46 protein-coding genes (1 of these 46 running past the window's edge) are annotated in these 57,671 nt (G+C 60.1%); 43 read left to right on the top strand and 3 right to left on the bottom strand.

Features of this window, described 5'->3' with window-relative positions:
* The 27 genes from purL to PTZ19_RS18495 form a co-directional block, all read left to right on the top strand.
* On the top strand, positions 1-2,126 hold the 3' portion of the coding sequence (gene purL / locus PTZ19_RS18625; RefSeq protein ID WP_276356624.1) for a phosphoribosylformylglycinamidine synthase subunit PurL. 118 nt of this gene lie to the left of the window's left edge; 2,126 of the gene's 2,244 nt are visible here — the last part of the coding sequence; its start codon lies off the left edge, out of view; it ends in the stop codon at positions 2,124-2,126.
* Entirely contained in the window at positions 2,111-3,628 is a 1,518-nt protein-coding gene (gene purF / locus PTZ19_RS18620) for an amidophosphoribosyltransferase (RefSeq protein ID WP_276356623.1), read from the top strand. Before purL ends, purF begins: the two co-directional genes overlap by 16 nt.
* 41 nt (positions 3,629-3,669) lie before the next feature.
* Positions 3,670-4,716 carry a phosphoribosylformylglycinamidine cyclo-ligase gene (gene purM, locus PTZ19_RS18615; protein WP_276356622.1) on the top strand — a complete coding sequence of 349 codons (1,047 nt, stop codon included), beginning with the start codon at positions 3,670-3,672 and terminating at the stop codon, positions 4,714-4,716.
* Positions 4,713-5,318 carry a phosphoribosylglycinamide formyltransferase gene (purN, locus tag PTZ19_RS18610; protein WP_276356620.1) on the top strand — a complete coding sequence of 202 codons (606 nt, stop codon included), beginning with the start codon at positions 4,713-4,715 and terminating at the stop codon, positions 5,316-5,318. The genes purM and purN overlap by 4 nt, the downstream gene beginning before the upstream one ends.
* 54 nt (positions 5,319-5,372) lie before the next feature.
* Positions 5,373-6,554, top strand: a complete 1,182-nt coding sequence (locus tag PTZ19_RS18605; protein ID WP_276356619.1) for a phosphoribosylaminoimidazolecarboxamide formyltransferase — start codon at positions 5,373-5,375, stop codon at positions 6,552-6,554.
* A 22-nt stretch (positions 6,555-6,576) separates the two neighbouring features.
* Entirely contained in the window at positions 6,577-7,335 is a 759-nt protein-coding gene (locus PTZ19_RS18600) for an IMP cyclohydrolase (RefSeq protein ID WP_276356618.1), read from the top strand.
* Between the two features lies 1 nt (position 7,336).
* Positions 7,337-8,602: a phosphoribosylamine--glycine ligase gene (gene purD / locus PTZ19_RS18595; protein WP_276356617.1), complete on the top strand. Its 1,266-nt coding sequence runs from the start codon at positions 7,337-7,339 to the stop codon at positions 8,600-8,602.
* 308 nt (positions 8,603-8,910) lie between these two features.
* Positions 8,911-10,479: a helix-turn-helix domain-containing protein gene (locus PTZ19_RS18590; protein ID WP_276356616.1), complete on the top strand. Its 1,569-nt coding sequence runs from the start codon at positions 8,911-8,913 to the stop codon at positions 10,477-10,479.
* A 7-nt stretch (positions 10,480-10,486) separates the two neighbouring features.
* Entirely contained in the window at positions 10,487-12,226 is a 1,740-nt protein-coding gene (locus tag PTZ19_RS18585) for a sensor histidine kinase (protein WP_276356615.1), read from the top strand.
* A 118-nt stretch (positions 12,227-12,344) separates the two neighbouring features.
* Positions 12,345-13,730, top strand: a complete 1,386-nt coding sequence (locus PTZ19_RS18580; protein ID WP_276356613.1) for an extracellular solute-binding protein — start codon at positions 12,345-12,347, stop codon at positions 13,728-13,730.
* Positions 13,731-13,810: 80 nt separating this feature from the next.
* Positions 13,811-14,698, top strand: coding sequence for a carbohydrate ABC transporter permease (locus PTZ19_RS18575; protein WP_276356612.1), 888 nt, complete (start codon positions 13,811-13,813; stop codon positions 14,696-14,698).
* On the top strand, positions 14,695-15,498 hold the full coding sequence (locus tag PTZ19_RS18570; RefSeq protein ID WP_276356611.1) for a carbohydrate ABC transporter permease: 804 nt from the start codon (positions 14,695-14,697) through the stop codon (positions 15,496-15,498). Before PTZ19_RS18575 ends, PTZ19_RS18570 begins: the two co-directional genes overlap by 4 nt.
* A gap of 16 nt (positions 15,499-15,514) precedes the next feature.
* Positions 15,515-18,337 (top strand): glycoside hydrolase family 2 protein, encoded by a 2,823-nt coding sequence (locus PTZ19_RS18565; protein WP_276356610.1) that lies wholly within the window; start codon positions 15,515-15,517, stop codon positions 18,335-18,337.
* Positions 18,338-18,557: 220 nt separating this feature from the next.
* Positions 18,558-19,379, top strand: coding sequence for an alpha/beta hydrolase (locus PTZ19_RS18560; protein ID WP_276356609.1), 822 nt, complete (start codon positions 18,558-18,560; stop codon positions 19,377-19,379).
* Positions 19,380-19,490: 111 nt separating this feature from the next.
* Complete coding sequence (locus PTZ19_RS18555) at positions 19,491-20,495, top strand: polysaccharide deacetylase family protein (protein ID WP_276356608.1); 1,005 nt, start codon at positions 19,491-19,493, stop codon at positions 20,493-20,495.
* A 93-nt stretch (positions 20,496-20,588) separates the two neighbouring features.
* Positions 20,589-22,754, top strand: coding sequence for an alkaline phosphatase PhoX (locus PTZ19_RS18550; protein ID WP_276356606.1), 2,166 nt, complete (start codon positions 20,589-20,591; stop codon positions 22,752-22,754).
* Positions 22,755-22,833: 79 nt separating this feature from the next.
* The gene (locus PTZ19_RS18545; RefSeq protein WP_276356604.1) at positions 22,834-24,219 is read left to right on the top strand and encodes a multicopper oxidase domain-containing protein; all 1,386 of its coding nucleotides are present in this window, start codon (positions 22,834-22,836) and stop codon (positions 24,217-24,219) included.
* A gap of 91 nt (positions 24,220-24,310) precedes the next feature.
* Positions 24,311-25,390: a DUF3048 domain-containing protein gene (locus PTZ19_RS18540; protein WP_276356602.1), complete on the top strand. Its 1,080-nt coding sequence runs from the start codon at positions 24,311-24,313 to the stop codon at positions 25,388-25,390.
* Positions 25,391-25,538: 148 nt separating this feature from the next.
* Positions 25,539-26,621 carry a response regulator transcription factor gene (locus PTZ19_RS18535; RefSeq protein WP_276356600.1) on the top strand — a complete coding sequence of 361 codons (1,083 nt, stop codon included), beginning with the start codon at positions 25,539-25,541 and terminating at the stop codon, positions 26,619-26,621.
* Positions 26,622-26,636: 15 nt separating this feature from the next.
* Positions 26,637-28,442, top strand: coding sequence for a sensor histidine kinase (locus PTZ19_RS18530; protein WP_276356598.1), 1,806 nt, complete (start codon positions 26,637-26,639; stop codon positions 28,440-28,442).
* Entirely contained in the window at positions 28,420-29,499 is a 1,080-nt protein-coding gene (locus PTZ19_RS18525) for a response regulator transcription factor (RefSeq protein ID WP_276356596.1), read from the top strand. Before PTZ19_RS18530 ends, PTZ19_RS18525 begins: the two co-directional genes overlap by 23 nt.
* Before the next feature lie 118 nt (positions 29,500-29,617).
* Entirely contained in the window at positions 29,618-31,330 is a 1,713-nt protein-coding gene (locus PTZ19_RS18520) for an ABC transporter substrate-binding protein (RefSeq protein WP_276356595.1), read from the top strand.
* A gap of 69 nt (positions 31,331-31,399) precedes the next feature.
* A complete protein-coding gene (locus PTZ19_RS18515; RefSeq protein WP_276356593.1) occupies positions 31,400-32,365 on the top strand; it encodes an ABC transporter permease in 966 nt (321 codons plus the stop codon).
* A 13-nt stretch (positions 32,366-32,378) separates the two neighbouring features.
* Complete coding sequence (locus PTZ19_RS18510) at positions 32,379-33,299, top strand: carbohydrate ABC transporter permease (protein ID WP_276356591.1); 921 nt, start codon at positions 32,379-32,381, stop codon at positions 33,297-33,299.
* A gap of 244 nt (positions 33,300-33,543) precedes the next feature.
* Positions 33,544-34,158, top strand: a complete 615-nt coding sequence (locus PTZ19_RS18505) for a DUF47 domain-containing protein (protein WP_276356590.1) — start codon at positions 33,544-33,546, stop codon at positions 34,156-34,158.
* 31 nt (positions 34,159-34,189) lie between these two features.
* Entirely contained in the window at positions 34,190-35,191 is a 1,002-nt protein-coding gene (locus PTZ19_RS18500; protein ID WP_276356588.1) for an inorganic phosphate transporter, read from the top strand.
* Between the two features lie 117 nt (positions 35,192-35,308).
* The gene (locus PTZ19_RS18495; RefSeq protein ID WP_276356587.1) at positions 35,309-36,256 is read left to right on the top strand and encodes a DUF1861 family protein; all 948 of its coding nucleotides are present in this window, start codon (positions 35,309-35,311) and stop codon (positions 36,254-36,256) included.
* 345 nt (positions 36,257-36,601) lie between these two features.
* Here PTZ19_RS18495 and lspA read toward each other — a convergent pair whose 3' ends face one another.
* Complete coding sequence (gene lspA / locus PTZ19_RS18490) at positions 36,602-37,096, bottom strand: signal peptidase II (RefSeq protein WP_276356586.1); 495 nt, start codon at positions 37,094-37,096, stop codon at positions 36,602-36,604.
* A gap of 444 nt (positions 37,097-37,540) precedes the next feature.
* Here lspA and PTZ19_RS18485 point away from each other — a divergent pair, with 444 nt between their 5' ends.
* From PTZ19_RS18485 to PTZ19_RS18460, 6 genes are all read left to right on the top strand, one after another.
* Complete coding sequence (locus PTZ19_RS18485; protein ID WP_276356585.1) at positions 37,541-38,575, top strand: LacI family DNA-binding transcriptional regulator; 1,035 nt, start codon at positions 37,541-37,543, stop codon at positions 38,573-38,575.
* A gap of 105 nt (positions 38,576-38,680) precedes the next feature.
* Complete coding sequence (locus PTZ19_RS18480) at positions 38,681-40,039, top strand: ABC transporter substrate-binding protein (RefSeq protein ID WP_276356584.1); 1,359 nt, start codon at positions 38,681-38,683, stop codon at positions 40,037-40,039.
* Between the two features lie 170 nt (positions 40,040-40,209).
* Positions 40,210-41,103: a carbohydrate ABC transporter permease gene (locus PTZ19_RS18475; RefSeq protein ID WP_276356583.1), complete on the top strand. Its 894-nt coding sequence runs from the start codon at positions 40,210-40,212 to the stop codon at positions 41,101-41,103.
* Positions 41,093-41,917 (top strand): carbohydrate ABC transporter permease, encoded by an 825-nt coding sequence (locus PTZ19_RS18470; RefSeq protein WP_276356582.1) that lies wholly within the window; start codon positions 41,093-41,095, stop codon positions 41,915-41,917. Before PTZ19_RS18475 ends, PTZ19_RS18470 begins: the two co-directional genes overlap by 11 nt.
* A gap of 34 nt (positions 41,918-41,951) precedes the next feature.
* Positions 41,952-43,043, top strand: a complete 1,092-nt coding sequence (locus PTZ19_RS18465; RefSeq protein WP_276356581.1) for a Gfo/Idh/MocA family protein — start codon at positions 41,952-41,954, stop codon at positions 43,041-43,043.
* A 5-nt stretch (positions 43,044-43,048) separates the two neighbouring features.
* Positions 43,049-43,795, top strand: a complete 747-nt coding sequence (locus PTZ19_RS18460; RefSeq protein ID WP_276356579.1) for a ThuA domain-containing protein — start codon at positions 43,049-43,051, stop codon at positions 43,793-43,795.
* A gap of 109 nt (positions 43,796-43,904) precedes the next feature.
* Here PTZ19_RS18460 and PTZ19_RS18455 read toward each other — a convergent pair whose 3' ends face one another.
* On the bottom strand, positions 43,905-44,384 hold the full coding sequence (locus tag PTZ19_RS18455; protein ID WP_276356577.1) for a hypothetical protein: 480 nt from the start codon (positions 44,382-44,384) through the stop codon (positions 43,905-43,907).
* Between the two features lie 176 nt (positions 44,385-44,560).
* On the opposite strand from PTZ19_RS18455, the gene PTZ19_RS18450 reads away from it, so the two are divergent.
* The gene (locus PTZ19_RS18450; protein WP_276356575.1) at positions 44,561-44,881 is read left to right on the top strand and encodes a YerC/YecD family TrpR-related protein; all 321 of its coding nucleotides are present in this window, start codon (positions 44,561-44,563) and stop codon (positions 44,879-44,881) included.
* A 123-nt stretch (positions 44,882-45,004) separates the two neighbouring features.
* Here PTZ19_RS18450 and PTZ19_RS18445 read toward each other — a convergent pair whose 3' ends face one another.
* The gene (locus tag PTZ19_RS18445; RefSeq protein ID WP_276356573.1) at positions 45,005-45,193 is read right to left on the bottom strand and encodes a hypothetical protein; all 189 of its coding nucleotides are present in this window, start codon (positions 45,191-45,193) and stop codon (positions 45,005-45,007) included.
* Positions 45,194-45,333: 140 nt separating this feature from the next.
* Between PTZ19_RS18445 and PTZ19_RS18440 the strand changes: the two genes are divergently transcribed.
* The 9 genes from PTZ19_RS18440 to PTZ19_RS18400 all read left to right on the top strand — a co-directional run bounded on the left by PTZ19_RS18440 (position 45,334) and on the right by PTZ19_RS18400 (position 57,503).
* On the top strand, positions 45,334-47,151 hold the full coding sequence (locus PTZ19_RS18440) for a cache domain-containing sensor histidine kinase (RefSeq protein ID WP_276356571.1): 1,818 nt from the start codon (positions 45,334-45,336) through the stop codon (positions 47,149-47,151).
* A gap of 2 nt (positions 47,152-47,153) precedes the next feature.
* Entirely contained in the window at positions 47,154-48,755 is a 1,602-nt protein-coding gene (locus PTZ19_RS18435) for a response regulator transcription factor (protein ID WP_276356709.1), read from the top strand.
* 168 nt (positions 48,756-48,923) lie between these two features.
* The gene (locus PTZ19_RS18430; RefSeq protein WP_339329341.1) at positions 48,924-49,898 is read left to right on the top strand and encodes an ABC transporter permease; all 975 of its coding nucleotides are present in this window, start codon (positions 48,924-48,926) and stop codon (positions 49,896-49,898) included.
* A gap of 36 nt (positions 49,899-49,934) precedes the next feature.
* Positions 49,935-50,864 carry a carbohydrate ABC transporter permease gene (locus PTZ19_RS18425; protein WP_276356569.1) on the top strand — a complete coding sequence of 310 codons (930 nt, stop codon included), beginning with the start codon at positions 49,935-49,937 and terminating at the stop codon, positions 50,862-50,864.
* A 92-nt stretch (positions 50,865-50,956) separates the two neighbouring features.
* Positions 50,957-52,582 (top strand): ABC transporter substrate-binding protein, encoded by a 1,626-nt coding sequence (locus PTZ19_RS18420; protein ID WP_276356567.1) that lies wholly within the window; start codon positions 50,957-50,959, stop codon positions 52,580-52,582.
* Between the two features lie 140 nt (positions 52,583-52,722).
* Complete coding sequence (locus PTZ19_RS18415; protein ID WP_276356565.1) at positions 52,723-53,529, top strand: sirohydrochlorin chelatase; 807 nt, start codon at positions 52,723-52,725, stop codon at positions 53,527-53,529.
* 19 nt (positions 53,530-53,548) lie between these two features.
* Positions 53,549-54,505 carry a diacylglycerol kinase gene (locus PTZ19_RS18410; protein ID WP_276356563.1) on the top strand — a complete coding sequence of 319 codons (957 nt, stop codon included), beginning with the start codon at positions 53,549-53,551 and terminating at the stop codon, positions 54,503-54,505.
* A complete protein-coding gene (rlmD, locus tag PTZ19_RS18405) occupies positions 54,502-55,938 on the top strand; it encodes a 23S rRNA (uracil(1939)-C(5))-methyltransferase RlmD (protein WP_276356561.1) in 1,437 nt (478 codons plus the stop codon). The genes PTZ19_RS18410 and rlmD overlap by 4 nt, the downstream gene beginning before the upstream one ends.
* Positions 55,939-56,219: 281 nt before the next feature.
* Positions 56,220-57,503 (top strand): hypothetical protein, encoded by a 1,284-nt coding sequence (locus PTZ19_RS18400; protein WP_276356560.1) that lies wholly within the window; start codon positions 56,220-56,222, stop codon positions 57,501-57,503.
* Positions 57,504-57,671: the final 168 nt, after the last annotated feature.

Here is a 57,671-nt window from a genome sequence, read left to right as displayed (position 1 = left end):
GCAAGCCCAACTATACGGAAATCGGCGTGTTCAGCGTCATGTGGTCCGAGCATTGCGCGTACAAGAACTCCAAGCCGCTCCTGAGGCGTTTCCCGACGACCGGCCCGAAGGTGCTCATGGGCCCTGGCGAAGGCGCCGGCATCGTGGACATCGGCGACAACCAGGCCGTCGCGTTCAAAATCGAATCCCACAACCACCCGTCCGCCGTCGAGCCGTATCAAGGCGCGGCCACGGGGGTGGGCGGGATCATCCGGGACATTTTCTCCATGGGCGCCCGTCCGATCGCGCTGCTCAACTCGCTGCGATTCGGCAAGCTCGACAACGAGCGCGTGCGCTACCTGTTCACCCACGTCGTCGGCGGCATTGCCGGCTACGGCAACTGCATCGGCATTCCGACGGTGGCGGGTGAAGTCATGTTCGATGAAGCGTACGAGGGCAACCCGCTCGTCAACGCGATGTGCGTAGGCCTCATCGACCACGACAAAATCCAGCGCGGCGTCGCCAAAGGCGTCGGCAACCCCGTCTTCTACGTCGGGCCGGCCACCGGCCGCGACGGCATCCACGGCGCGACTTTCGCTTCCGAGGACCTGACCGCCGAATCCGAAGCGAAGCGTTCCGCCGTCCAAGTCGGCGATCCGTTCATGGAGAAGCTGGTCATGGAAGCGACGCTCGAGCTGATCGATTCCGGCATCGTGCTCGGCATCCAGGACATGGGCGCCGCGGGGCTCACCTGCTCCAGCGCGGAGATGGCGAGCAAGGCCGGCAACGGCATGGAGTTGTACCTCGACGAGGTGCCGCAGCGCGAAGAAGGCATGACCGCCTACGAAATGATGCTGTCCGAGTCGCAGGAGCGCATGCTGTTCGTCACCGAGCCGCAGCACGAGGAGCAAGCGAAAGCGATTTTCGCGCGCTGGGGCCTGCATTGCGCCAAAGTCGGCAAAGTGACCGACGACGGACGCCTGCGCCTTTTCCATAAAGGCGAGCAAGTCGCCGACATGCCGGTCAAGGCGCTCGTCGACGATTGCCCGATCTACGACAAACCGTCCAAGGTGCCGGAATATTACCTGCAGAACGGTTCTGTCGACACGACCCGCTACGAGCAGGTGCTGGATCTGACCGGCGCTTTGAAAAAGGTGCTCGGCTCTCCTTCGCTGGCGAGCAAAGAGTGGGTGTACAGCCAATACGACTACCAAGTGCGCACTTCGACGGCGGTCGTGCCGGGTTCGGACGCCGCGGTGGTCATGGTCCGCGGCACCCGCAAGGCGCTGGCGATGACGACGGACTGCAACGGCCGTTACGTCTATCTCGATCCCGAGGTCGGCGGCAAAATCGCGGTAGCGGAAGCCGCCCGCAACATCGTCTGCTCCGGCGGCGAACCGCTGGCGATCACCGACAACCTGAACTTCGGCAGCCCCGAGAAACCGGAAGTTTTCTGGCAGATGGAGAGGGCGGTCGACGGGATGTCCGAAGCCTGCCGCGTGCTGGACACGCCGGTCATCGGCGGCAACGTTTCGCTGTACAACGAGAACGTGAAAGGCGCGATCTACCCGACGCCGGTCGTCGGCATGGTCGGCCTGGTGCATGACCTTGACCATATCACGACGCAAAATTTCAAAGAAGTAGGCGACGTCATTTTCCTTCTGGGCGAGACGAAGGCGGAAATCGGCGGCAGCGAATTCCAGTACGCCGTGCACGGCGTGACCGAAGGGCGCCCGCCCGAGATCGACCTGGCGGTCGAGCGCGGCGTGCAGCAAGCGGTATTGGCCGCTATCCGCGCGGGCCTCGTCGCTTCGGCGCACGACCTCTCCGAGGGCGGGCTGGCGGCGGCGCTGGCGGAGTCCTGTTTCGGACGCGGCCTGGGGGCCAGCGTCGAATGGACGCCCAACCTGCGCCCGGATCTCGCGCTTTTCAGCGAATCGCAATCGCGGATCCTGCTGTCGGCGAAGCCGGAGAAGGCGGAGAAGCTGGCCGCGCTCCTCAAGGAGCAAGGCGTGCCGGCAACGCGCCTGGGCACCGTCGGCGGAGACCGCCTGACGATCAAGGTCGCGGGCCACACGGCGATCGACGCTCCGGTGGAGGAATTGCGCCGCGAATGGAAGGAAGCCATCCCATGCCGGATGAAGTAAATCCGGCCGCACCCGCTGACCATGGACAGAATGGAGGGATACCGGTGCAGCGCCTCTGGACGGGAGACTACTACAACGAAGGCAACGGACACGACGATATTTTCGACAAACTGAAGGAAGAGTGCGGCGTCTTCGGGGTGTTCGGCCATCCCGGCGCCGCGGCCCTGTCCTATTACGGCCTGCACGCGCTGCAGCACCGGGGCGAGGAAAGCGCCGGAATCTGCACCTCCGATGACGGCGAGTTCCATTACCATCGCGGAATGGGACTCGTCAAAGAAGTGTTCGACGAGAGCCGAATCGCTTCGCTGACCGGCGACCGGTCGATCGCGCACGTGCGGTACTCGACCGCGGGCGAGAGCAAGCTGGCCAACGCCCAGCCGCTCGTGTTCAAATACCGCGGAGGCGATCTGGCGGTCGCCACCAACGGCAACATCGTCAACGCGCCGCAAATCCGGCGGGAGCTCGAAGCGCAAGGCTCCATTTTCCAAACGTCCAGCGACACCGAGGTCATCGCCCACTTGATCGCCCGGTCGTCCAAAGGCCTCGTCGAGGCGGTCAAGGACGCCTTCGCGCAGCTCATCGGCGGTTATGCGTTCCTGATCCTGACGAACGACACGATGCTGGTCGCCTCGGATCCGCACGGCCTTCGGCCGCTCGTGATGGGCCGGTTGGGCGACGGGCACGTTTTCGCTTCGGAGACGTGCGCGTTCGAGACGATCGGCGCGACGTACCTGCGCGACGTGCAGCCCGGCGAGTTGCTGATTCTGGACAAAGACGGCGTGCGCGAGGACCGGTTCGCCGCGCTGGAGCGCCGCGCGGTGTGCGCGATGGAGTACATTTACTTCGCCCGTCCCGACAGCGACATCAACGCGATCAACCTGCACGCGGCCCGCAAGCGGATGGGCCGGCAGCTGGCGGTCGAAGCGTTCACGGACGCCGACGTCGTGACCGGGGTGCCGGACTCGAGCATATCGGCGGCGATCGGGTACGCGGAGCAGACGGGCATCCCGTACGAGCTCGGGCTGATCAAAAACAAATACACGGGGCGCACGTTCATCCAGCCGTCCCAGGAACTGCGCGAGCGGGGCGTGAAAATGAAGCTGTCCGCCGTCCGCAAAGTGGTGGAGGGCAAACGGGTCGTCATGATCGACGATTCGATCGTGCGCGGCACGACCTCCCGGCGCATCGTCAACCTGCTGCGGGAGGCGGGGGCGCTCGAGGTGCATGTCCGCATTACCTCGCCGCCGTTCGCGAACCCGTGCTTTTACGGGATCGACACCCCGGACCGACGGGATCTCATCGCGAGCAGCAAGACCGTCGAGGAGATCCGCCAGGCGATCAACGCGGATTCTCTCGCCTTCCTGAGCAAGCAAGGCTTGATCGAATCGATCGGCGGACATGAAGGCGAGCTGGACCGCGGGCTTTGCCTCGGCTGCTTCAGCAACGACTATCCGACGAAAGTCGAGTTCGAGGACGCCCGGATCGGCTGCGGCTGCGACTAAGTTTCGCCAACCCCTATAGTGAAGAATGAGGAGTGAACGGAGTGTCCGAAGCGTACAAACAGGCCGGCGTCGACATCGCCGCGGGCAACGAGGCCGTCGAACGGATGAAGAAGCACGTGAAGCGCACGTTCCGGCCGGAGGTGCTGACCGGGCTCGGCGGGTTCGGCGGGCTGTTCGGGCTGGACAAGAGCAAGTACGAGGATCCGGTGCTCGTCTCCGGGACCGACGGCGTCGGCACGAAGCTGAAGCTGGCGTTCCAGATGGACAAACACGACACGATCGGCATCGACGCCGTCGCCATGTGCGTGAACGACGTCGTGGTAACGGGGGCGGAACCGCTGTTCTTCCTCGACTACCTCGCGACGGGCAAACTCGTGCCCGAGAAGATCGAGGCGATCGTCGCCGGCGTCGCCGAAGGCTGCGCCCAAGCCGGATGCGCCTTGATCGGCGGCGAAACGGCGGAAATGCCCGGCATGTACCAGGACGGGGAGTACGATATCGCCGGATTCACCGTCGGGATCGTGGACAAGCCGCGCATCGTCGACGGTTCGGCCATCGTCCCGGGAGACGCGGTAATCGGCTTCGCTTCGAGCGGCGTTCACTCGAACGGGTTCTCCCTCGTCCGTCGTCTTCTGCTCGAGCAGAAAGGCTATTCGCTGGTCGACAAGCTGCCGGAGCTGGAAGGCCGCACGCTCGGGGAGACGCTGCTCGAACCGACCAAAATTTACGTCAAGCCGGTACTGAAACTGCTGGAGTCCGTACAGGTCAAAGGGATGGCCCACATTACAGGCGGAGGCTTCATCGAGAACATTCCGCGCGTGCTCCCGGAGGGCGTCAACGTGGACATTCAGCGCGGCTCCTGGCCGGTTCAGCCGATTTTCGGGCTGATGCAGAGGGACGGAAGCATTTCCGACCGCGACATGTATACGACGTTCAACATGGGCATCGGGATGGTGCTCGTCGTGCCGGCCGACCAGGCGGAGCAAGCCGTCGCGGCCGCCAAGGAGCTGGGCGAGCAAGCCTACCGGATCGGAACCGTCACGGCGGGCCGGAAAATGGTCACCTTCGAAGGGACGGAGCTGCCATGACGGTCCGTCTCGCCGTATTCGCCTCGGGCAGCGGGAGCAACTTCCAGGCCGTCGCCGAGGCGATCCGGGACCAGGGCATCCCCGCCCGCATCGAGCTCGTCGTCTGCGACAAGCCTTCGGCCTACGTGCTGGAGCGGGCCAAGGCGTTCGGCGTGGACACCTATACGTTCGATCCGAAAGCCTATCCGTCGAGGGAGGCTTATGAAAACGACATTCTCGCGGAACTGCGGAAACGCGGCGTCGAGTGGATCGTGCTGGCCGGTTACATGCGGCTGATCACGCCGGTTTTGGTCGAGCCGTACTACGGCCGGATGATCAATCTTCATCCCGCGCTGCTGCCGGCGTTCCCCGGCATCCACAGCGTGCGGCAGGCGCTCGAATACGGCGTGAAAATCACGGGCGCGACCGTTCACTTCGTGGACGGCGGCATGGATACGGGGCCGATCATCGCGCAGCAGGCGGTCGAGGTCTGTCAGGACGACACGGAGGAAACGCTGGCGGCGCGCGTCCACGCGGCGGAGCATGAACTGCTGCCGCGCGTCGTGCGCTGGATCGCGGAAGGGCGCGTGACGCTCACCGGCCGTCAAGTAAGCATTCGCTAAGGCGACGAATCCCTGCCGCTCGGAAGCGGAACAAGAAAGGACGAGGAACGATTCATGAGCGATGGTAAAGAAATCGAATTGCGATACGGCATGAACCCGCACCAGAAGGCCGCGAAGCTGTTCACGGAGGACGGCAAGGCGCTTCCGCTGACCGTCGTGAACGGCGACCCCGGCTTCATCAACCTGCTTGACGCGCTGAACGCGTTCCAGCTCGTGCGCGAGCTGCGCCAAGCGACCGGGCTGCCGGCCGCGGCATCGTTCAAGCACGTCAGTCCGGCAGGCGCGGCCGTTTACGCGCCGATGACGCCCGAACTGGCGAAAGCTTACTTCGTGGAAGGAATGGAGCTGTCGCCGCTGGCGACCGCCTACGCCCGCGCGCGCGGCGCCGACCGCATGTCCTCCTTCGGCGACGCGGCCGCGCTCAGCGACGTCGTAGACGCTTCCACGGCGCAGCTGCTGAAGCGCGAGGTGTCCGACCTCGTCGTGGCGCCGGGTTATACGCCGGAGGCGCTCGACATCCTGAAGCAGAAGAAGGGCGGCAAATACCTCGTGCTGCAAATCGATCCGGAATACGTGCCGGACCCGATCGAGACGCGCACGCTGTTCGGCTTGAAGCTGCAGCAGGAGCGCAACAACGCCGTGCCGGACGCTTCGGTGTTCGACCAGGTCGTGACGGAGAACAAAGAGCTGCCGGAGAGCGCGAAGCGCGATCTGCTGGTGGCGCTGATCACGCTGAAATACACGCAGTCGAACTCGATCTGCTACGCGCTGGACGGCCAGACGATCGGAATCGGCGCGGGCCAGCAGTCGCGCATCCACTGCACGCGCCTGGCCGGCGACAAAGCCGACCGCTGGTATTTGCGGCAGCATCCGGCCGCGCTGAACATGAAATTCCGCGAAGGGCTGTCGCGCGCCGAACAGAACAACGCGATCGACCTGTGGCTGGAAGAGGAAGTCACGCCGGTCGAGCAAGCCGCTTGGGAGCGCTGCTTCGATGAAGTGCCGGCCCGCCTGACGCGGGACGAGAAGCGCGAATGGCTCAAGGGCCTGCAAGGCGTCTCGTACGGTTCCGACGCGTTCCTGCCGTTCCGCGACAATCTCGACCGGGCGAGCCGCAGCGGCGTCAAGTACGTGATCCAGGCCGGCAGCTCGCTGCGGGACGAAGAAGTGGTCAAAGCCGCGAACGACTACGGCATGGTCATGGTGTATTCGGGCGTTCGCCTGTTCCACCATTAAACGGAAGGGGCGACGGCGGAACATGACGACGAACACGTCGGTCAAGTGGCAGGAGCTGGCGGACAAGACCGTCCGGCAATTGAAGGAGAACGCGTATCCCGGCCGCGGCATCATCATCGGCTTGACGCCGGATGCGACGAGGTACGTGCAAGTATACTGGATCATGGGGCGCAGCGAGAACAGCCGCAACCGCGTGTTCGTGCCGGAGGAGAACGGATTCCTCCGCACCGAGGCGCGCGATCCGGCGAAACTGTCCGACCCTTCGCTGATCATCTACTATCCGCTGCGGCACGAAGGCGGCGCGCATATCGTCACCAACGGCGACCAGACCGACACGATCTGGGATGCGCTGCGTTCGGGCGGCACGTTCGAGCAGGCGCTGGCGACCCGCACGTACGAGCCGGACCCGCCGAATTTCACGCCGCGGATCTCGGGGCTCGTCGACCTGAACGACCGGCAGAACGCCTATAAGCTGTCGATCCTGAAATCGAACGAGAACGACGAGTCGCAAACGAAACGCCAATTTTTCCACTACGAAAAAGCGATCGCCGGGTACGGCCACTTCATCTCGACGTACGTAGGAGACGGCAACCCGCTGCCTTCGTTCGCGGGAGAGCCTCAACTCGCGCCCCTGTTCGACGATGCCGGGGAGACCGCCCGGTTTTATTGGGACCTGCTGAACGGGGACAACAAGATTTCCTTGCTCGTCAAAACGATCCGCGTCTCGGACGGCGCCACGACGCTTACGGTCCTCAACAAAGACGCCGAAGGAGGGGCCTGACGTGCGCATCCTCGTGATCGGACGGGGCGGGCGGGAGCACGCCATCGTCTGGGCGCTCAAACGCGCCGACCCCGCCCGCGAAATCCTCTGCGCGCCGGGCAACGCGGGTATCGCCCAGCTTGCGGAAACGGTGCCGATCGGCGAAATGGAATTCGACCGGCTCGTGGCGTTCGCCCGCGAGAGAGCCGTCGATTTCGTCGTCGTCGGACCGGACGATCCGCTCGCGGCGGGCATCGTGGACGCCTTCGAGACGGCTGGCATTCCGGTGTACGGTCCTCGGAAGAACGCGGCGGAGATCGAAGGCAGCAAAATTTTCATGAAAAACCTGCTCCGCAAATACGGCATCCCGACCGCCCGGTACGAGACGTTCACCGATTATGAGAGCGCCAAAGCGTATTTGGACGCACAGCCGGTCCCGATCGTCATCAAAGCGGACGGATTGGCCGCCGGCAAAGGCGTCACGGTATGCTTCACGAGGGAACAGGCGGATGAGGCGCTCCGCGATACGATGCTGAACAAGTCGTTCGGCTCGGCGGGCGACAAGGTGGTCATCGAAGAGTTCCTCGAAGGGCAGGAAATGTCCATCCTCTCGTTCGTCGACGGAGAGACGGTCGTACCGATGCCCGCGGCGCAGGACCATAAGCCGGTCTTCGACGGCGACAAAGGGCCGAACACGGGCGGCATGGGCACCTATTCCCCGCTGCCGCATATTCCGCAGTCGGTCATCGACACGGCGATCGAGACGATCATCCGGCCGACGGCCCGCGCGATGGTCGCCGAAGGCCGCCCGTTCCGCGGCGTGCTGTTCGCCGGCCTCATGATCACGAAAGACGGCCCGAAGACGATCGAGTTCAACGCCCGCTTCGGAGACCCCGAGACCCAGGTCGTGCTTCCTCGGCTGCAGACCGACCTGCTGGAGATTTTCCAAGCGTCGCTGGAGGGCCGGCTGGACCGCGTCGACATCGCCTGGAGCCCGGAATCGGCGGTGTGCGTCGTACTCGCCTCGGAAGGGTATCCCGGCTCCTATCCGAAAGGATTGCCGATCGAGGGCCTGGATCGTGTCTCCGAGGAGGAAGCGCTCGTATTCCATGCCGGCACGGCGGAGAAAGACGGCCGGATCGTCACGAACGGCGGCCGCGTCCTGGGCGTCGTCGGGCGCGGAGCGGACATCCGCCAGGCGCGCGAGCGCGCCTACGCCGCGGCGGACCGCATTACGTTCCAAGGCAAAATGAACCGGACCGACATCGCCGCCAAGGCGCTTCGGTAACCGAATTCCCTTCGCTATCCATACGGCCTTGGCCGGACGGCTCGATCCCGCGGATCGGGCCGCCCGGCCAAGGTTTATTTTTTCTGGAACAGCTCCCGGCGGCGGACGAACACATAACCGATCGCCCAGATCATGCCTGCGGCCAGCAGCGCCGTGATCGTATGGCCCGACAACCATTCGACGAACGTTTTCATCCCGTCAGCCTCCCTTGTATTTTTTGGCTGTTCGTAGCTTGCCCCAATTTTCCTGACGGTCGCGCTTTCCCGGATTATAATGGGGGTACGGTTTTTCCGGAAAGGAGCTTTCGCTTGAAACCGATAAGAGTCATGATCGTCGACGACGAAATCCTGGCGATCGAACATCTTCGCGGGCTCGTTCCTTGGGACGCGCTCGGTTTCGAAATCGTATGCGCCGCAACGAATCCGCTTCAGGCTCCCGAGCTGGCGCGCAAGCATCAGCCGGAGCTGGCGATCATGGACATCGTCATGCCTGGCATGGACGGGCTGGCGCTCTGCGAACGCCTCGCCGCCGCCGGCTCGCTCCTGAAAATCGTCCTCCTCACCTCCTACAAGGAGTTTGACTACGCCAAGGCGGCGGTGAAGCTGGGCGTGTCCAACTATTGGGTGAAGCATGAAATGAACGGAGAGACCTTGCAGCGGGAGCTGGCCGGGCTCCGGCAGGAGATCGAGCGGGAAAGGCAGCGCCGGGATGCGGACCGCGGCCGCCTGCTCACGGACTGGTTGGGCGGTCGCCCGCTGACGGACGAGCAGTGGGCGATCGCCGCCGGCGGCAAGGCGTCCGCCGCGGACAACCTGCAACTGATCGTCCTGCAGCCCGATCTCCCGTTTCCGGTTTTGGCCGGAATCGTGGGCGCGGCGGACGTCTCCGCAGCCAGACTGCCGGCAGAGTGGCCGGACGGAGGGGACGCCGAGTTGCTGGCGGCCGTCCGTTTTCTGGATAACCAGTACGTCCTTCTCTATACGGACGGAGGAATCCGGGGCGAGGGCAAGAAACGGGAATTTCTCGAAGAAAAAGCGTCCAAGGCCCGGGAGACGCTGGAGAGGCGAATCGGCACGACGGCGTCCGTCGCCGCGGCGTTCGGATTGGCCGGTCGGGTCGATGTGCCCGCCAAGCTGGCGGAAGCGGCACGCTTCCTGGCGTTGTCGGTTTTCGCCGGTCCCCGGGCGTCCTATCGCCTGAACGATCCCGCCGCCAAGCCCCCGACCGAAGTCCGCCCTTTGGCCTGGGTAGACGGGATGGCGCGTTTCCGGGAAGCGCTGAACGCGGGGAATTTCGCCGAGGCGTCCAACGCGCTGGAAGCCTTGTTCGGGCAGGCGGAAGCCTCGCGGGACGTGACCGGGTTCGCGGATTTCTGCCGCCAGCTGGCGGCCCTGCTGGACCGAAGCCGGGCGGCGTCCCGGCTGCCTTCGCTGCGGGAAGCCTGGGAGGCGGGAAACTTCCGGGCGGAACAATGGGTGTCCGTCGCCGGCATCCGGTCGTGGGCGCTCGCGGAGGTGGACCGGCTGGCCGAAGCCGCTGGCGGCGCGGCCGCGCTTTCCCGGAAAGTCCGGCAGGCGCTGGAATACATGGAGAGCCGCTACGCGGACGAAGAGCTGAGCGCGGACGCGATCGCCCAGCATCTCGGCATCAGCCGCGACTACCTTCGCCACGTTTTCAAAGAAGAGACCGGCCGGACGCTGCTGGACAAGCTCACGGACATCCGGATGGAACGCGCCAAAGCGCTGCTAGAGCAAGGCACCTTCAAGGTGTACGAGATCGCCGAGCGCGTGGGATACCGGAACGGCCGATATTTCAGCCAGGTGTTCCGCAAATGGACGGGCCAAAATCCCCTCGACTTCATGGAGAGAAAGAGATGAATCGGCCATGCGGATGAAAATCCGAACGAAAATCATCGCCAGCACCGCGCTCGTCGTTTCGGTCTCGCTGCTGCTCAGCGGCTTTTTCATCTACGATTACGCCAAAGGAATCATCCGGGACCAGTCGATCAAGGACAGCCGCACGAAGCTGGCGCAGGTGTCGTTCCAGCTCAAGAAAATCCAGGAGCAAGTCATGAAGACCGCGGAGTACATCGTCTCGGACGAGGAAATCGCCGCGCTCGTCAGCCAGCCGGCAAGTCCGGATATCGAAAAGGACTATTTCCGGAAGCAGGCCGTCCAGGAGAAGCTTCAACGGTTCGCCGCCCTCAACAACTTCATTTTGAACATCCTTCTCGTCCCTCCGGGAGGGGAGACGTATTCCAACTACAGCGGCTACGAGGACTATTTCGCCGATTATCTGATGCAGGACTGGTTCCTGAAAATGAAGGATTCCCGCAGCGGATATTCCGAGCCCCATCCGTTCTTTTACATCGGCGGCAACCGGCAGGCGTTCAGCTACGTGCTGAAGTACCGGCCGATCGGGGATCAGACGGGGCCTTACAGCTATTTGATCCTGGATGTCGCCTATTCCGAGCTCGACAACGTGTTCCGGCAGAGCGAACGGGATTTCGAGCAGATGGCGCTGTACACGGGATCGGGGGCCCTGCTGTTCTCGTCCGCCCCCGCTCTGGGAAGGGACGATGCCGCGTTCCTGAAGCAAGCGTTGGATTCCGGAACGGATTTCCAAGAGGACGCGGAGCGGATCGCGCTGACCGACGAGGCGATGAACCAAGGCTGGAAGCAGGCGGCGCTCATTTCCAAGAAGCAGCTGTTCGAGAAAATCAACCGGGTGTTTTATTTTTACGTGATTATCATCTTGAGCGGAATCGCCGTCACGCTGATCGTCATGCTCCCGATCATCGTGGGGTTGACCCGGCCGCTGTCCCGGCTGACGCAAGCGATGAAGCGGGTGGCGGCGGGCGATCTGAACACCCACGTCTCCATCAAGAGCGGGGACGAGCTGGAAATCCTGGGCGGCGGCTTCAACCGGATGGTCACCGACTTGAAGGATTTGATCGAATCTTCGATCCGCGATGAAGAGATGAAGCGCAAAATGCAGATCGACCTGCTGATGGCGCAAATCAATCCGCACTTCGTCTACAACACGCTGAACACGCTGATTTATTTGGCCCATGCCGGCCGCAACGCGCAAGCCGTCGAGGTGACGCAGGCTTTGATCGGGATATTGCAAGACACGGTAAAGACCGGAGAAGGGGCCGTCCGCGCCCCTTTGGCCGAAGAGAAGAAAATCGTGGACAAATACGCCTTGATCCAGCAAACGAGGTATCCGGGCCGGTTCAAGCTCCGCTGGGAGCTGGAGGACGGCCTACTGGACAAGCCGGTGCTCCGGATGGCGCTGCAGCCGCTGGTGGAAAACGCGATCGTTCACGGCATCGTCCCGTCCGAGCGGGAGCAGGGGGAAATCGCCGTCAGGGCCTATCGCGAATCGGGCGATTTCGTGCTGGAGGTGGAAGACGACGGCCGGGGGTTCGCCCGGAGCGAAGCCGATCCGGTCCGCTCGCCGGCCTTGCCCGAAGTCCACGAACGGACGCGGGGGATCGGCCTCTCCAACATCCGGGAGCGGCTCCGGACGACGTTCGGTGCGGCCGCTCGGCTTGAAATCGAGCGCGGGTCTGCGGGAGGAACGCTGGTGCGCTTGCGGTTTCCGCTGACGGAAGCGGGGTAAAGGAGCGCCGGATTTTATACAAAATCGCCGTTTTGACTCCTACAACGAGGGACGCCCCGGGGGTACGATGGACATCAGGAAGGCGCTTTCCACTTTAGAACCTGGGGGGACTTTGAAAGTGAACAAACAGAAGGTTTCCAAATGGCTTGCGGGCGCTCTGCCTCTGACCCTGCTGGCCGGCGCGCTGGCGGCCTGCGGCGGCGGCAACTCGGATTCCGGCGTTTCGCCGTCCCCGGCGAGCCCGTCGGCATCGTCCGGCGGCGCGTCGCCCACGGCTTCCGCGAGCACCGACCCGACGCAGCTCAGCGGTACCGTGAAAATCTGGGACTGGGACGAAACGTTCCAGAAAGGCATGATTCCGGAGTTCAACAAGAAGTATCCGAACATCAAGGTCGAAGTCACCGTCGTCAACCCGAACGATTACTTGCAGAAGCTGCAAAGCGGCATCGCTTCCGGGTCCGACGTGCCGGACATCATCCTCGGCGAAGAAGCGTACCGCGGCAAGCTGTTCGATCTCGACGTGCTGGACAATCTGGAGCAGGCTCCGTACAACTTCGACCGCAGCAGCGTCCTGGACTACACGATTCCGTTCATTTCGAACTCCAAAGGCCAAGTCGTAGCCGTCGACCAGGCTATCACGCCGGCGGGCTTCGCGTACCGCCGCGACCTGGCGAAGCAATATTGGGGCACCGACGATCCGGCCGAGCTGGAGAAGCTGTTGTCGACCTGGGATGATTTCATCGCCAAAGGTACCGAGCTCAAGGAAAAGAGCGGCGGCAAGGTGCTCATGTTCCCGGGGCTCGGCGACGCGTTCCTCGTGCTGAGAAACCAGAACGTCGTCCCGTACGTGAACGGATCCGACGTCGATCTGACCGCCAAGCTGAAGGGGCCGATCGACACGCTGTTCAAGATGCGCGACGCCGGCATTCTCGGCAAGAACGAACTGTGGACGCCCGCTTGGTCCGCTTCCATGGCGAAAGGCGAATTCATGTTCTACCCGATGGCTCCTTGGGGTCCGAAATGGCACATCTCGGCGAACGATCCGGAAGGCAAAGGCCGCTGGGGTCTCGTCAAAGCGCCGGAAGCCGGATTCGCCCGCGGCGGCACCGCGGTCGGGATTTACAAGGACAGCAAGGTGAAGGAAGCCGCTTGGGCGTTCGTGAATTTCGCCTATCAGTCCGAAGAAGGCTCGCTGTATAACTTCAAAACGTTCGGCAACATGACGAGCAACAAAGCCTTTTACGAGAAGGAAAAAGCGACGTTCGACGCTCCGGGCGCCTACGACGAGTTTTTCGGGGGCCAGAACCTGGCGAGGTACTTCCTCGACAACATCATTCCGGACATGAAAGGCGCTCCGCAGTCCAAATACGATTCCGTCGTGGATTCGGTCATGAACGCCCTGTATCCGCTCTGGACGAAGGATACCTCCATTACGGCCGACGCCGCGCTCGAGAAATTCAAAACGGAGTTCAAGAACAAGGCGCCTGACGCCAACGTGAAGTAAACAGCAAACGAGGGATGACCGTGAACGCGGAACGAACCGTTACTTCCGCCGCATCCCGCAAACGCGGATGGGGGCCACGCATGTGGCCCTATCTTTTCTCTCTGCCGTTTGTGGCGGCTTATGCGGCTTTCCAATTGTACCCCGTCATCTATTCCTTCGTGCTCAGCCTGCACGATTGGAACGGAATCGGCGCCAAAACCTACATCGGCTTCAAAAACTACGTCCAGCTGTGGTCCCATGACCCGCTGTTCGTGAAATCGCTCTGGAACACGCTGATCATGATGGCGATGTTCATCCCGGTCACATTGATTCTGGGACTGCTGCTGGCCTATTGGACGTTCCATCTGGTCCGGGGCAAAAAGCTGATCCAGACGATCAACGTATTGCCGTACATTACGACGCCGGTCGCGATCGGCTTCATTTTCTCTTACCTGTTCGACTGGCAAACCGGACTCGTCAACCTGCTGCTCGTGAAATTCGGCTGGGTGCAGGAAGGGGTCTATTGGCTCCAGAATCCTTGGAGTTCAAGGGCCGTGATCGCCTTGATGGTCATCTGGCGCAACCTCGGCTATTTCATGATCATCTACATGGCCGGCATGACCGTGATCCCGCAGGACGTCTACGAAGCCGCGAAGGTCGACGGCTCCTCCGGGTTCCATACGTTCCGGAAAATCACGATGCCGCTGCTGCGCAACATCAGCGTTTTCCTGGTCGTTACTTCCGTCATCAACGGGCTTCAACTGTTCGACGAGCCGAAGCTGCTGTACGGCGGCTGGTCGGGCTCGGTCCAGGTAGGAGGCCCTGACAATACCGCGCTGACCATGATTTGGCGGTTCGTGGACGTCTCGTTTATTTCCGACACCCGCTTCGGATACGCTTCGGCGATCGCTTACTCGCTGTTCCTGCTGATCGTCGTGTTCTCGATGCTGAGCTACCGGTTGACGGCGCCGAAGGAGGACCAGCGATGAAAACGCTCGTTTGGATTTGCCTGATCGTCATTTCGCTGCTGTCGCTGTTTCCGTTCTACATCATGATCGTCATGAGCACCCATGTCACCGAGGACTTGTTCAAGGGCATACCGATTCTGCCCGGCGACTACCTGGGGGAAAACCTGCATACGGTGCTGCGTTCCGACTTTCTCCGCGTGTACGGGAACAGCCTGACGGTCTCTATCGCCGCCGTCGCGCTGGCCGTGCTGACCAGCACCTTGGTCGGCTACGCCGTGGCGAAGTTCGAATTCCGCGGACGGAAATGGCTGCAGCTGTTCGTCATCCTCACGATGATGGTGCCCACGCAGGTCGGCCTGATCGGCTACATCATCGAGATGCGCCACTTGGGCGTCGGCAACACGCTGTGGCCCGTGATCCTGGTGTGGGCGGCGTTCCCGTTCGGCGGGTTCTTCATGATCCAGTTCATCCGCGACTCGATTCCGACCGACCTGCTGGAGTGCGCGCGGATCGACGGCTGCTCGGAGCCCGGCATTTTCGCCCGGATCGTGCTGCCGATCATCAAGCCCGGGCTGGCGACGCTGGCTACGCTCGTGTTCCTGTGGTCTTGGAACAACTACCTGCTGCCGCTCGTCACGATCAATAAAGCGAATTGGTACACGCTGCCCGTCTTCATTTCCAACCTCGGCATCGTGCATCGGACCGATTACGCGGCCCGAATGGCGGCGCTGACGATGTCGACGGTTCCGGTGTTGATCCTGTTCATTCTGGGATCGCGCACGTTCATGAAGGGCTTGACCGCGGGCGCCGTCAAAGGCTGAGGGAAGGAGGAACGGGATGGTGAACGTGATGAACCAACACACGGGGAGAACGTCGATCCCTTTGGACGGGGAATGGCGGTTTTTCCTCGATCCCGCGGATGAGTTCTCCTCCGGAAAGCTGCCGGAGGCGGCCCGGTTCGAGAGCCGGATCCGGGTCCCCGGTTCCTGGGAGGAGCAGGGGTTCGGCGACGAGCCGCTGCTGCAGCAGATCGATACGTGGACGAAGATCCGGGAATATACCGGTACCGGCTGGTACCGGCTGGAATTCGAAGCCGAGGCGGCCCCGGAGAACGGCGCCGCGCGGCTCACGCTGGCCGGCGTGCGTTGGGCGTCGCAGGTCTGGCTTAACGGCCGTTATGCCGGGCGGGAATCGAGCCTGTCCGTCGAGCACGTCCACGACGTGACGGGACTTCTGGTCCCAGGCCGGAACGAGCTGCTCATCCGCGTCGACAACCGGATGCTGCTGCCGCTTGCGGACAGCCATATCCACACCCGCCACACCGCGACCGAGTGGGGCGGCATCACGGGCGGCGCCGTCCTGGAGCTGCTGCCGCCGCTGCGGATCCGCGGCGTGCGCGTAACGCCGGATTTGGCGGGGCGGGCTTTCCGCTGCCTTGTCGAAACGGACGGGGATCCGGGGGCGGTGGCGGGCTGCCGGGTCATCGCCCGGTTTACCGCGCCGAGCGGGGAGACTTTCGAGGCGTCGGCGGATTGCCAAGGGACCGGGACGCAGGTGGTTTGTCCGCTCGGGGAGTTTCCCGCTTATTGGTCGGACGTCTCCCCGCTGCTGTACGAAGCGGAATTCGCGCTGGCGCGCGGAGGCGCGACGGAGGATCGCGTCCGGCAGCGCGCCGGTTTCCGCGAGTTCCGGGCGGAAGGGCAACGGCTGCTCCTGAACGGGGCGCCGGTATTCCTCCGCGGGTACGCGGACTGCTGCATTTTCCCGCTGACCGGGTATCCGTCGTGGGACAAGGAGCATTACGCAAGGCAATTCCGCATCGCGAAGTCGTACGGCTTCAACCACGTCCGGCTTCACTCCTGGACGGCCCCGGCCCCCTTCTGGGAGGCCGCGGACGAAGCGGGCATGCTCGTGCAGGCGGAGCTCCCGCATTGGTCGGCGCTGTACCAGCCGCGGAGCGCCGTTCCGGACGGCGAAGTCGACGCCTTCCTGGAAGCGGAGTTGATCCGCATCTACGACCGGCTGAACGCCCACCCGTCGTTCGTGCTGTTCTCGATGGGCAACGAGCTGGTCGAGGATGACGGCAACGTTCGGCTGAACGAATGGGTCCGCCTGGCGAAGGAGCGGGATCCTTCCCGGCTCGCGACGGACAATACCGGCTTCGGCCAACTGCCGGAGCAGGACCGCGCAGGCGATTTCTACATCCATTCCTTCAACTGGCACAAGCCGCTGAAGACCGAAGAAATCGCCAAACCCGCGACCGACCGGGATTTCTCCGCCGTGACGCGGCTCACGGACAAGCCCGTCCTGGGCCATGAGCACGCGCAATTTTCGATGTACGTGCGTCCGCAGGAGAGAGAGAAGTACACGGGCGTGCTGCGGCCGACCTGGCTGGAGACGACGGAAGAGACGCTCCGCCGCAAAGGGTTGGACGCCAGGGTGGACGAATTCATCGCGGCTTCCGGCGTCCATCAGGTCCGCTCCTTGAAGGAAGCGTTGGAACGCGTGAGGCGGACGCCGGGCGCGGCCGGTTTCCAGCTGCTCGACATCCGGGATTTTCCCGGCCAAGGGCATGCCACCACCGGCATTCTCGACGTTTTCTGGGACGATAAGGGCTTCGCCGATCCGGAGACGTTCGCCGGGTTCAACGGGCCGACGTCCTTGCTGATGGAATGCGTCACCCGGACGTTCTACGCCGGGGAGACGCTTAGCGCCCGGCTGCTCGTCTCCCATTACGGCGAGGCGTTGCCGCTGACCGGCCGGGTGGGCTGGAGCCTGAAGTCGGGCGGAGAGGTTCTGGGAGAAGGGAGCTTTCCCTTAAGCGGACAAACCCGCGGGAGCGTGGAGGCAGCAGGGACGGTCCGGGTTGCTTTGCCGGATTCGGGCGCGTGTTCGCTCGTTCTGGAGGCTTGGCTGGAGGAAGAGGGCGGCCGGGGCGCGATTCGGAACGAGTGGTCTTTCTGGGCGTTCGACCGGGTCCGGCCGGATCCGTCGTACGCTTCCGTCTGGACGAGCGCCGCTTCCCTGAAGCTGGCCTTCTACGGCATCCGTTCGGAGCCGGGGCCTTCTTTCGATGCCGCCGCCAGCATTCGGCGGGGCCTGAGGCTCGCCGTCGTCGACCGGCTGACCACCCCGGTGCTGCAATATCTCGCGAACGGCGGCCGGGTATGGCTGATGGCCGGGGAGAGCGAGATCGCGGACGCGGTCGTGACCAAGTATTTGCCGGTGTTCTGGAACTATCTGATGTTCTCCGAGCAGGCCGGAGGGACGATGGGAACGGTGATCCGTCCGCATCCCGCTTTGGGCGCTTTCCCCCATGACGGGAATTCCGATTGGCACTGGTATCACCTGTTCAACGGGGCTCCCGCGGTGTGCCTGGATGCCGTTCCGGAGATCGAGCCGATCGTCGAGCCGGTCGACAATTTCAACCGGGCCAAACGGCTGGCTTACGCGTTCGAAGCGAACGTCGGCCGGGGCAGGCTCCTCGTTACGACGCTCAACTTCCGCGCGGCCGACGATCTGAAAAAGCCCGAGACCGCCTTCCTGCTTCGGCAATTTCTGGACTACGCGAGGAGCGAGGCGTTCCGGCCCCAAGGAAGCATGACGCTGGGACAGGTGCTGGGCTTGTTCCGCCTGAGGGGGATTCATTCTTTCCTGTAAGATGACCCACCTTGCCGTTTTCCTGACTGAAGGGGATATCCCCTTCAGTCAGGAAAGGGAGGAAAGTGCTTGCCGAACCGTCAAGGGATGTTCGACATCTCCTGACGGTTTTCGTTTTTTCGAGTGCCCGGCAGGCTTGACGAGAACGAAAGGACCGTGTTACATTTAAATCATAGTAAATTAATCGGAATAAACGGAATAAAGAAAGGATGAGGCTGCCATGGAACGAACCATCACCTTGAAATACCAAGACCTCCCGCTCGCCGCCAGCATCGATTATCCCCCGCCGGAAAATCGGTCTGCCGAGCGCAAGGTCCCGCTCGTCGTGATCTGCCATGGGTTCGTCGGCAGCCGTCTCGGCGTCGACCGACTGTTCGTTCTGGCCGCCCGCGAATTCGCACAGCGCGGTTCCCTCGTCATCCGGTTCGATTTCGCCGGCTGCGGCGAGAGCGGCGGGGAATACGGCCGGCATGGGCTCGACTCCATGATCGACCAAATCCGCACCGTGCTGGATTACGGGTTGTCGCTCGATTGCGTCGACCCGCTTAGAGTCACGCTGCTGGGACACAGCTTGGGCGGGGCGGCCGCGCTCCTGGCGGCCTCCCGGGACCGCCGGGTCAAATCCCTCGCGCTTTGGTCTGCCGCCTTGCATCCGTTCGCCGATATCGTGCGCATCGTAGGCAAAGACGTTTACGAACGGGCCCTGAAGGAAGGGCGGGCCGATTATCGCGGATTCACGCTGACGCCCGCGTTTTTCGAATCGCTGCAGCAATTCCAACCCTTCCATCAAGCCCCGCGATTCCACGGAGACGTCTTCTTGGCGCATGGCACGAGCGACGAGGCGATTCCCGCGGACTACACGTTTTTGCTGGAAAAAACGTTCTGGCTTCGCGGGGAAGGCCGCTGCGACAAAACGATCCTGTTCCAGGCGGACCATACCTATTCGAACGGCGAACATAAAGCGGAATTGTTCCAAGCGACCGCCGACTGGCTCGACAGGTACGAAGAGCGCCAGCGGGATTGGCATCACTGGAGCATTTGACGAAACCTCCCGCTTTTCGCGGAATTTTTTTAGAAAAATCTTCCTCGCCATCGATCCGAAACCGCTTTGCCTTCGTCTAATGGATATCCGAAAAAACGAAGGTGAACGATGATGGGGAACACGAGGAAAATGGGGACGGCCGGCATCGGATTGCTCATGCTGCTGTCGGGATGCGCTTCGGCGAACGATTGGGGATTCGGCGTATGGGCGGCAGTGGGTGCTGGCGGTCCCGCGCCGATCGCCGCGGCAGGTTCGGCGGAAACGGGAAACACGGAGGAACAAGCAAGTTACGCCAGCCTGGCTTTTCCCGCGCCGACGGGGGACGCGGCCGAATCTGCGCGAACGGCCGCTCCGGACAACGCAGTCGACGTTCCGGCGACGAGCAAGCCCGAAACGGAGAAGAACGAGCCGGGGAACGCCCCGGGAGGCGCTCAGCGGGAGCAGCCCGAAACGGATCGCGCCGCGCGGGAGAAAGCCGATACCGCCAAACCGAAGCCGAAGGAAGCCCGGAAAGTGGTCGCGCTGACGTTCGACGACGGGCCGGACGGCAAATACACGCCCAAAGTGCTGGACATTTTGAAGGAGCACGGGGTGAAAGCCACGTTTTTCCTCGTCGGGACTCAGGTGGAGAAATATCCGGATACGGCGAAGCGCATCATGGACGAAGGCCACGACATCGGCAATCACAGCTGGTCGCATCAAGATTTGGCCAAAATGACCGCCAAGCAATTGGACGTCCAAATCCTGCAAACCCAAGACGCCATCGAAAAGGCCACGGGGTACCGTCCCGATCTCGTCCGGGCGCCGAACGGCAGCCTGTCCGACGGCCTGATTTCCTATCTGCACGATCAGCATCTGTCCCACGTGTATTGGACGGTCGACCCGAGAGATTGGGCCGGCACCTCGGTAGCCACCATGCGCGAGAACGTCCGGAAGCATACCCGTCCGGGAGGCATCATTCTCCTCCATTCGTTCGGCGGACGCAAGAACGCGTTGGACCATACGCTCAAGCTGCTGCCCCTCGTCATCGAAGACTTGAAAAAAGCGGGCTACGAATTCGGCACGGTCGACGAGATGATCGGGGCGAAGGAAGCGATCGCTTCCGCGATCCGTTAACGAAAATCGCGATTTCCCCTGACATTCCCCGAACGCGGTTCTTCTATCATGCTATCGTGAGTTCAATTTCATGGTAGAGAGGAAGATTCCAGCATGCAATGGAATGCATGGGGCAAACGGGCCCTGATCTCCGCACTCGGATTCGCGATTTTGGCCGGGGGCATCCCCGCGGCCGCTTCCGCAAACGGTACGAACGGCGCGAACGGGACTTCGGTCAAATCCGTCGAGTTCGTCGGAATGCCGGCACCCGCCACGCCGCAGCAAATGGCGCAGCTTTACACCACGGCTTCGGTCAAGGTGACTTATTCCAACGGATCGGTCCGATCGTTTCCTCTCGTTTACAAGAAACTGTTCAAATCCACCGACAAGGTCGGCGGCACGATCGCCGGCGTCGCGGTAGACGCCAAGGGCAACCCGATCATGGACACGACGAATCCGTCCCAGCCGGTCCCCTACGTCTCGGAGGACCCGGACGCCAACAGCCTGTTCGCCGTTCCCGGCATGAAGGCGACGGGCAAAGGCGGCAACGCGCTGTCGCTCGTGACGCACTATGAGTACATCAACCGCGCGTACGGCATCGTGCCGGCCAGCATGAGCCTGACGACGGTCGACCAGAACAAGAAGACGGGCGAGCTGACGCCGGTCGATCTGAAAAAAATCGATTTCTCCTCCGTCGACGGCCTTTGGATTCCTTGCAACGGTTCGCTGACGCCGTGGAATACCCACCTCGGCAGCGAGGAGTACGAGCCGGACGCCCGCGATTTCGAAGCGGACCCGACGAAAACGTATACCGGTCCGTTCGTTCAAAACTATTACAACGATACCTCGAAGAAGGGCAACCCCTACGCTTACGGGTTTCTGACGGAAGTTACCGTGAACAAGGACAACTCCGCGAGCGTCGAGAAGCATTACAGCATGGGCCGTTTCTCCCACGAGCTCGGGAAAGTCGCCCCGGATTCCCGGACCGTGCTGTTCGGCGACGACGGCGGCAACACGATGCTGTTCCTGTACGTAGCCGATAAGGCGAAGGATCTGTCCGCCGGCACGCTGTACGCGGCCAAGTGGATCCAGAAGTCCGCGGCGAACGGCGGCTCCGCCGATCTGCAATGGATCAAGCTCGGCCACGCTTCGGACAAAGAAATCCGGGCTTACATCGACCAAGATATTCAATTCGGCGACATCTTCGAGGCGTCAGGCCAGGCCGCGTCCGGGTTTACCGCGGTCAAGACGTACCCGTCCGGCAAAGTGGAATACCTGAAAGTGAAGCCGGGCATGGAGAAAGCCGCCGCTTTCCTGGAGTCCCGCCGGTACGGCGCCATCCTGGGCGCCACCTCCGAGTTCAACAAAATGGAAGGCGTCGCTTTCGACACGAAGACGAACAAGGCGTACGTCGCCATGTCCTACGTCGAAAAAGCGATGGAAAAAGACGCCAAAGGAACGGATCCGGCCGACGATATCCGGGTTGATAAAATCTCCGCCGGCGTGACCTACGAGCTGACCCTTGCGGGCAAGCAAAAGGACAAATCGGGCGCCGCGATCGACAGTGCCTACGTGCCGATGTCCATGCAAGGCCTCGTTGCGGGCGAAGATCTGAAAACGCCGGACGCGCTCGGCAACAAAGCGAATCCGGACAAGGTGGCCAACCCGGACAACCTCTCGTTCTCGCAGGAACTCCGCACCCTGTTCATCGGCGAAGACAGCGGCATGCACGTCAACAATTTCGTCTGGGCGTATAACGTCGACACGAAGAAGCTGTCCCGCATCCTGTCTACGCCCGCGGGCGCGGAGGCGACCGGCTTGGCCGCCGTCGACGACCTGAACGGCTTCAATTACGTCATGTCCAACATCCAGCACCCGGGCGACGAGATGATCGTGGCGGAAAACCTGAAAGCGGAAGTGGAGAAGTACATCGACCAGTATTTCGACAACAAAAGCTCCGGCGTGGTCGGCTACCTCTCCGGGCTTCCGACGAAGGCCCAGCTTCATTCTGCGACAGCCCAGCCGCAGCCGGCGAAAGAGGATGCAGGCGCGCTCGTTCCGCTTCGCGAGAAAGCCGAAGCCGCCCATGCTTCCCTCGAGGTATCGAAAAACGGCCGCGAAGTGACCGTTTTTCACGGCACGCATAAGCTGGTGGTCCGCGTCGGTTCTAAAACGGCGGTGCTGGACGGCGAGAACGTCGCGCTTCCCGCGGCTCCGCGTCTGACCCATGGCCGCGTATGGATGCCCGGAGGAGTATTGGGAAATTTCCTGAGTCTGTAAGCTCGGCCGACATTTCGCATGCCGAAGCCGCCGGAACGCGCCGGCGGCTTCCTTATTCCTGGGCGGGAGGAACGACCCGATGAAAAAGAAAGGGCAAGGAACGGTTTTTGCATTGTTGATGGTGCTCGTCCTGTACACGTTGGGCGGCGGATGGTTCGGACATTCCGCGCCGGAGAACGCCTATGCGCACGGAATGGAAGCGTCGTCGGCCGGCGGCGGAACGGAGGAAGGCGCCGGTATCGCCGTTCTGCTGGACGGAAAGAGGCTGCCGAATCCGGCGTCGCTCCGCGACGACTTGTCGGAGCTCCGGCTGCCGGCACAGGACGTGGCGGACGCTCTGGATGTCGCCTACCGGTGGGATCCCGAATCGGAGAAGGTTTATTGGGACGGAACAGCGTTGCCGGAGGATGCCGATCCGAAGAAGATCGGCGCGAACGTCATGGTCGCGGCGGAGCCGCTGGCCCGCGCTGCCGGTCTGGCGTTCTCCTACGACGCGGCCCAACACGCCGTGTTCCTGGGAACCCCCCAGGCGAAGCGCCAATTCGAACGGGAAGAGCGGTGGGTTCGGGACGTGCTGGAAGGCAAGGGAATGGCGCCTCGCATCGCGGCGGACGGCACGAAGGAATTCACGCTGACGGCGCGGCTGTCCGATTGGTCGCCGCTGCAAGGCGTGCTGACGACCGCATGGACGTACAACGGCCAAACGGCGGGGCCGACGATCCGGGTGGCGGAGGGGGATAGAGTCCGCATCGCGTTCGTGAACGAGCTGCCGGAGCCTTCCACGATCCATTGGCACGGCTTGCCGGTCCCGAACGCGATGGACGGCGTTCCGGACGTGACCCAGAAAGCGGTGGAACCGGGGCGTGAATTCGTATACGAATTCACGGCTTCCCATCCGGGCACGTTCATGTACCATTCCCACTACGACGACATGAAGCAGATCACCGGCGGATTGTACGGCGCGTTCATCGTCGATCCGAAGACGCCTCCGTCGCCGGTTCCCGCGTCGGGAGATTTGCGGGACGGCATGGCGTTCGACCGAGACTATACCATGGTGCTCGCAAGCATGCGGGTGAACGCGGGGATGGAGGAGGAGCCGGATTATTTCACGATCAACGGCAGAAGCTACCCGGATACGCCGCCCATCGAGTTGAAGCAAGGACAGACGGCGCGGGTCCGGTTGATCAATATCGATACGACGGAAGTCCACACGATGCATTTGCACGGGATGGATTTCCAGGTGATCGCCCGCAACGGAAACCCCGTCAAGACGCCCGAGACGATGAATACGGTACTCCTGGGCCCCGGCGAGACGGTCGACATCGCGTTCCGCGCGGTAGCATTGGGCGACTGGATGCTCCACTGCCACATTTTGGACCATACGATGAACGGGAGTCCGCAACAGGGGCATCATTCGGGCTCGGAAATGGGCGGCCTGATCACGTTGGTGAAGGTGACGTCCTGACCGGGCGACGGAGAAATGGAACGATGGCATCAAGACAAACGTCCATCCTTTATGGTTTAATATCCAAAAAAGGACAAGACGGAGGAATGGCATGCCCGCCCAATCGAAGTTCGCCCGTTCCGCAAAATTCGCGCTCGCGCTGGTGTCCGCCGGCGCGCTGCTCGCGACGGCCGCATGCAGCGGAGGATCGAAGAAACCCGAATCGACCGAGACGATGGCCACTCCCGTGCCGACGGCATCGGCTTCGCCGTCCGCTTCCCCAAGCGCTTCGCCCGCGTACACGGCCCCGCTTACGGGGCTCCCCGTGGATCATGTCGTGACCCAAAGACCGTTCGCGGTCATGATCAACAACCTGGCGCCCGCCCGGCCGCAATCGGGCCTGACGCAGGCCGACACCGTCTGGGAGCTGCTCGCGGAAGGCGGCATCACGAGACTCGTCGGCATTTTCCAAAGCAAGGATTTCGCCGATCCGATCGGGCCGATCCGCAGCATCCGCCCCTATTTCATCGAAGTCGGCGAGCTCTACGGCGGCGTGCTCGTGCACGCGGGAGCCAGCAACGACGCGTTCGCCATCCTGCGGGGCCAGCATAAGCAGGACCTGGACGAAATCACGAACGCCGGGGCGTATTTCTATCGGGACAAAACCCGCAAGGCTCCCCACAACCTGTATTCGAACCTGGAGAAGCTCCGGGCCGGAGCGGCGCATCTGAAATACCCGGACCATGCGGACGTTCCCGCGATGACGTTCAGCGCCGCGCCCGATTTGACGGGCGCCGCCGCCGCGTCCGAGGTGGAGATCAAATTCCAGCTGTCCAGCTATAAGGTGTCCTATGCCTATGACGCCGCCAAGGGTACTTACGCCCGATTCATCAACGGAAAGCCCCATGTCGACAAGAACAATGACGAACAGCTGACCGCGGCCAATCTCGTCGTGCTTTCGACCAAGCACACGGCCTATGACAAGGAAGGCCGGCTCGAAGTCGATCTTCACAGCGGAGGCAAAGCGATCTTGTTCCAACAAGGCAAGGCAATCGAAGCCGAGTGGGCGGACAAAGACGGGATGGTCCGGATTCTGAAGGACGGCAAGGAGCTGCCGTTCCTGCCGGGCATCACGTATTACCACGTGGTGCCGAATTCGTCGGCTTTGTCCGCGCACGTCACGTACCATTGAGGAAGTTCTCCCTCCGCCGCGCGGGCAAAATCCATAATTTGGAGGGGGAAAACCTTGAATTTCTGAAGGCTGGAGTTGAAAACGGATACATATCGCTGTGATATAATGGACCTGATCTCGTTGGGGGGAGGGGTCCGGCATCTATACCGTGCTCTTGGTGGACGACGAACCGCTCGTCCTGGAAGGTCTGAAATTCATGGTGGACTGGCAGGGACACGGCTTTCGGGTGTGCGGCGAAGCCAGCGACGGCGAAGAAGCGCTGGAACGGATCCAGGAGTTGTCTCCGAACCTTGTCGTGACCGATATCCGCATGCCGTCGATCGACGGTTTGCAGCTGATCAAGCGCTGCTCGGAGGAGCAGCGCTTGCGTTGCCGCTTCATTATCCTGAGCGGGCACGAGGATTTCTCGATCGCCCGGCAGGCGCTGCCGTTCGGCGTGATCGATTACTGGCTCAAACCGATCGATACGGACGAAATCCATCGGACGCTTCGTCAATTAAAAGAGGAGTGGAACGGCGCGGAGGCGGCGGGAACGTCATCGGAGTCCGCGCCGACGCCCCATGCATGGTCCGATCCCGCGGCCGTTTCCGCCGCGGCCGACGAGACGCTGCACGAAGCGGAGGACGAACTGCTGCTGGCGGTCGAGGCGAACGACAAACGCCGGATCGGCGAAGCGGCGAACCGGCTGTGCAACCGGCTTCAGCAAACGTTCGAAACGCCCGCGCTCCGGAAGTCCTATCTCTCGCACGTCCTGCTGGACTTGCTCTGGAAAACGGCCGAATGGCGGGAAGACGGCAGCCCGTCCGAAACCGTGACGGAGTCGGTCGGTTTTTTGCAGAACGAGCCGGCCGGCTGGAACGCGCCGCTCGAATCGTTCTGCCTGGAAGCGGCCGCGCGGCTGGCCCTACGCAGGTCGAAAGCGGGACCGGCGGGCGAAGCGGTCCGGTACATCCACTCGCATTACGCCGAACCGCTGCAGCTGCAGACCGTCGCCCGGGAGCTGCATTTCCAGCCCGCCTATTTGGGACAGCTGTTCAAAAAGCATGTCGGCATGTCGTTCCTCGACTACTTGCACCGAACCCGCGTCGAAGAAGCGGGCAAGCTGCTTCGCCGCACCGACATGAAAGTCGCGGACGTGGCCCGCGCCGTCGGCTACGCCGATCCCGAGCTGTTCGCCGCCAAATTCAAGAAATTCAAACAAGTCCCGCCTTCCCAATACAAATACGGCTGAGCTTGGAGGCGTTTCATGCGTAGGACCCGCGGATGGCTCGGTTTCGTGAACGATATCCCGCTCACGTGGAAGTTCGCGCTGATTTATTTGCTGTGCGTGCTGCTGCCGATTCTCTCCATCAACGTGCTTTTCTTCCAGCAAATTTCGGAGAACGTCCGCACGCGCGAGGAAAGCAACCTTCAGATGACGCTTGAACGTGCTTCCAAAAAGACGATGGATCTGATTCTCGGAGGCGTGGCGCTGAGCCATTCCATCGCGACGGACCGTACGATCTACGAAGAACTGGACCGGGTATACGAAGATCCGGTTTCCTTCTACGATAATGCCTCCAAAGGCCTCGGCAACAAGCTGAAGCCCTTCCTGTCCGCTTACCCGTACGTAGAGAACATTTCCATCTACACCGAGAACGGCTCGATCGTCAGCGGGGGCAATTACTTCGTCCTGGATGAAGCCGCCAAGTCGAGCCCATGGTACCGAATGGCGGCGGAGTCTTCTTCCAGCGTCAACCTCATGATGTACGTGGACCCCGATCCTTTGATCACCGGGGCGCGGAAAGTGTATTTCAGCATCCTGCGCAAGCTGAGCGAGTATCCCATGTACGGGGATTACGCGAAATATTTGAAGATCGACATCAAGACGAGCACGGTGGACGAGATCCTGTCCCAGGAACAACGGTACTTGTCGCTTAGCGTGGCGGACGGGCAGGGAAAGGTGCTGTTCCCGTCATCCGCTTTCTTGACCGATTCGACGGTGCCGCCGAGCGGAGGTTCGGCCGGCAAGACGCTGCAGGCTCCGCTCGGTTCCGCTTCGTATATCGAAGGCTGGAAAATGATCGGAACGGCGAACGCCGCCTTGTTCAAGGATACGTCCGAGCGCGTGATGCGGTTTTTCTGGGAGCTGGCCGCCGTGAGCACGCTGGTGCCGACGTGGCTGATTTTCATCATTTGGCGGTCGTACAACTATCGGATCAAACGGCTGTCCCGCCATATGGACCGAGCCAAGAACGAGAAATTCGACCTGATTCCGCTGACCAAGGACAAAGACGAGATCGGCGGCCTGATCCGCAGCTTCAACCGGATGGCGGCCACGATCGAATCGCTGATCAACGACGTCTACAAGCTGGAAATCGAGCAGAAGGACATGCAGCTGGAACAGACCCGCGCCGAACTGAAGCTGCTGCAGAGCCAGGTGAACCCGCATTTCCTGTTCAATACCCTGAACGCCTTGCTTGTGGTCAGCGCCAAAAACGGATACGCGGAAGTGACGGACATCATCAAGAACCTGTCGCTGCTGCTGCGCCGGATGTTGAGCTGGTCCGACGAAGCCGTGTCGCTGCAAGACGAACTGGATTTCACGGAAAAATATTTGAAAATCGAGAAATTCCGGTTCGGGGACCGGTTCGACTATACGTTCGAAGTAGCGGAAGAAGCCCTGCGCTGCATGGTTCCGAAAATGTGCGTCCAGCCCCTCGTGGAGAATGCGTGCAAGCACGGACTCCAGTCCGTGAAGGGGCAGCGGAATATCCGCATCGAAGCGAGCGCTTCGGAATCGTACCTGCAAATTTCCGTGGAGGACAACGGAATCGGCATCGAACCGGAACGGCTCGCCTTCATCCGCGGCCAGCTGAACGCGAAGCTGGATACCGACGAGAACGTCGGTCTCCGCAACGTCTACCGGCGGTTGAGGCTGCATTACGGGGAACGCGTCGACCTGTTCATCGACAGCGAGCTCGACCAAGGCACGAGAATCAGCTTCCGCATTCCGGCGAAACCGTCGGACGAGAAGGAGGGACCCGGCCATGTACTCGGTACTGCTGGTTGACGACGAGCCGCGGGCGATCGAAAGCCTGCAGTTTTTCGTCGATTGGGAAGGGCTCGGTTATCGGATCGGCGGCGTCTGCGAGAACGGGGAAGAGGCGCTGGACGCGGTACGGCGCCTCGCGCCGGACGTCGTCGTCACGGATATCCGCATGCCCGTCATGGACGGTCTGGAGCTGATCGGGAGGTTGCGCCGCGAAGCGGCTGCCGTTCCGGAATTCGTCGTGCTCAGCGGCTACAGCGAGTTCGCTTACGCGAAACGGGCGATGCAGCTCGGCGTACAGCATTATTTGCTGAAGCCGGTCATCGGGGAGGAAGCGTCGGAAGTATTCCGGCAAATCCGTTGCCAGCTGGATGCACGCAAGGTCCCGCCCGCGGACGGGGAGACCGGGTCCGCGGACGGCGGGCTGCCCGTCGAATCGGTGCGGCAAGCCAGGCGCATCATCGAAACGATCGAGGCCCTGGACGCGGAAAACGCCGTCCGCCAAGTCCGCCGGCTGTTCGAGGAGACGGGGCCGCATACCGATCGGCAGAAAGCGATGCTGGCCGATTATTTGGCGATTCATTCGATGAAGCTGCTGCAAGAGATCGGCGGCGAGCCGGAAGACCTGCGATCGCTCGGACTGGCGGAGCCGGGAGCGGATGCGGAGAGTCTGGCGCGGTATGTCGGCCGGGTGATCGGGTCGGCCCGGGCTTTGCGGGAGTTCCGGTCCGGCAACACCTTGTCCAAAGTCGACCGCTACATCCGCGAGTTTTACCGCAGCCCGCTGTCGATCAAGCAGATCGCGGCGTCGTTCTACGTGAGCCCGGTCTATCTGGGCAAAGCGTACCAAGCGAAGTTCGGACTCGGCCTGCTGGACCGGATCCACGAGCTGCGGATCGAGGAGGCCCGCCGCCTGCTGCTGACGACGGATCTCAGCATCTCGGCGATCGCGTCGCAAATCGGGTACGCGCATTACCACCATTTTCTGCAGCATTTCGAGAAGCGGACGGGGATGAAGCCGGCGGATTACCGGAAAACGCTCTCGAAGACCAGGGAGAGGGGAACTTCTTCCTCCTAAATTTGAGGGGGGCGGCGGTTTAATCCTTGAATTGTAACCGCATCCATGAAAGCGTTATCGTATACCGTATCAAGGCGATAGCGCGCTGCCTTGCCACAATCGATGAGGAGGATTCCACATGGGGGTTCATGCAAGAAAAGCGGCTTTCGGGCTGCTCATGCTGATCTTGGCAATCAGTATCGTCGCTTCGGGCTGCTCCAAGAGCGGCGGGAACGAAGCCAGCGGCGAGCCGTCGGCGTCTTCATCCAGTCCCGCGGCGTCAAGCGGCGGCAGTTCCGATGCGGCCAAGCCGGAGCCGTTTGAAATCTCCGTGTTCATGCAGGACCCGGGTCCGATCCCGACGGATGACAACCGCATCTACAAGAAAATCAAAGACGAACTCGGCGTCACGCTGAAGGAAGAATACCTGGTCGGCGACGCGGAGCAGAAACTGGGCGTCATGATCGCCGGCGGCGACTATCCGGACATGATCACGGCGAACACGAAGCTGGTCGCGGCGAAAGCGGTCATCCCGCTCGAGGATTTGATCGAGCAATATGCGCCGAACCTGAAAAAGCATTACGAGAAAGTATGGAACCAAATGAAAGACCCCGGCGACGGCCACATCTACTGGCTGCCGAACTACGGCGTGTACCAAGGGGAATACAAAACGACGCAATATTACGGGCCGGCTTTCTTCATCCAAAAAGCGGTGCTTAAGGAATTCGGCTATCCGAAGGTCAGAACGCTGGACGAATATTTCAAGCTGATCGAAGATTATAAGGCCAAATATCCGGAAATCGACGGACAACCGACGATCGGGTTCTCGTCGCTCGCTTTCGACTGGCGCGATTGGCCGCTGCGGAACGCGCCGCAGCATCTCGCCGGGCATCCGAACGACGGCGGCGTCCTCGTCGATCCGAATACGAACGTGGCGACGCTCTACGAAGCCACGGACGTCGCGAAGCCTTACTATAAGAAACTGAACGAAGAGAATGCCAAAGGCGTGGTCGACAAGGAAGCATTCGCGCAAAACTTCGACCAGTATCTGGCCAAAATCGCGAGCGGCCGCGTGCTCGGCACGTTCGACCAGCGCTGGAACTTCCAGCAAGGCGAAGATTCCCTGATCTCGCAGGGCAAGCCGGAACGGGCATACGTGGCGCTCCCTCTGGTGTACGACCCGAACACGACAGACTATTACATGGACCGTCCCGTGCTCAACTTGAACAACGGTTTCGGCATTACGGTGAACGCGAAGGATCCGGTCAAGATCATCCAATTCCTCGATACGATCATTCAGGAAAAATGGCAGAAGCTGCTTTCTTGGGGAGAAGAAGGCGTCGACTACTCCGTCGGTCCGAACGGGCTGTACGTCCGCACGCCGGAGCAGCGGAAGCAGCAGGAAGACGTCACCTGGAAGCAGGCGAACAAAGCGGATGCGCTCTACCGGTTCCTGCCGAAGCTGGAGGGCAAGTATCCGGACGGCAACATGGAAGGACCGGGGAATCAACCGGACGAATTCTTCGCGAACTTGAAGGATATCGACAGAGAGGTCCTGAGCGCATACGGCTTTAAGACGTGGACCGACTTCTTCTCGCCGCCGCCGGAAAACCGGATCTCCTATCCGGCCTGGAGCATCGACCTCGTGGAAGGCTCTCCGGCGAAGGTCGCCAACCAGAAACTGAAGGATCTTGCCTTCAAATATTTGCCGAAGGCGATTCTGAGCAAGCCGGACGGCTTCGACAAGGTGTGGGACGAATACGTGCAGCAGGTCGGCAAAGTCGATACGAAAGCGTATTTGGACCGCGTGAACGAAATCTTGAAATGGCGCCAGGATAACTGGAGCAACTAAGAAACTTCGGGGAGCGGAAGGTCCGGGTCGATCCGGCTTTCCGCTCGTCCTGGCTAGGAGGCGGAACCGATGCAGAGCTCGGTCCAAACCAAAGATGTCTCTCCACAGCCCGTACGGCGGACCGATTCGTTCTGGATCCGCATGGTCCGCCAGCGGCAGCTCATTCTCATGTCTTTTCCGATGGTGATTTACGTGCTGATTTTCGCCTACGTGCCGATCTGGGGATGGCTCATGGCGTTTCAGCAATACCGGCCCGGTTTCTCGATCCTGAACCAGAAATGGGTCGGTTGGTACCAGTTCCGGTTCCTGTTCGAGGACGAGAATTTCGTGCGCGTGCTCCGGAACACCGTCGCCATGAGCCTCATCTCGCTCGTTCTCAGCTTCGTGACGGCCATCGGGCTCGCCATCCTGCTCAACGAAATCAAGAAAACGGGCATCAAGCGGCTGATCCAGACGATCTCCTACATGCCGCACTTCCTCTCCTGGGTCATCGTGACGGGTCTCGTCTCGACGGCGTTGTCCACGGAAGACGGCATCGTGAACGTCGTGCTGATGAAGCTCCACTTGATCAACGAACCGATTCTGTGGCTCGGGGAAGGGAAATACTTCTGGGGCATCGTCGGGGCCTCCAACGTCTGGAAGGAAGTCGGGTGGAATACGATCATCTACCTGGCGGCGATCGCATCGGTCGATCCGTCCCTGTACGAAGCGGCGGAGATCGACGGAGCGGGGCGGTACCGCAAAATCCGGAACGTGACGCTGCCGGGCATCAAGCCCGTCATCGTCATCCTGCTGATCTTGAACATCGGCTGGATGCTCAACGGCGGCGGCTTCGAGATCCAGTACTTCCTCGGCAACGGGCAGGTCGTAGACTGGTCGGAGACGATCGACATTTTCGTGCTGAAATACGGTCTGAAAATCGGGAACTATTCGCTGGGCGTCGCGGCAGGCATTTTCAAAACCGCCGTCAGCATCGTGCTGCTGTACGCGGCGAACACGATCGCCAAACGCCTTGGCGAAGAACGGTTGATTTAAGGAGGGGCTCCGCATGAACACGGCCAGAAGAGGAATCCGCACGGAGCCGCTGATTTTCCATACGCTCAATTACTTGTTCATGGCATTCATCGTCGTCGTTACGCTGTATCCGTTCCTGAACACGCTGGCCGTCTCGTTCAACTCCGGCCTCGACACGACGCGCGGCGGCATTTATTTGTGGCCTCGGATCTGGACGCTCAAAAACTACGACGCCGTATTCGTGACCGGACACGTGTTCCACGCTTTCGGGGTGTCCGTGGCCCGGACCGTCGTCGGCACCGTCGCGGGCGTGCTGCTCACGGCGATGGTCGCTTATACGATCAGCCGCAAGGAATTCATGTTCCGAAAGCCGATTACGCTCATCTTCGTGTTGACGATGTATTTCAGCGCCGGCTTGATTCCTTCCTATTTCCTGATCAAAGACCTCAATCTCTTGAACACGTTCCTCGTCTACATCCTGTTTCCCGGCGCGGGTGCGGGGCTGATCAGCGCCTTTAACATGCTGGTCGTCCGCACGTATATCCATTCGTTGCCGGAAAGCCTGATCGAATCGGCCAAAATCGACGGAGCGGGCGACTTCCGGGTGTTCGTCAGCGTCGTCTTGCCGCTCTGCACGCCCGTGCTCGCGACGATCGCCTTGTTCGTCGCGGTGGGCCAGTGGAACACGTGGTTCGACACGTTCATTTTCGCTTCTTCGCGGCAAAACCTGAGCACGCTCCAATACGAGCTCATCAAGCTGCTGTCTTCGGCGACGAATTCCAATTCCAACCCGAATATTTCTTCTTCGCAGGCGAAGGACGCCGCGTCGATGATCACGCCGTTGTCCATACGCGCCGCGATCACGATGGTGGCTTCGATCCCGATCCTGTTCGTCTATCCTTTCCTGCAGCGGCATTTCGTTGCCGGACTCCAGCTCGGAAGCGTGAAGGAATAATTCCCGATCCGGGCGCAGGGAGGCAGACCATAATAAGACGCCAAGAAGCTTCCGCGGCTGCGGAAGCTTCTTTCGTGCGGCAATGGTCCGTGATGAAATCCAGGCTTTCCGGCAATGATAAAGAAACTGTCGAATGTTGCCATGAACAACTATACCGGCTTGTATGCCTGTGATAATATAAAAAAGGCTAAATAGGAGAAAAATCCGGATATTTTGTGGGATTATATGGAAAGAAGGGTTGAGCGTGTTCAAGAAGAAGGATATTTTCTTTACTACCCTCGAACAAATGGCGGACGTCATCGTCACGGCCGTGGACCGCTTCTCGGAGCTGGTAAGCGGCGAACTGCCGAACATGGCGGATTTTTCGAAGGAAATGAAGGAGTTCGAGCATCAAGGGGACGAATACACCCACACGATCATCACGGAGCTGAACAAAACGTTCATCACGCCGATCGAACGCGAGGACATCATGATCCTGATCAAACGCCTGGACGACGTCCTGGACGGGATCGAAGCTTGCGCGTCTCGCTTCGATATGTACGACATCCGCAAATCGGACCAATATATCCGGAGCTTCGGGGACTGCCTGCGCCGGAGCGCGCTGGAAATCAAATCCGCGATCTACTTGCTGACCCAGAAGAAGCTGCTGGCCATGCAGCCGCACTGCGTCAACCTGCACGAGCTGGAGAATGAAGGCGATACCTTGATGCGCCAAGGCATCAAGCATCTGTTCGCCAACGTGAAGGATCCGGTCGAACTGATCAAGTACAAAGAGCTGTACGAGCGCCTGGAGGAAACGACCGATTCTTGCGAAGACGTCGCGACCTCGCTGCAGTCCATTATCATGAGGAACTCTTGATTCTCCAGAGCAGGGACGGATAAAAACCATTATGGATCTGACCATGGTATTGATCGTCATTATCGTGATTCTCGCCCTCGGCTTCGATTTCATCAACGGGTTCCATGACACCGCCAACGCCATCGCCACTTCCATCTCGACGCGGGCGCTTACGCCCCGGGCGGCCATCATCCTGGCATCGCTCATGAACCTGCTGGGCGCCATCCTGTTCACAGGCGTCGCCAAGACGATCGGGGGCAAAGTAGCCGACCCGTTCAAGCTGCATCACGGCTTGACGGTCGTCATCGCCACGCTCGTGGCCGCCATCCTCTGGAACCTGATCACCTGGTGGAGAGGGATTCCGTCTTCTTCCTCCCATGCGTTGATCGGCGCGCTGGCCGGGGCGGTCGTCGCGTCCGAGGGCTGGCACGGCGTGAATTACAGCGGGTTTTCCAGCATCGTCATGGGCTTGGTGTTTTCCCCGATCATCGCGTTCGCGCTCGGGTTCATCATCATGTTCATCCTGAAGTACGCGTTTGCCTATGCCAGTCCCCATCCGGTGAACAAGGTGTTCCGCAAATGCCAATGGGTGACCGCCGCGTTCCAGTCTTTCACCCATGGCACGAACGACGCGCAGAAAGCGATGGGCATCATCACCATGGCGCTCGTCGTCGGCGGCTTCCAGTCGACACTCGACGTCGCGCTGTGGGTCAAGATCGCCGCCGCCGCTTCCATGGCGCTCGGCACGTCGCTCGGCGGTTGGAAAATCATCAAAACGATGGGCACCAAAATATTCAAAATCGAACCGATTAACGGCTTCGCGGCCGACCTGAGCTCGGCTTCCGTCATCTTGGGCGCGACGCTGACGCATTTTCCGGTCAGCACCACCCATGCCATTACTTCCTCCATCCTGGGGGTCGGTTCCGCCAAGAAATTCAGCAGCGTCAGGTGGAACGTCGCCGGGCGCATCGTGGTCACCTGGATCATCACGATCCCGATCGTGGCGGTGCTGGCGGCGGCGATCTACGCGGTTCTCCGTTTATTTCTTCCCTGAACCGGGTATAGAACCCTATAAAAACCGGAGAAAGCCAACACCAACGGCCGGGTCCGAGGGATACAATATAGGGATGGCAGAATTGAAATCCGATCGATTCGGGGCTGGAGGACGACGATGCTGGCACCTGCGAAGCAAGCGAAATCGTGCGACACGCTGCTCAGCGAATTCCGCAGCCAAGGGACCGCAAGCTTCGGCGAGAAGATCGTATTTACCGGAGTCGGGGCCCGGGACGTTTATAATATCAGCGCTCCCTTCGACGACGACGGGGAGAAGTTGATTGCCGGACGAGTGGAATCGCGGAATTCGGAAGCTTCGGAAGTCATGTTCTTCCAGGCGAAGGACGGAGCTTGGAGTCCCCGCCCGGGAGCGCCCGTATTCGCGCTGCAAGACCCTTTCGTCGCTTTCGTCAAGGGAGAGCTCGTGTTCGGCGGCGTGGAGGTATACTTCGACGGGAACGACCCGCACTACGTCACGTCGTGGCGCACGGTGTTCTACCGGGGCAGCCGCGTCGCCGAGCTGGAGCCGTTCGCCAAAGGGCCGCTGACGATGAAGGATATCCGGCTCGTCGAGCTGCGGGGCGGGCGCATCGGGGTATTTACCCGCCCGATGATGGTGGAGGGGGCCCGGGCCAAAATCGGTTATACCGAAATTTCCGATCTGAGCGAGCTGAGCGAGGAAACGATCGACCGGGCGCCGCTGCTGCAGCACCAGTTCCTGCCCGACGAATGGGGCGGCGTGAACGAGGCGCACTTGCTGTCGAACGGATGGATCGGGGTGCTGGGCCATATCGCGTGGATGGAGCCGCATAACGTCCGGCACTATTACCCGATGGCGTTCGCGTTCGATCCCTCCGCGCGCCAGGCGACGCCGGTCAAGCTGATCGCCGAACGCCGCATGTTCCCGGACGGGCCGGCCAAACGCCCCGATCTTCGCGACGTCCTGTTCAGCGGCGGCCTTATCCGTTTGGAAGGCGGAACCGCTTGCTTGTATACCGGCGTCAGCGACGCGGAAGCCCATCGGATCGTCATTCCGGATCCGTTCCTCGAATATGAGCAAGGATAGGCCTTCTCGACTGACGAAAACCAAAACCTCCGACCGGGCTGCCGGCGGAGGTTTTTTGCGCTAGGTTGGAGGCGTGAAGTTAACGGACACAGCGGACCGATTGGATTCGTTTCTTGCCCAGTAGGAACGCTAACGGACACAGCGGACCCTATTGGGTTCGTTCCTGGCCCATAGGAACGCTAACGGACACAGGTGCGCTTATTTGGGGAGAAGTGTCGCTTGCAACATGGATTCGAAGCGATTAAGGGCTGCCATGTCCGTTACGTTTACATTACGACCGTTTTAGGTCAAATAGCGGCCGTGGCGTCCGTTAGGATCAGCACCAACCGTTACTTTTGTCCGGAGTCAATGCGGCTTTGCTTCTTCGCGGGCCTGACGGGATAGACGGGCCTGACGGGCGGAACGCCATCCTTCCAGGACGACTCCGAGCACGATCAGCGCTCCGCCCCACGTGATGGCATAATCCGCTAGATTCAGAATCCCGTTATGGGAGCGGAAGGCGATGAAGTCCGTCACTTGATTGAAGAGCAGGCGGTCGACGGCGTTTCCCGCGGCCCCTCCGGCCAATAAAGCGGCTCCCGTCCCCAAAACCGGCCCTTTAAGCTCTCCTTTATTTCGGAAATACCCGATCATGAAAATCACGAGAGCGGCGGCGATCACGAAATATCGGCCGTAGCCCTGCAACATGCTTCTGGCGATTCCGCTGTTCTCGTAGCGGGTAAAATCGAGAACCGGGTCCCAGACGACGATCGACTCGCCGACTTTCAAATGCGTGCGCACCCAAATCTTGGAGACTTGGTCTGCCGCTAAGGCCAGCAAGGCGAGGAAATAGAATCTCATGGGGAAGCCTCCCGTTCTCCCGTTTTCTTCGACAAGGCAGCCATTCGCAGGCCTTTTCGAGATGACGTGACATGTTTATCAACTTCCTTCTTCTTCATTATAAACGTCGGGTCGCCGCGGAGAAAACACGATTGAAATACATGCAGTCGATTCCCGGTAGACGGTAACGGGAAACACCTGCAAAACCTGCAGGCGTTTTTTTTATGTTTGGATCCGAATAACCGGAAATTTGCCGAATCCCAGTGTATGTCGTGCTGGAGATCGGTACATTTCGTGAAACTGGGACATGAGTGAAAAGAGTTAAACGATTAACGTAATGAAGCGCATAAATAATTCAAAATTAGGATTGAAATCGCTTTAAATGCGTAATATAATCACGGCATAAGGTTAAACGCTTAAACCACAAATGCGATCCGTCGCAGCATCCGTAAGGTGGAACCGAACATGAAGCGAATCACGATCCGGGAAGTCTCCGAGAAAGCGGGGGTCTCGACCGCCGCGGTGTCCTACGTACTCAACGGCCGTATCGGCAAAGTGTCCCAGGAAACGGTGGACAAAGTCCGCAAAGCCGTCGACGAGCTCGGCTATATTCCCGATTTTTCGGCGCGCAGCCTGGCGGGCAACCGGTCGAAGCTGATCGGCGTCGTGATCCCTCAGACCGAGGACCGCAAACAACTGCTGCTGCAGAATCCGTTTTACTCCGAGCTCGTGTGCGGGATCGAAGCCCGGCTCCGGCAGTCCGGCTACCACATGATCCTGTCGGGCGTCGACAAAGGCGAAGGTTACCTCGACACGTCGATGCAGCGCAATCTGGACGGGGCCATCATCATGGGCATCTATCAAGAGAGTTTTTACGAGGATTTGAAAAAAGTGCGGCTGCCCATCGTGTTGATCGACAGTTACATCCACGACAGCTATTTCCACGTGGTCGGCGTCGATGACGAATTGGGCGGCTATCTGGCAACCAAACACCTGATCGATAACGGCCATACGGCCGTCGCGCTCGTCACCGGCTCGATCCGCAAAGACGGCGTCATGGAAAAGCGGTTCCTCGGCTATAAGAGGGCGCTTAAAGAAGCCGGTTTGTTTTACAATCCCGACTACGTGTTCGAGGATTCCGTCAGCTACGAGTACGGACAGGAAGCGGGACGGGTAATCGCGGAGAAACATCCGGACATCACGGCGGTGTTCGCGGTCAGCGACATGGTGGCGCTCGGCGTCATTTCCGGATTGGCGGAGGCGGGACGGCATGTGCCGGACGACGTGTCGGTGATCGGCTTCGACGATATCTCGGTGGCGAGGATGTGCCATCCGCCGCTGACGACGATCCGCCAAGACATCGTAGGGCGCGGGTCGATGGCGGCCGAACGCTTGCTGCAAGCCATTACGGATTCGGAGGAAAGCCTGCCGCAGGAACCGACGGTGATGCCGCTCACGCTCGTGCAACGCGACACCGTTCGGCGGTTGACCCCGGAATAATGCGCCGAAAAATTTGCAAGGAGGTGATCGCAGCTTCCAAGCAGCCAAACGAATAGAAGCAATCGCCAGGCTTAAAGTTCATGAACAATGAAGGAGAGGGTTCGAATGTTCAGGAAATGCGGAGCCATTCTGCTGGTGATCGGCATGTTCGCGCTTGGCGCGTGCGGCTCAGGCAAAGGGAACGACGCATCCGGTTCCGCCTCGGACACGGCATCGGCTTCCCCGTCCGCCGCTTCGTCGGCATCCCCTTCGGCTTCTTCGGAAGCTCCCAAGGAGTCGGTGACGATCAAGCTGCTGATGTACACGCCCAGCGGAGGCCAGGAAGAAACGGTGAAGGCGATGGTCGAAGCATTCGAAGCGGCGAACGCCGACGTGAAGGTCGACTACGAGGTCGTGCCCTACGCGGACTACGGCACGAAGCTGAACACGCTGCTGTCCAGCGGAAGCGCACCCGACCTATTCGAGGTCGGATACGAGAATTTCCGTACGTACGCGGCGAAGGATCTGTTGCTCGACCTGACCCCGACGATCGCCGCCGACACGTCGTTCAAGCCGGACGTTTACAAAAAGCTGGCTTATGACGCGTTCAATTACAACGGCAAGCAAATGGGCGTGACCGAAAGCTTCTCCGACGTCGTGCTGTTCTACAACAAGGATCTGTTCGACGCCAAAGGCGTGAAGTACCCGGACGCTTCCTGGACGTGGAAGGAAGAACTTGACGCCGCCCAGAAGCTGACCGATGCCAAGAACGGGATCTGGGGCACCTATGCGCCGATCCAGTTCTACGAGTTCTACAAGACGATCGCGCAAAACGGAGGCGGCGTCTGGGACGCGGGCGGCAAGCCGACGATTGGCAGCAAAGCCAATGTGGACGCGCTGCAGTGGATGATCGACAAGGCGAGCAAGTACAAAGTGTCTCCGGCGCTTAACGACGACACGTTCAACCAGCCCGACGCCGACCTGAACGCGTTCGCCGCCGGTAAGCTGGCGATGGCCCGATTCGGCATCTGGAACTTCGGCAAGTTCGCCACGGAAGCGAAATTCAATTGGGAAATCGCCCTGGAGCCGGGCAACACGCAGAAAGCGCACCACTTCTTCGCGGACGGCCTCGTGGCCTCGAGGGACACGAAGCACGCGGAAGCCGCCTGGCGGTTCATGAAGTTCTTCACCAGCGATCCCGCCGCCGTCGGCAAACGGATCGAAGCCGGCTGGAGCGTGCCGGCCGTCGCGGACGACGCGGTCATGGACGCGTATTATAAACAAACGCCTCCGGCGTCGAAGAAGATCGTTACCGAGGCGCTCGATTCGCTGGTATTGCCGCCCGTCGGCCCGAAGCCGGAGAAATGGGGCGAATTCACGGCCGCCGTGGGGGAAGAGCTGGACAAAGCGAAGCTTGGCCGTTCCACCGCCCAGGAAGCGCTCGACGCCGCCCAGAAGAAGGTCAAAGAGCTGCTAAGCAAGTAACGGAACCTCCTCTGCTTCATCCAGCTTAAGGAAACCTGCCGCTTTCGGACCGGGGAGCTGGAGACTCTCCGGATCGGAGCGGAAACATCCGGCGATGGGATCGCGGCAATGGGCTGCCGCGGTTCCATCGCCCCCATTATAACGCGTATCGCAGGAAAGGAACATGCAGGATGGTAGGACAGCGCCAATGGAACCGCCGGATCGCCGCTTTCGTGTTTCTGCTGCCCGCGCTGCTGGGCCTGCTGGCGTTCCAGCTGCTGCCGATGATGTCTTCGGTCGTGATCAGCTTTACGGACTGGGATTTGCTCACGAACTGGACGAAAATGCATTTCGTCGGCTGGTCCAACTATGCCGAGGTATTCCGCGAGGAGAAATCGTATACGGCCATCAAGAACGTGTTCGTGTTCCTGATCGGATACATGCCGTCGCTTGCCGTGCTGGGCGTGTTCCTGGCCGTTCTCCTCAATCGGAGCCTGCCCGGCATCAAGGCGTACCGCGCCGCCGTGTTCGTGCCCGTCATCACCTCGTGGGTCGCCGTGTCCATCGTCTGGCGCTGGATCCTGAACGGGCAGAGCGGCTTGCTGAACTACCTGCTGTCCCGGATCGGGATCCAAGGACCGATCTGGCTGCAGGACGATACGTGGGCCATGGTCGCGATCATCGCCGTCACGGTCTGGAAGGACCTCGGCTTCGTCGCGCTGATCCTATTGGCCGGCCTGCAGGACATTTCCGAAGACTATTACGAGGCGGCGGAGTTGGACGGCGCTTCGGCCTGGCGCAAGCTATGGAGCGTCACGCTGCCGATGCTGTCGCCTACGCTGTATTTCGTCGTCACGATTTCCTTGATCAACTCGTTCCAGCTGTTCGACCAGGTGCTGATCATGACGAACGGCGGCCCGGCCGGCGCCACCAGCACGATCGTCGAGCAGGTATACAAGAACGCGTTCCAGTTCAACAAAATGGGCTTCGCCGCCGCGCAGTCCTGGGTGCTCTTCGCGATCATCCTTGCGGTGACGATGCTTCTTCAGCGGCTTCAGCGGAGGTGGGTCATCTATGAGAGGTAGAAGGCTTCTGGCGAACGGCCTCGCCTATCTGATCCTGACCGCGGTGTCCCTCGTGCTCGTGTTTCCGTTTGCCTGGATGCTGTCGGGCGCCTTCAAGGACAGCCTCGAAGTCGTAAAGATGCCGCCGACGCTCCTGCCCTCGCATTGGAATTTCGATAACTTCGCGAGAATCGAGCAGTATTTTCCGCTTTACCGTTTTCTGCTGAACAGCGCCGTCGTGGCCGTCGCGACGACCGCGCTGCAGCTGCTCGTCTGCACGATGTCGGCTTACGCGTTCGCCAAAATCCCGTTCAAGGGCCGCCAGGGCGTGTTCCTCCTGTTCCTGACGACCATGATGATCCCGGCGCAAGTGACGCTGGTGCCGCTGTTCATCCTGTTCTCCAAGACGAACCTCATCGACACGTACGCCGGGCTCATCCTTCCGGGCATTTTCAGCGCCTACGGCACGTTCCTGATCCGCCAGCACATGCTGACGATTCCGAACGAGCTGCTCGAAGCGGCCTTCATGGACGGAGCCTCTTACTACCGCGTGTTCCGAAGCGTCGTCGTTCCGCTCGTCAAGCCTACGGTCGCCGCCCTGACCATTTTCGCCTTCATGGGTTCCTGGAACAACTTCCTGTGGCCGCTCATCGCGGTGAACAGCAAGGAGCTCATGACGCTGCCGCTCGGCCTGAGCAAGCTGCAGGGCCGCTGGTCGACGGAATGGGACATCCTGATGGCCGGCAACGTCGTCAGCTTCGTTCCGATTTTCCTCGTGTATCTCGTCTCCCAGCGCTATTTCATCAAAGGCATGACGATGACCGGCATCAAATAAGAATAAGCGAACCGAAAGGGGATCGAATCCGTCTATGGAAACCGTACGTTTGGGCTTGATCGGGCTGGGAGGAATGGCGAACGTCCATGTCGAGCAATTGTTGAAGCTGGAGGGCGCCGTCTTCACCGCGATTTGCGACAGCGATGTCCGCAAGCATGCCGAATGGGGCGAACGGCTCGGGTTGGGCGCCTCCGCGCGGCATTCCGACCCGGAAGCGCTGATCCGGGACCCGAACGTCGATGCCGTCCTGTCCATCACGCCGAACCGCGTGCATGCCGAAATCATCCGCCTGTGCCTCGTCCACGGCAAACCGCTCATGACGGAGAAACCGTTCACCCGCACTTTCGCGGAAGCGGCGGAACTGCTCGAGCTCGCCCGATCCCGCGAAATTCCGTGCATGGTCGGCTTCTCATACCGTTATACGCCGTCTTTCCGCATGGCCCGCGACATGATCCGCGGCGGCCGCATCGGCGAGGTTCGCCACGTTTTCATCCAATATTTGCAGCAGTGGGGCGGTCCGCTGTTCGAGACGCCGATGAACTGGCGGATGGACCCGGCCGTTACCGGCACCGGCACGCTCGGCGACCTCGGATCGCATATGGTCGACGCCGCGCGCTTCCTGATCGGGGAGCCGATCCGCGTCTCGTCGCTGATGAGCTCGCTCATCAAGGAGCGCAAGGACCCGGTATCGGGAAATCCCGTGCCGGTGGATATCGACGACTTCGCCGCGTTCGTCGCGGAGCTGGAACCCGGCGTGCCCGCCGTCTTCCAGACGTCGCGCAACGCTTTCGGCGCCCAGAACCAATTCGAGATTTCCGTATACGGGGATACGGGTTCGCTGCACATGGGCTGGGAGGACGGCGAACATTTGACGTGGGTGCATCCGAACGAAGAACGGTCCGAGGTGCGCGAGAAGATCGCGGTGCCGGAACGTTACAAGCTGAAGCAGATGCAGGATTTCCTCGACCTGGCGAGGGGCAAGGTGCGGGAGGAGACGCCCGGCATGCGGGACGGCTACCTGAATCAACGCGTGCTGGAGGCGATCGCGCGGTCGGCGCGGGAACGGAGAAGCGTTGCGCCGGAGGAGATCGGGGCCGGCTGGCCCGTGAAGGAAGCGGGGAGGTGACGGGGATGGCGCGGGTGACGATATGGAACGAATTTCGTCACGAACGGGACAATCCGGAAGTCGCGAAGGTGTATCCGGCCGGCATCCATGAAGCGCTGCGCCAAGGGCTGGCGCCGTTCGGCTTCGACCTGCGGACGGCGACGCTGGACGAACCGGAGCACGGCTTGACGGAGGAGACGTTGCGGGAGACCGACGTGCTGGTCTGGTGGGGACACCGGGCGCATGACGAAGTGGACGACCGCATCGTGGAGCGCGTGCGGGAACGGGTGCTGCAGGGGATGGGGCTGATCGTGCTGCATTCCGGGCATTATTCGAAAATTTTCAAGCGGCTGATGGGGACTTCGTGCGCGTTGAAATGGCGGGAGGCGGACGAGAAGGAGCGGCTGTGGGTCGTAAAGCCGACGCATCCGATCGCGGAGGGGCTGCCGGAATTTTTCGAGCTGGAGCGGGAAGAGATGTACGGGGAGTTTTTCGATATCCCTGACCCGGACGAGCTTGTCCTCGTGAGCTGGTTCGAAGGCGGAGAAGTGTTCCGCAGCGGCTGCGCGTACGCCCGGGGCCAAGGCAAAATCTTTTATTTCCGTCCGGGGCACGAGACATACCCGACGTATTACCGGGAGCCGGTGCTGCGGGTCATCGCGAACGCGATCCGCTGGGCCGCGGCTGAACGAGGCGCCGCCCCTTGGTACGGGAACGCGAGGCCGTTGGAAGCGATCCGCGGCAAAGATGGGTTAAACGGCGCGCGGGCGTGAAACGGGCCTGCTCCCGGTCGGGTCATCCCGACGGGACCAGGCCTGCCGCGCTTACCATTGCCGTACAGCGCAAGAAACATTTTGTACTTGGATCGCGGTCGGTACACCATTACCGTTTATGGGTCCGGCGCGAACCGCCTTTTCGCGCTCTGGCCCGCCTGCGCGTCCGGGAGGATCGCCGGCGGACCTTGCCCGAGCTGATGCCCGCCGCCGCCGCGGTGCCCCCTTTGCCGATGAGCAGCCGGAGCAAAGGAGCCATTTGCTGCATGGTCGACATCAACTTCTGGAACTTCCCGAGTCCGTTCAGGACGCCGTCGATGCCGCCCATCCGGTCGATGAAGCCTTTAATATCCCCGAAGTTGAATCCTTTGCCCGTTCCGCCGCCGGCTCCAGCCCCTCCGAATTGGGGCGGCAGGACCGTCGGATTCACGAGGGCGGGAGGCCCGGCGACGAAGAACGGATCCCCGCCGGCCGTCGGGGGGCCGAAGCCGGGATTGCCGAAGCCGGGATTGCCGATGCCCGGAAATCCGCCTCCGAAACCTTGGGGTTGGTTCCATCCGCGAAGGGAAGGAGAATTCGGATCGTTCATGAAGTCACACCCTTTCTGCTACAACGTATGAAGGCATCCGCCCCGTTGAATGGACGAATGCCCGTTTTCCGAATGATTTTAACTCGGTAATGCGTGAATACGGTAACGCTTGAAGAACTTCGCGGGACGAAGTAAAATGGGAAGGAGATCGGAGACGCGAGGAATCGGGGTGCGGCATGCAGCTGAAAAAACTGAACGATCCAACGATCGACCAACTGTTCGAAGCCATCCTGACGCTGAAGAGCGTCGAGGAGTGCTACATATTTTTCGACGATCTGTGCACCGTGAACGAGATCCAGTCGTTGTCGCAGAGGCTGGAGGTCGCCCGCATGCTGGGGAAGGGCAATACCTACAACCAGATCGAGACCGAGACGGGCGCGAGCACGGCCACCATCTCGCGGGTGAAGCGCTGCTTGAACTACGGCAACGACGGGTACAAAATGGCGCTGGAACGGCTGGGCCGTTTCGGGGACGCCGCCGCGGACAAATCGGAATAAGGGCATGAACGATCAACCGCCGGGACGGGTTCCCGGCGGTTTGCTTATATTTTGGAGCATTCGAGGGGGTGCGCGGAATAGAAGACGACATCATCTCATCCGCTCGGCGAGTTGCCAAAACCGTCAATGCCGCGCTTTCCCGCCCAGGTCTCCATGCGGTTCGTCCTGCAGCCCCAAGGCGTCCTGGACCCGATCCGATAAGTCCGCCACGACGTCGCTGACCATATCGAGCGCGCTCACGTCCTGCTGGTCTTTCGGCGTGGGAATGACGTCCTCCCCGACCCCGTAAAAACTATCCTTATCTTCTGCCATGACGAACTTCCTCCTCGTCAGGATATTTTTCTTAGCGTTAGCATGTCCGGCTCGGCCGTAAAAAACTCGTTGCTACCCCACATTTTGGTAGGTTATGCTTAGGACGTACGATCCGACTACCTTCTGGGGGTACGGCAGAGATGAAGTTCTGGCAGTCCGTGCGTTTCCGAACCGTATTCGTTTTTTTTCTCATCGTCGCCCCCCTCGTCGTTTTCCTCATTTACAACAACCTGTACGCGACCCGGATCGTCCGGGATCAAGTCTCGCTTCACTACAACAACCTGATGGCCGTGCAGGTCAGAGCCAACGACGAGGTGCTTAAAAGCACGTACAATTTCCTGATCCAGCTCGGCATCGTCAACGATTCGGATTTGCTGCAAGTGAAAACGCTGTCTCCGGAAGACCCCGATTTCACGCTGGCCAAATTGCGGGTGTACAACCGGTTCGTGCTGGATACCAGCTACTATAAAATGGTCGATACGTTTTTCGCCTTCTCCAACAAGGACAACCTTCCGTTCTTCGCCACCCAGGACGGCTACAAATCTCCCGAACTCGACGCTTTCCTTAAAGATTACGCCACGACGATCGCCTACCGGCAAAAAACGAGCAACGAGCAGTGGGAACTCGTGAGCATTCCCGGCGCCTCCAACTACCTCGTCAAGGTCGTGGGCCTGGACTTCGGCTTGTACGCCGGCGCGCTCCTGCGCCTCGACACGTTGAACTCCGTCCTGCAGACGTTCGACGTCGGACCCGAAGGCGCCGTGTACATGGTCGACTCCCAAGGCAACGTGCTCACGTCGGGCGATCCGCCCCCCGGCCAGGACGCCGCTTTCCGGGCCGCCATCCTGCACCAGGACGGTTCGGTGAAATCGATCCGCTGGAACGATAAATCGTATCTCGCGTTCACGCAGCCTTCCCATTACGCGGACCTCCATTACGTCATCGTGACGACGGAGCCTTACATCCTGAAGAACCTGCCGTTTTTCCAAAAGATGCTGTACTTCTGGATTCCGCTCCTGTCCGCCGCCGTCGTGACCGGTTACGTGCTGTTCCTGCAGCGGTTCATGTTCCGCCCTCTCGTCAGCTTCATCGGCGGCATGCGCAAGTTGGGCAGGGGGCAGTTCAACGTCCGGCTTCCCGCGTATCCCGAGGGCAGCGAGTTCTCGATCATGGCGACGACCTTCAACCATATGGCGCAGCAGATCGAAGAGCTCAAAATCGACGTGTACGAGGAGCAGCTGCGGGTGCAGCGGGCGGAGTACAAGCATTTGCAAGTGCAGATCAACCCGCACTTCTATATGAACAGCTTGAACATCATCTACAATCTGGCGGCCTTGAAAGATTTCAAGAGCGTGCAGAAGCTGTCCCTGCACTTGGCAGATTATTTCCGTTTCTTGATGCACAGCCACCGGACGGCCGTCCGGCTGGAGGACGAAATCCGCCATATCGGGCACTACATGGAAATCCAGAAACTGCGGTACTTGGACAAGCTGGAATACGAAATCTCGGTGAGTCCCAAGCATCTGCCCGGCGAAATCTCGCCGCTGCTCTTGCAGCCGTTCGTGGAAAACGCGATCCTGCACGGCTTCAACCAGCGCAAGCAGGACGGCACGGCCTTCCGGGTGTCGATCGTTTCCGAAGACGACCCCCTGGAACCGGACCGGTACGTGCGGCTGACGATCCGGGACAACGGCCCGGGCTTTCCGCCCGCGATGCTGGAGGATTTGAACAACGGCACTTACCTGGAAGGCTCCGGAGAGCAGCACCTGGGCATCTGGAACATCCTGCGCCGCTTCAAAATGCTGTACGGGGACGAAGGCGGAATTTCATTCCGGAACGGTGACGGCGACGTCGGCGCGATCGTCGAAGTCCGCCTTCCCGTGAACCGTCGCGCCATGCTGGAAGATTCCGGAGCACGTCAGCCGGACGAGGAAAACAGGGAGGGGACCGCGTGCTGACCATGTTGGTCGTGGACGACGAAATTTACGCGCTCCGGGGGATCACGCAAGGGATCGACTGGAGCGATCTGCCGTTTGCCGAAATCCTGGAGGCCGACAGCGTCGATGCCGCCTTGGCCGTATTGACGGGGCGGCAAGTGGATCTCGTCATCTCGGATATCGAGATGCCGGGCGCCAATGGCTTGACGTTGCTGCGCTGGATGCAGGAACACCGGCCGGAGACGGTCACGGTATTCTTGACGGGACATGCCCGATTCGACTACGCGCAGGAAGCGCTTCACCTCGGCGCCTTCGATTACGTGCTGAAACCGATCGATCACGACGTGCTGAAAGGCATCGTCGGGCGGGCGGTTCGGGAAATCCAGGAGCGGCGGCAGCGGCAGGATTTCGAGCATACGCTGGGCGAGTACCGCCGGCAATGGTCAAGCCAGCTGCCGATTCTGGTCGAGCGGTTCTGGCAGGATTTGTTGGCGAACCGGCTCCCGCTGTCGCCGGGACTTCTCCGCCGCCAATTCGAGCTGTACGGCATTCCGCTCGGTGCGGAAGACGGCGTGCAGCCCGTGCTGATCAGCATCGAGCAGTGGGACGTCGAGCTGGACGCGCGGGACGAGAACATCATGGAATACGCGATCCGCAAAGCGGCCGCCGAGACGATCCTGGCGGAATGGCCGGGCGCGGTGCTGCAGGATCGGAGCGATCTGAACCTGCTGCTGCTTTACTTGCCGGACGGCGTCGCCGTAGACCGGGCGGTGCTGCACGAACGCTGCCGGCAGTACGTGACGGCTTGCCGGGATTATTTCCACTGCAGGGTGTCCTGCTATCTGGGGGAATCCGTGCGGGTCGACAGGCTGGCGGACGAGCTGGAGCGGTTGCAACAGGCCGAGCGCGTCAACACGTCGACGCTGCAAGCGGTCATCGACATCCGGAACGCGGAGGGGGAAGCCTCCGTCGGTTCGGGCTTCACGCTGCCCCCGTTCGGCGAATGGGGCTTGCTTCTGGACGGGGGGAGAACGGAGGAGCTCTCGAAAGCCCTGGCCGACTACGCGGGGCAGTTCCGCTCGTCCGCGCCGAGCCGGGAGACGCTGGAACTATTCTATTTCGGCTTCGTCCACATGCTGTTTCAGGTCGCCTATCGGAAAGGCGTATCGGTTTACCATACGATTAACGCCGCCGATCTGAACGCGGGACAGTCGCTGCGGACGCACCAGCAGCTGCTGGCATGGGCGCTGGATCTGATCCAGAAAGCGGGAGACGCCTTCCAAGGCCGGCAGCGCGACGTTTCCGCCATCATTTCGAAAATCCAATCGTTCATCCAAGACAACTTGCATAGGGAAATGAGCCGGGACGAGATCGCCGCCGCGGTGTACCGCAACCCGGCTTACGTATCGCGCCTGTTCCGGAAAGAGACGGGCATGTCCTTGTGGGATTACATCACGCATGCCAAGATCGAGAGAGCCAAGGAGCGGCTGGCCGGCACGAACGACAAAATCAGCGACATCGCGTCCGAGCTGGGGTATACGCATTTCTCCTATTTCGCGAAGCTGTTCAGAAAGATGACGGGCGCGACCCCGCAGGATTACCGCAAAAACCATCGGGCGCTGTAAGGGCGCTATACGAAAAACCGCCGCGCTGCACGGCGGTTTTCGCGCATGGTACGGCCGCGCCGCCGTCCGATATCACAAATGTGCTATGTAAGTCACGGGAATAGATAGATGAAAAACGTGCCGGGTCTGTAAGATAAAAGAAAACGTTTTTCGAAAAGGAAAATGAAAATGGATCAAGCGATGCAAACGGCTGCGCCTCCCGTGCCGCAGCCGGCAAGGAAGACCAAGCAGAATCAGGGCTACTGGCGGAGATTCGGCGTCTTCTATCTGATGATGGCGCCCGCGCTCATCATCCTTCTGCTGAACAACTATCTCCCGATGATCGGTTCCGTGATCGCCTTTAAAAACGTGAACTATCAGGTAGGCATTTGGAAGAGTCCGTGGGTCGGCTTCCAGAACTTCGATTACCTGTTCAACGCTTCGGATGCCTGGAAGATTACCCGGAACACGATCCTGTACAACGCCGCGTTCATCTTCCTCAACATGGTCGTCGGCGTCGCGTTCGCCCTCATGTTCAACGCCATGCGCAGCCGGAAGGCGGCGAAATTCCACCAGACGATGATGTTCCTGCCTTACTTCTTGTCGTGGGTCATCATCACGTACCTGGTGTACGGGTTTCTGAATCCGGAAATCGGCATGCTCAACAAAACGATCCTTCCTTGGTTCGGCGCCGAACGCACGATCGACTGGTACACGGAACCGAAGTGGTGGACGGTTATCCTGCCGATCGTCAATACGTGGAAAGGCATCGGCTATTACGCGGTTTTCTATCTGGCGGCGATCATCGGGATCGACCAGGAATATTACGAAGCGGCCACGCTGGACGGAGCCTCCAAATGGCGGCAGATCTGGACGATCACCGTGCCTTTGATCCGCCCGGTCATCATCGTGCTTACTCTGTTGCAGATCGGCAGAATTTTTTACGCGGACTTCGGCTTGTTCTATCAAGTCACCCGCAACGCCGGTTCGCTCTACGATACGACGCTCGTCATCGATACTTACGTTTACCAAGGCTTCATCGTCACCGGGGATGTCGGCATGTCTTCGGCGGCGGGGCTCTACCAGGCGGTCATCGGCTTCGTGCTGGTGCTGTGCAGCAATTTGGTCATCCGGCGGATCAGCAAAGAAGACGCCTTGTTCTAATTCACGACCGGACTGGTCTTTAGGAGGTTGCTTACCATGAGCGAATTGACGGGCAAACGCAAGGCGTACTCGTCTTCCGAGATTTCCAAGCCCGCCGACGCGGCCATTAACGTATTCTTCATCATTTATACGATTATCTGCATTTTTCCGCTGCTGCTCGTTCTGGTCGTTTCCTTCTCGGACGAGAAAACCGTTCTGGTGAACGGGTACAGCTTGTTTCCGGATAAGCTCAATCTCGCGGCTTACGACTTCCTGCTGAACGACTGGGTCAACGTCGTGCGGTCCTACGGGATCTCGATCTTCGTCACGGTGGCCGGGACGCTCGCCTCGCTCGCCATGATGGCGCTGTACGCCTACCCCATCTCCCGGCGGGATTTCAAGCATAGGGGCGTCTTCTCGTTCGTCATGGTGTTCACGATCCTGTACAACGCCGGGCTCGTTCCTTTCTACATCATGTATACGCAGTACCTGCATTTGCAAAATTCGGTGCTCGCGCTCATGATCCCTTATCTCATCCAAGCGTTTTTCGTGCTCGTCATGCGGACGTTCTTCACCAATTCGGTGCCGACGGAGCTGCTGGAATCCGCGAAAATCGACGGGGCGGGCGAATGGCGCATTTTCGCGCAAATCGTGCTTCCGCTTTCCCTCCCGGTACTCGCGAGCGTCGGGCTGCTTTGCACGCTGAACTATTGGAACGACTGGTTCATGAGCATGCTGTTCGTCAACGACAACGTGCATATCAACATCCAGTACCGGATGTACAAGGCTTTGCAGGATTTGCAGTACCTGAGCTCGAACTCGACCGCCTACGCGGCGATTCTGGCGCAAAACCCGAATTTCCAAATGCCGAGCGAAACGGTCCGGATGGCGATGGCGGTCATCGGAATCGGGCCGATCGTCTTCGCGTATCCCTTCTTCCAGCGGTTTTTCATCAAAGGGTTGACCGTCGGCGCCGTCAAGGGCTGACGGGCGGCTCGCGGGTTTCGCTAACGTACGGCTCCATCCGGTTACCGGCCGGTTGAGCATAAATCAGGAACATTTATAAGGGAGGCAGCAACATGCTCAGTAAGAGCACCAAATTCGGCAAGGGCTTTATCCTGCTCGTCGCGCTCGTCTTGACGTTCTCGCTCGTCTTGTCGGCGTGCGGCGGCGGCAAGAAAGAGGAAGCGTCCTCGTCCCCGTCGGCGTCTTCCGCGTCGCCGTCGGAGAGCTCCGCTTCTCCGTCTTCTTCCTCGGGCTCCGGGGATACGGGCGCAGCGGACCTGCAGCCGTACGAGCTGAAAATCATCTGGGAAGGTCCCGCGCAGAAAGACGCGCCGGCCGTCGAAGCCAAAATCAACGAGTATCTGAAGGACAAGATCAACGCGACGGTCAAGCTCTCCACGCTCGACTGGGGTCAATACGACCAGAAGATGCCGATGATGATCGCGTCCCGCGAAGCGATGGACGTCGTCTTCACGGCCCAGTGGAACGGCCACTCCAACAACGTGGCGAAGGGCGGATTCCTGGCCTTGAACGATCCGAACCTGGAAGCGAACGGCCAGAAAGTCGGCAACCTGCTGGAGCAATACGGCAAGGACATCCTGAGCTCGCTGGATCCCGCCTTCCTGGAAGGCGCGAAAATCAACGGCTTCAACTACGGCATCCCGACGAACAAAGAGCTGGCGGCGCAAGGCGGCGTCATCTACCGCGTCGATATCGCCCAAGAATTGGGCCTGACGGACCAGCTCAACAACGTCAAAACGATCGCCGATCTCGAACCGATCCTGAAAACGGTCAAAGAGAAGAAGCCGAACATCACCCCGCTGTTCTTCAAGGACGGCGAAACGTTCAACTCCCACTATCTCTCGCAGCTGGATTACCTGGGGAACACGGACATTGACGGCATCGTCCGCAAAGACGGCGAAGACACGAAGGTCATTACCCGTTTCGACGACAAAGAATACATGGATCAACTGCAATTGACCCGCAAGTTCTTCCAAGAAGGCCTGATCAACCGCGACGCGGCTACGACCACGGTCGGCCCGCAAGACGCCATGAAGAAAGGCGACGTATTCATGATTCCGTCTTCGCTGAAACCGGGCAAAGACGCCGAGATGGCGAACGGAATCAACATGGCGGGCAAGCTGAAGCAGATCGAAATCGGGCCCCGGACGGTATCGACGGGCGAGACGGCAGGCGCCATGCTGGGCATTTCCTCGACGTCCAAAGATCCGGCTCGCGCCATGATGTTCATCAACCTGCTTCACTCCGACAAATACCTGAACAACCTGATCAACTTCGGCATCGAAGGCGAGCACTACGTGAAGGTGTCGGACAACGTGATCAAAGCGGGTCCGAAAGCCGCGGACTACAACCCGGGCGTCGCTTGGGAGCTGGGCAACCAATTCCTGAACTATACGTTCGAGACGGAAGCCGCCGACAAATGGGATCAATTCAAGAAGTTCAACGACGGCGCGCATAAGTCGCCCGCGCTCGGTTTCACGTTCGACGTCGAACCGGTGAAATCGCAAGTGACCAACCTGATCAACGTCAAAAAGCAATACGCCGCCGCGCTGGAAACGGGCTCCATCGACCCGGCCAAAGCGCAGGAATGGTGGGACAAAGAGAAAGCCAACGGGCTGGACAAAGTGCTGGAAGAGAAGCAGAAACAGCTCGACGCTTTCATCGCTTCGAAGAAATAAAACCGCATATCCGCGAACGGCCGGATGCCGTTCGGAACGCGAAAACCGCCGGTTCAGCCGGCGGTTTTCGTTCTCGTTGACTTTCCGCTGCGCATTGGCTAGCATTATCATATCGAGAAGTATCGTAGAGGGGATAACGCTTGGTTCGCAAACCCGGGATTCTCGTCATCAGCCACGGCTCGCGGGAAAGCGGGTGGGTGGCGCATGTCGACGACGCGGTGATGGCCGCGAGGGCCGAATTGCCGGACGCTGTTCCGATGGCGGCCGCGTTTTTGGAGCTCGTCGAAGGACGGTTGATCCAGGACGGACTGGATCGGATGGAAGCGGCGGGCGTCACCGACCTGCTGGTGGTTCCTTTGTTCGTTTCCTCCGGAAGCACGCACGTCGACGAGATCGGCTGGGCGCTGGGCGCTTATCCGGAAGCCGGAACGGAGACGGAGCTGCAGCCTTTCCGGGTCTCGGCGCGTCTGTCTTACGGCAGACCGGTGGACGACGATCCGGAGTTCGCGGACATCCTGCGGGAGCGGGTGTCCGGCTTGTCCCGGAATCCCGCCAAGGAGTGCGTGCTGCTGATCGGGCACGGCAGCGAATGGCCGGGATTTCGGGAGGCCTGGATCAAGGGATTGTCGTCGCTCGCTTCGAAAGTGAAGGAAGCGGGCGGTTACGCGGACGCGGAATGGGCGACGCTCCGGCCGGACATGGCGGCGACGGCGGTCCGCGCCCTGCGGGAGAGACAGGGGAGCGGGGTCGAAGTGCTGGCCGTTCCCGTGTTTCTGAGCGAGGGTTATTTTACGAAAGAAGTCATTCCGCGCCGGCTGGAGGGTCTTGGCTGCCGGTACGACGGGCGCGCGCTGATGCCCCATCCGCTGGCCGTCGGCTGGGTTCGGCGGCAGGCGGCGGAGTGGCTTCGCGGTTTCGGTTTCGGCGATTCGGATTTACAGGTTTGAGAAAAAAGAGGGGATCGAGTTGGACACCGTACGAGCGAGGTTGATTTACAATCCGACTTCCGGGCGCGAGGAAGTGAGAAGAAGATTGCCTGCCATTCTGCAGCGGCTGGAGCGGGGCGGCATCGAGACGTCCTGCCACGCGACGGAAGGGGAAGGGGACGCCTCGCGGGCGGCTCTGCTGGCGGCCCGGCGGGGATACGATATCGTGATCGCCGCGGGCGGCGACGGGACGCTGAACGAAGTGGTCTCCGGACTCTCCGAGCATGACAGCCGGCCGGCGCTCGGCATTCTCCCGCTCGGCACGACGAACGATTTCGCGCGCGCCCACGGCATTCCGAGGAATTGGGCGGACGCGTGCGATCTGATCGTCCGCCGCTATACGGTGCCGGTGGACGTCGGCAAAGCCGGGGACAAATATTTCATCAACATCGCGGGCGGCGGCTCCCTGACGGAACTCACGTACGAAGTCCCGAGCAAGCTGAAAACGATGGTCGGACAACTCGCTTATTATATGAAGGGTCTGGAGAAAATCACCAACCTTCGGCCGGTGCGTATGAAAATCAAAGCGAACGGGGCGGAGGAAATCGACGAGGAGCTCATGCTGTTCCTGATCGCCAACAGCAGCTCCGTCGCCGGTTTCGACCGGCTGGCTCCGGACGCCAGCACGAACGACGGCGTGTTCGACGTTATCGCCTTGCGCAAATGCAATATCGCGGAGTTCATCCGGATGGCGACGATGGTCATACGCGGGGAAGCCGTCAAGCATGATCCCCATTTCATTTATTTTCAGAGCGACAGCATCGAAGTCGAATCGGACAGCCGGGTCCAATTGAATTTGGACGGCGAATTCGGGGGGACGCTGCCCTGCAAGTTCACGATGCTGGCGTCCCATTTGAACGTGATCGTGGACGAGCAAGGGGAGTCTTCCTATCGTCGGGGCAGCGGCAACGGAAATGTTCGGAGCTTGCCGTCATGAGCGGAGAACGCGGGATCCCGGTACGGACGGGGCAAGTCGCGGAATGCGAAATCGTCGGTTTGACGCATGAGGGAGAAGGGGTAGGCCGGTACCAGGGCTTTACCCTTTTTGTTCATGGCGCGCTTCCGGGGGAGCGTGTACGCGCGGAAGTCGTCAGCGTCGGCAAATCGTTCGGCAGGGCGCGGGTGACGCAATTGCTGGCGGCCAGTCCCGAGCGGCGCTCGGCTCCTTGCCCGCTGTTCGAGGTTTGCGGGGGCTGCCAGCTTCAGCATCTCGACTATCCGGCGCAGCTGCATTGGAAACGGCGGCACGTCGTGGACAATCTCGCGCGCATCGGCAAGCTGCCCGTTGCAGGTGAAGAAGCCGCTGGTGGCGACGGTTCGGCGGCTGCGGGCCGGGAGCCGGTCGTCGTGCATCCGACGATCGGCATGGAGGATCCCTGGCGGTACCGCAACAAAGCCCAAGTGCCGATCGGCCGCGGGGAAGCGGGGCTGATCGGCGGTTTTTTCGAGGAAGGCAGCCATGACATCGTGGAGATGGAGGCTTGCTTGATCCAGCAGGAGGAGAACGAGGAAACCGTCCGAGCGGTGAAGGAATCCGCTCGGACGCTCGGCATTTCCGCTTATGATCGGGCGTCGGGGCGGGGGCTGTTGCGGCACGTCGTCGTGCGGAATGCCGCAGCGACGGGCCAGCGCATGGTCGTGCTCGTGACGAACGGACGCGAAATTCCCCGGGAAATGGAACTGATTGCGCTGATCCGTGAGCGGGTGCCGGGCGTGGCCAGCATCGTGCAGAACGTTAACACGATGCGCTCATCCGTTGTATTCGGCGAGATCACCCGCACGATGTGGGGCGAAGACGTCATCTATGACGAGATCGGGGACATCCGTTTCGCGATTTCGGCACGTTCTTTCTTTCAAGTGAATCCGGAGCAGACGGAGCGTCTGTACAGGACAGCGGTGGAGTTCGCAGGCTTGAGCGGGGAAGAGACCGTGGTGGACGCCTATTGCGGCATCGGGACGATCACGCTGTTTCTTGCCCGGCATGCCCGCCGCGTCTACGGCGTCGAGATCGTACCGGAGGCAATCGAGGACGCGAGGCGGAACGCGGCGCTGAACGGCATCGGCAACGCCGAGTTCGCCGTCGGCCGCGCCGAAGCCGTCTTGCCGCGCTGGCAGAAATCCGGCGTGAAGCCCGACGTCATCGTCGTCGACCCGCCGCGCAAAGGCTGCGACCCCGCGCTGATCGCCACGATGCTGGAGCTGCGGCCGAAGCGCATCGTGTACGTGTCGTGCAATCCGTCCACGTTGGCGCGGGACTTGCGGCTGCTCGAAGACGGCGGCTACCGCACGGTAGAGGTGCAGCCGGTGGATATGTTCCCGCAGACGGGACATGTGGAGTGCGTAATAGGAATACAACGAATCGATACGTAGAAATCCTTTGTTTTCAACACTTTGCGCGACTTATGACTTTTACGAAGGACGGCAGCGACTTCAAAAATAAGGTGCTCAAGGACAAAATCGAGGTTTCCGTCGTCTTGGACCTTGATTTGGACGTCGGGTGCGTAGATATGTTGAATTCATTAGTATGAGATTACTACACTGCCAGTTAGGGATTAAACTAAACGGGCCGGGCAGTTTATGTCATATACGCAACTTATAATTCACCGCCTCCGTCTATTGGATTGAAGATACCGTGGATCGGAGGTTTCATAATGGGCAGAAAACGATTTATCATATTTTTCACCGTTATACTTCTCTTGTTCGGATGCGAAGATAAGTCAGAATCTATCCAAAAGCCAGCAACTCAAACACAACAGCCTACGCAATCTCATGAATTGAAACGAGCGCCTGCTTATACCAAAACCGTTCCAAGCGATGAGTACGCCGGCTTCGTTTTTGAAGGCATGCTGCATAAAGAACTACGAGAAAACGAATTCGGTTGGTCATTGCTTGGAGTGTCCAAGGCGTTCGGAATTCCTGTTCAGGAGAGTGAAAAACCGAAGCAATTCAAGGATTTCATAGTACCTTATGAGTTGAAAATCGGTAACAAGGACAATATGGTCGCTTTTAGGTTAGATACGAGCCGCCAAGAAAGTTTAAAGTATTTGAAATTTGCCGAGGGGGCCAACGCAATTTATCACGTGTTCCAGAACGGCCATGAAGTGCAACTGAAGTCACAGCCTTTTACTCATCATGGGGGCAGTATCAATATTCATCAGCCGTTGGAATTATTGCAGTTGCTTCATGTCGGTTATATCCAGGAGGGGGAAATCATATATGTCGGCCAAGATAAATCTTCACCGATCAACGGGAAAGTGTTGTTTGACAATAAGGTCGAGATAGGCAGCGACAAAAAACTCGATGTCAAACTTGTTTACTACTATGATCCGGCCAAGCAACCAAACTATGGGAAAGTCGATCTGAGTATTGATGGAGAGTCGATCCTCCTTTGTGATCATGACCATAAAGGAAGCTCTAACTATTATCAAAACGGTTTTGTTGAAGCTGTTGCTTTTCAAGGAACCATACTTCTGAAAGTAAATTTGGACGAAGATGTTGTCATTCTTAGAAGAGCCAACAACCGTTGGGAACGCGTTTTTTCACCAGAAAAATATACTTCCATCCTACAAGGCACTCTAGCGCTTCAGATTGCTTCTGATGGATCGGGAAAGTTTATCGATAGCGAGCATCGTCGGGCACATGACGTAAGTGCCACTGGTGGCGCTCCTAATACAATGTATCCAATTGACTTGATCTCTTTTGGACATTTTGAACTGGACGAAGCACAGAAGGAACTAGCTATCACGGCAGATTTGAGTGCTAGGAATGAAGGCAGGAGTATTTTTAACATGCAAGTTCGGTTCATTTTTGATGGAGCTACCTTTATCCCGAACAGAATGGTTTCTTGGGATGATGGTAAATACGGAGCGGATAAAAGTTCTGGTAAAGAGATTAAATCCTTGGACGATTACTTGCAGTTTTCATATACGCTGTAAATCAGAAAATTGATAGTTAAGGACTTCTCCCAGAGCTTTAGTAGCGTATAAAAACAAAATTCCCTTTTTATTGGTCTAACGTACATGTACTTGAATTATGGTGTAATTGCAGAGGAAACTTATTTAGGGCTTGCTGAACAATTGAAAAATGCAGTAGCAGCAAGGATT

The organism is Cohnella caldifontis (assembly GCF_029360585.1).
Classification (GTDB): domain Bacteria; phylum Bacillota; class Bacilli; order Paenibacillales; family Paenibacillaceae; genus Cohnella; species Cohnella caldifontis.
This window is presented reverse-complemented; position numbering and strand designations above follow the sequence as displayed.

Excerpts from the sequence above, each read along its gene's own strand:
- PTZ19_RS18425 (WP_276356569.1), top strand. The coding sequence starts at position 49,935 with ATGAGCGAATTGACGGGCAAACGCAAGGCGTACTCGTCTTCCGAGATT.
- PTZ19_RS18430 (WP_339329341.1), top strand. The coding sequence starts at position 48,924 with ATGGATCAAGCGATGCAAACGGCTGCGCCTCCCGTGCCGCAGCCGGCA.
- PTZ19_RS18420 (WP_276356567.1), top strand. The coding sequence starts at position 50,957 with ATGCTCAGTAAGAGCACCAAATTCGGCAAGGGCTTTATCCTGCTCGTC.
- PTZ19_RS18560 (WP_276356609.1), top strand. The coding sequence starts at position 18,558 with ATGGAACGAACCATCACCTTGAAATACCAAGACCTCCCGCTCGCCGCC.
- PTZ19_RS18550 (WP_276356606.1), top strand. The coding sequence starts at position 20,589 with ATGCAATGGAATGCATGGGGCAAACGGGCCCTGATCTCCGCACTCGGA.
- PTZ19_RS18515 (WP_276356593.1), top strand. The coding sequence starts at position 31,400 with ATGCAGAGCTCGGTCCAAACCAAAGATGTCTCTCCACAGCCCGTACGG.
- PTZ19_RS18525 (WP_276356596.1), top strand. The coding sequence starts at position 28,420 with ATGTACTCGGTACTGCTGGTTGACGACGAGCCGCGGGCGATCGAAAGC.
- PTZ19_RS18565 (WP_276356610.1), top strand. The coding sequence starts at position 15,515 with ATGGTGAACGTGATGAACCAACACACGGGGAGAACGTCGATCCCTTTG.
- PTZ19_RS18475 (WP_276356583.1), top strand. The coding sequence starts at position 40,210 with ATGGTAGGACAGCGCCAATGGAACCGCCGGATCGCCGCTTTCGTGTTT.
- PTZ19_RS18530 (WP_276356598.1), top strand. The coding sequence starts at position 26,637 with ATGCGTAGGACCCGCGGATGGCTCGGTTTCGTGAACGATATCCCGCTC.
- PTZ19_RS18455 (WP_276356577.1), bottom strand. The coding sequence starts at position 44,384 with ATGAACGATCCGAATTCTCCTTCCCTTCGCGGATGGAACCAACCCCAA.
- PTZ19_RS18470 (WP_276356582.1), top strand. The coding sequence starts at position 41,093 with ATGAGAGGTAGAAGGCTTCTGGCGAACGGCCTCGCCTATCTGATCCTG.
- PTZ19_RS18435 (WP_276356709.1), top strand. The coding sequence starts at position 47,154 with ATGTTGGTCGTGGACGACGAAATTTACGCGCTCCGGGGGATCACGCAA.
- PTZ19_RS18400 (WP_276356560.1), top strand. The coding sequence starts at position 56,220 with ATGGGCAGAAAACGATTTATCATATTTTTCACCGTTATACTTCTCTTG.
- PTZ19_RS18545 (WP_276356604.1), top strand. The coding sequence starts at position 22,834 with ATGAAAAAGAAAGGGCAAGGAACGGTTTTTGCATTGTTGATGGTGCTC.
- PTZ19_RS18495 (WP_276356587.1), top strand. The coding sequence starts at position 35,309 with ATGCTGGCACCTGCGAAGCAAGCGAAATCGTGCGACACGCTGCTCAGC.
- PTZ19_RS18460 (WP_276356579.1), top strand. The coding sequence starts at position 43,049 with ATGGCGCGGGTGACGATATGGAACGAATTTCGTCACGAACGGGACAAT.
- PTZ19_RS18440 (WP_276356571.1), top strand. The coding sequence starts at position 45,334 with ATGAAGTTCTGGCAGTCCGTGCGTTTCCGAACCGTATTCGTTTTTTTT.
- PTZ19_RS18445 (WP_276356573.1), bottom strand. The coding sequence starts at position 45,193 with ATGGCAGAAGATAAGGATAGTTTTTACGGGGTCGGGGAGGACGTCATT.
- purF (WP_276356623.1), top strand. The coding sequence starts at position 2,111 with ATGCCGGATGAAGTAAATCCGGCCGCACCCGCTGACCATGGACAGAAT.
- PTZ19_RS18540 (WP_276356602.1), top strand. The coding sequence starts at position 24,311 with ATGCCCGCCCAATCGAAGTTCGCCCGTTCCGCAAAATTCGCGCTCGCG.
- purN (WP_276356620.1), top strand. The coding sequence starts at position 4,713 with ATGACGGTCCGTCTCGCCGTATTCGCCTCGGGCAGCGGGAGCAACTTC.
- PTZ19_RS18575 (WP_276356612.1), top strand. The coding sequence starts at position 13,811 with ATGTGGCCCTATCTTTTCTCTCTGCCGTTTGTGGCGGCTTATGCGGCT.
- PTZ19_RS18480 (WP_276356584.1), top strand. The coding sequence starts at position 38,681 with ATGTTCAGGAAATGCGGAGCCATTCTGCTGGTGATCGGCATGTTCGCG.
- PTZ19_RS18510 (WP_276356591.1), top strand. The coding sequence starts at position 32,379 with ATGAACACGGCCAGAAGAGGAATCCGCACGGAGCCGCTGATTTTCCAT.
- PTZ19_RS18585 (WP_276356615.1), top strand. The coding sequence starts at position 10,487 with ATGCGGATGAAAATCCGAACGAAAATCATCGCCAGCACCGCGCTCGTC.
- PTZ19_RS18485 (WP_276356585.1), top strand. The coding sequence starts at position 37,541 with ATGAAGCGAATCACGATCCGGGAAGTCTCCGAGAAAGCGGGGGTCTCG.
- PTZ19_RS18605 (WP_276356619.1), top strand. The coding sequence starts at position 5,373 with ATGAGCGATGGTAAAGAAATCGAATTGCGATACGGCATGAACCCGCAC.
- PTZ19_RS18450 (WP_276356575.1), top strand. The coding sequence starts at position 44,561 with ATGCAGCTGAAAAAACTGAACGATCCAACGATCGACCAACTGTTCGAA.
- PTZ19_RS18520 (WP_276356595.1), top strand. The coding sequence starts at position 29,618 with ATGGGGGTTCATGCAAGAAAAGCGGCTTTCGGGCTGCTCATGCTGATC.
- rlmD (WP_276356561.1), top strand. The coding sequence starts at position 54,502 with ATGAGCGGAGAACGCGGGATCCCGGTACGGACGGGGCAAGTCGCGGAA.
- PTZ19_RS18570 (WP_276356611.1), top strand. The coding sequence starts at position 14,695 with ATGAAAACGCTCGTTTGGATTTGCCTGATCGTCATTTCGCTGCTGTCG.
- PTZ19_RS18555 (WP_276356608.1), top strand. The coding sequence starts at position 19,491 with ATGGGGAACACGAGGAAAATGGGGACGGCCGGCATCGGATTGCTCATG.
- lspA (WP_276356586.1), bottom strand. The coding sequence starts at position 37,096 with ATGAGATTCTATTTCCTCGCCTTGCTGGCCTTAGCGGCAGACCAAGTC.
- PTZ19_RS18465 (WP_276356581.1), top strand. The coding sequence starts at position 41,952 with ATGGAAACCGTACGTTTGGGCTTGATCGGGCTGGGAGGAATGGCGAAC.
- PTZ19_RS18600 (WP_276356618.1), top strand. The coding sequence starts at position 6,577 with ATGACGACGAACACGTCGGTCAAGTGGCAGGAGCTGGCGGACAAGACC.
- PTZ19_RS18500 (WP_276356588.1), top strand. The coding sequence starts at position 34,190 with ATGGATCTGACCATGGTATTGATCGTCATTATCGTGATTCTCGCCCTC.